Source organism: Microcoleus sp. S36a_B3, assembly GCF_036700745.1.
GTDB lineage: Bacteria > Cyanobacteriota > Cyanobacteriia > Cyanobacteriales > Microcoleaceae > Microcoleus.
This window is the reverse complement of sequence record NZ_JAUBPN010000006.1, coordinates 42,672-100,342: the sequence shown is the minus strand read 5'-3', so window position 1 is coordinate 100,342 and position 57,671 is coordinate 42,672. Positions and strand designations below refer to the sequence as shown.

The following is a 57,671-nucleotide window of genomic DNA, read 5'->3' as shown; positions in this document are numbered from 1 at the left end:
AAAATTTACTTATGATTTGTGGGGAGACACGGTAAATACAGCTTCGCGGATGGAATCTCAAGGCGTACCGGGCGGCATTCAGGTGACAGTTGCTACTTACGAACGCCTTCAGGACAAGTACATTTTCCAAGAGCGCGGCGTGATTCCAGTGAAGGGTAAAGGCGATATGATGACTTATTTGCTTGTGGGCCGAAAGGCTTAATTGGTCATTGGTCATTGGTCATTGGTCAACAGTCACTGGCATTGGTTGTTTGTGATGTCGTTCTTGGTTGAATTGGATTTTTTTAACCGCAGAGAGCGCAGAGGACACAGAGAGAGAGAATGGAGAGATGAATGCAGGAGGATGCTACCGGATTTGATATTATTTGTAGGTTGTTATTTGTCCCGTTTTAGTTGTTAGTTGTTAGTGACTACCAATAACTAATGCTAACAGTTAACGGCCAACAATCAACAGTCAACAGTCAACTGCCAACAGTCAACAATTAGATAATTCTCAAATGAACGTAAATTCTAACCTATTAATGTATGCCCAATGGGCAGGAATTCTGACAGCGGCTTTGCTGGTTTTAACAGTTATAGCATTTATTTTTAAATGGGGCTTTCGCTTCCGTTTGGTCGGAGTGACTAGCTTTATGGCCGTAATTGCTGCGAGTATATTTGGTCTTGGTTTGGGACTGTTTGCGCGCACGGAAATTCCCGGCGCGGTGCGCTATTCTTTAGTTTACGATACTGGCGGCGCTCAAACAGTTGTTACGGTGCCGCCTTCGATTACTGAATCGGAGTTAGAAGCAACGATGCAGCAAGCGGCGGCGGATTTGTACTCTCCAGGGCGTTCTGGACGCGGAAGAGACTACATGACTATCCGCGTTCGGACGATCGTACATCCAGAACCCGGACTGTCGCAGCCGCTGTTTTTGGGCGAAGTGAGGCGATCGCTAGCGACTAGGTATGATGAGAAAATGGCGATCGACATCTACCCCGAAAAAGTTGCTATTCTGAAAAAGTATCAAGCCTAAAAATCAATTATTCGGCGATTGAAATCGCGTCTAAACAAACAAAGTCCGCGCAACGCGAGACTAAGAAACTACTTGTTACCAGGCTCTGCCTGGTAACGCAGATCCAGAGGCTCTGCCTCCAATTTTAGGGATAATTTAAAAAAATGATTGCAATCACCAAACAAAAATTAAAATTTAACGAATTTATTACAATTTGCCCGGAAGATGGTGTTTATGAATTGGTGAACGGAGAGATTGTCAAAATGGCAACTACCAGAAATCACGATGACGTTGCTGAATTTGCAGACAGACAGTTTTATCAAGAGATCGATCGGCTGAAACTCAACTATGTAGTCAAGCGAGGTATCACGATTAAAACTACCACAAAAGAAGGTATAGAGCAAGGAAGAGTTCCTGATGTCAGCGTCATCGATCGCACTTTGTGGCGTGCCGAACGCAAATCCTATACCGCACTCGAATCGCCGATTCAGTTAGCTGTGGAGGTAGTATCAACTAATTGGGAAGATGATTATGTTGACAAGCTAGATGAATATGAACGCTTAGGTATTTCTGAATACTGGATTATTGATTATTTAGCGATCGGCAAAAGAGAGTATTTGGGAAACCCAAAAATGCCGACGGTATTTGTGTTTTCGCTAAATGCTCAAGGAAAATATGAACGGAGTCAGTTTAGAGGTGACGAACAAATTGTTTCGCCCACTTTTCCAGAATTAGTGCTGACGGCGGCTCAGGTATTGTCAGCTTAGTTCGGTTGTGTTAGTTATTCCCTGGATTGTTTGGCGATTGAAATCGCTTCACCTCAAACGAAGTCCGCCTGCGCGGACTAAGACAGCCAACAAACAAAGACTTTAAAATTATCAAAAAACTATCTAATTATGACTCAAGAATCTGAAAAAAGGCAGCCTGCTTCGGAAAGATGGAATCAAGAAGATTATTTAGCTTTGACCGAAGCACGGAAACTCGAATTGGTGAGGATTCAAGGTTTAATTGATGAGGATGGGCAAACACCTGAACAAAAAGCTGAATTGTTTTTAGAACAAAGTTATTTATATATCTATGCTGAAGAATACGCAAAGGCGATCGCCTCCTACGACAAAGCCTTAGAAATCAAACCAGAGAACCACGAAGTCTGGTACAATCGAGGCTATGCACTGGGTAATTTAGGCAGGCTTGAAGATGCGATCGCCTCCTACGACAAAGCCTTAGAAATCACACCAGATGACTACGAAGCCTGGTATAGTCGGGGCTATACACTGAATGATTTAGGAAGGCTTGAAGATGCGATCGCCTCCTACGACAAAGCCTTAGAAATCAAACCAAATTATCACCAAGCCTGGTATAGTCGGGGCTATATACTGAATAATTTAGGCTGGCTTGAAGATGCGATTGCCTCTTACGAGAAAGCCTTAGAAATCAAACCAGATTATCACCAAGCCTGGGACAGCCGCGGTCTTGCATTGCATAATTTATGCCTGTTTGAAGATGCGATCGCCTCTTATGAGAAAGCCTTAGAAATCACACCAGATCTACACGAAGTATGGTACAATCGGGGCCTTGCACTCGGTAATTTAGGCAGGCTTAAAGATGCGATCGCCTCCTTCGACAAAGCCTTAGAATTCAAACCAGAGAACCACGAAACCTGGTACAATCGGGGCTATGCACTGGGTAATTTAGGTAGGCTTAAAGATGCAATAGCCTCCTACGACAAAGCCTTAGAATTCAAACCAGATAGAGATCGAGTCTGGTACAATATAAAACATCTCAAATTTATCATCAGGCTTGCTGCTATGCCTTACAGAGTCAGATTGACCGAGCAATTCAGAATTTGCAGCAAGCGATCAATCTGAATCCTGACAAATACCGAGAAATGGCAAAAACTGACTCGGATTTTGACAGCATTCGATCGCATACTCGGTTTCAAGCCTTGATTCAAGGATAGATAGTTTGAGAGAATAATTAAGAGTGAGGTAAAAGATGACTCAACTAAATGTAACCGTAACCAATGACAGATTTCCCGAACTCATCGCCCATGTCGAGGATACTGGAGAACGAATTGTCATAGAACAGGAAGGAAGGGCGATCGCTGCTATTATTACTTATGCAGATTTCAAGCGACTGAAAGTCCTAGAAGCAGCCCTAATTGATAAAGCAAAACTACAAGAATATGAATGGCTAAAAGCTACGATCGCAAATCCAGCCTTTGATTCTCTGAGAGACTCAGCGGAAGATATCTACACTTTAGCTGATGGCTTGCCCTTCCACGACTCAGAATGGATTAAAACAGTAGCGATAGAGCCTAATTTTGGTTCGATTCTCGACCCTGAAAAAGACATTTAAATCTTGGGTGAGGTTTGTGATACCTGAGTGCGATCGCCCTTTTTACGCTTCTACGCAATTTATGAAAAAAAATAGTATTAATCTATACCTAAAAACAAGAAACTTGCGTATAATAGATTAGAAAAGGTTGAAAAAATTGCAGAGTTACTATAAAATTGCCATAAATAACCAAATATAGGCGATCGATCAATTGCGATCGACAGCGAAAACTTAATCAATATAAAGAAAAAGCGACAATTTTACAAAAAATAATGAGGTGAAACCCCTTGCAGAAATTAGCCAGCATAGAAAAGCAGATCGACTCGGGGGAACAATCCAGATCGGTCAACGCCCAAAAAGCTCAAACGCTGTACGATCGCGGTAACGCCCTAGAAACAATGGGACGCTTGTCAGCCGCGCTAGAATCGTGGTCAAAGGCGATCGAACTCGAACCAAAATTTTACGAAGCCTGGTACAACAAAGGCGTAGCCCTCAGAAAATTGGGACGGCTACCCGAAGCCATATTGGCCTACAACCAATCTTTAAAAATTCAACCAAACAATCCAGAAGCCTGGTACAATCGCGCCAACATTTTGCGGAAGATCGACAGACTCTCAGACGCCATCACCTCCTACGAACAGGCGATCAAACTCCAGCCAAACTATCACGAAGCTTGGACGAACCGCGGCAACACTCTGGTAAATTTGGAAAAATTATCAGAAGCGATCGACTCCTACGACAAAGCGATCGCCATCAAAGCAGACTACTCCGAAGCTTGGTACAATAGAGCGCTAGCCCTGAAAACCTCCGGCCAAAACACAGCGGCGATCGCCTCCTACGACAAAGCAATCGAACTAAAACCAGACTTGCATCAAGCCTGGTACAACCGCGCCGTCGCCCTAGCCGACGAAAAACTCTACCCCGAAGCCGTCGCCTCCTACGACAAAACCCTGCAACTGCGGCCGGATTCCCCCGAAGTCTGGAACAAACGCGGCACCGCGATCGCCCAAATGGGAAAATTTGAAACTGCGATTGCCTCCTGGGACAAAGCCCTCGCACTCAAGCCAGAGAATAGCGAAACCTGGTACAACCGCGGCCTGGCCTTGGCCAACTTACAGCGGTTTGAAGAAGCAATCGCCTCTTGGGACAAAACCGTAGAGTTGCAGCCAGAAAACACCGAAGCGTGGTACAACCGCGCCGTTGCCCTCAAAAAAATCCAACGATTTACCGAAGCCAGAGAGTCCTACGATAAAATCATCGCACTCAAACCCGACGACCCAAATCTTTACTATCAAAAAGCTTGCATTTACCTCCTAGAAAAAGCAGCAGGCGATGGTACAAACAACCCCGAAGCTTTAGCAACCATCACCAGCAAGGCGATCGAAAATCTATCAAGGGCGATCGAGCTCAATCCGAAGAAATACCGTGAACTCTGCCAGAATGACTCGAAATTGCGTACAATACGGGAAGAAGTGCGGTTTTTAGCTTGATTTCAGGGTAGCAATGATTGATGGATACCAATGCCGCACTGTAACCTTTTTAGGCAAAACAGTACCTCCAACGCCAATCATGCAAACCCTAGACAAAACTCAAGCAAAATTTGCTCAACTTGCAGCCCACCTCAGAGAAGTTACTGACATCGAATCAGCCTCGTCGCTGCTGCATTGGGATCAGGCGACTTATATGCCCGCCAAAGGTGCAACCGCCAGAGGCCGCCAGTTGGCCACTCTCAAACAAATATCCCACGAAAAATTTACTGACCCCAAAATAGGCGAACTCCTAGAAGACTTGCGTTTCTACGAACAAGCCCTCCCCTACGACTCCATCCCAGCCAGCCTGATCCGCATCGCCCGCAGAGACTACGATCGCGCCGCCAGAGTCCCCGCAGCCTTCATGTCCGCACTCTGCCGCCACCAAGCCGACTCCTACGAAGCTTGGGCCACAGCCAAAGCAGACAACAACTTCGCAAAAGTCGAACCCTATCTCGAAAAAACCCTAGAATTAAGTAGGCAATACGCCGACTTTTTCCCCGGATACGAACATATCGCCGATCCTTTGATCGATCGCAGCGACTACGGCATGAAAGTATCCCTGTTGCGCCCCCTATTCGCCCAACTGCGTCAAGAATTAGTCCCAATAGTCGAAGCGATCACCTCTCAACCCGTCGCCGACGACTCCTGCTTGCATCAATACTTCTCAGAAGCCCAGCAACTAGAATTCACCCGCACAGTCGTAGAACGGATGGGGTATGATTTCCAGCGCGGACGGCAAGACACCACCCTCCACCCCTTCATGACCAACTTCTCCATAGACGACGTGCGAATCACCACCCGCGTCTACGAAGATCATTTGGATCAAGCTTTGTTCAGCAGCATCCACGAAGCCGGACACGCCCTCTACGAACTCGGCAATTCCCCAGAATTTGAAGGTACGCTTCTGGCTGGCGGCATTTCCTCCGGCGTGCACGAAAGCCAGTCGCGGCTTTGGGAAAATTTGGTCGGGCGCAGCCGCGGTTTTTGGGAATGTTTTTACCCGCAACTCCAAGGCGTATTTTTGCGACAGTTGGGACAGGTATCCACTGACACATTTTACCGGGCAATTAACAAAGTCTCGCGATCGCTCGTCCGCACCGACGCCGACGAAGTAACCTACAACCTCCACGTCGCCATCCGCTTTGACCTAGAATTGGCAATGGTAGAGGGCAAACTTGCAGTCCGAGACCTCCCCGAAGCCTGGAACGAACGTTATAAAAGAGATCTCGGCGTTGTCCCCGCCACCGACAGCGATGGTGCGATGCAGGATGTTCACTGGTACGTCGGGACGATCGGCGGAATGTTCCAAGGTTACACCCTCGGCAACTTGATGAGCGCTCAATTCTACGAAACCGCAGTCAAAAGCAATCCCGAAATTACCGTACAAATAGAACAGGGAAACTTTACTCTACTCCACGACTGGCTCAAACAAAACATCTACCAGCACGGCCGCAAATACACTGCAGTTGAATTGATCGATCGCGTGACCGGTTCACCTTTAACTATCGATCCTTTTGTCCGCTACATTCGCCACAAATACGGGGAATTTTATGTCATTTGAGGGATAGTAATTTCTGATTGCAAACTTTACAATGAGATTAAAAAAAGTACCAGCCCCAAAAAATAGGGCGATACTCAGATAGTATCGCTCTATTTTTTAGGTCAAATAAAAAAAAATCAAATCAGGGGAGTGTGGCTTTCCAAAAGCCTGTCCGGCGAAATCTACCGGGTAATCGCCGACGGCCAAGGTATATTTGTTCAGCCGCCTTTATTTGAAGCTTTCGGCTTGACAATTCTCGAAGCAATGATTACCGGTATTCCGACTTTTGGGACTCAGTTTGGCGGCCTGCTGGAAATTATTCAAGATGGGGTAAATGGGTTTTATATCAACCAGACAAGCCACCAGGAAACTGCCCAAAAAATTCTCGATTTTTTATCGAAATGCGAACAAAATCCTAACTATTGGTATGAAATTTCAACGCGAGGAATTGACCTAGTTTACAGCACCTATACCTGGAAAATTCATACTAGCAGGCTGCTGACTCTGGCCAAGACTTACGGTTTTTGGAACTACTCGTCTCAGGAAAACCGCGAAGATATGCTCCGCTATATAGGGCTTGCTGAATAGAACTAGAAGTTATGACTGCCAAGGGTTGCAAGATTTTTAAACACAAAAAAGTGCTCTCGTTATGACGTTTGTCGGCTCAAAATCCTTGGATTTCGGTGGAAAATTGTGGAGTAAATTTGGGAACCGATCTCCGAATCTCCCATTTTTCAAGCTGTTTGACACTTAGATTCGATTTGTGGACTTTTTCAGCAAGCCCTATATAGAAGAGCTGTTTTATCTGATTTACAAGCCGAGAGCGAAGGCTTTATTGGCAGAACACACGAACCGATAAGTGGCGATTTGGGATTTGTAGGGGCCGGTTGAGAGAAAAAAGTTGGCCTCGGAGCGATCGACTTTGTACAAAACCAGCTAGTAAAGATTTGTGAAGGAGAGCCGGTTTTGTACCGTAGGACTATTGCTAAGAAACCCAGTTTCTACGAAAATATTGACTCTGGTAACGAAACATCTCCTCAGAAACCCGGTTTCTAAGGAATAGCGCGAAACGGCCCCTACTTTCAATTCGTAACTTCCAACTAGCAACTTCTGACCGCTCCGGTCCCATTGCCGAATTTCTAAAGGCCTGGAAAGATATTTCTTAGAAAGCGATCCGGGTAATACAATGAGATTGAGAAACATGAAAACAGGGAAACCTTGTCAAACTTTACCAACAGGATGAAACTTATGCGTTTAACTACTGTTACGATTTTTAGCTTGCTAGCTCTGTTCGCTCCTGGGTTGACCAAAAAGGCAAATGCAGCCTTCGACTCCAAACCCTTTGTTCAGGAACAATACCGCAGAGACTTTGTGAGTCCCGCGGATCCTGGTGCATCTACACAGCCGGAGGCAAATTCCCAAGGAGGTATGTTTAATAAGCCTTTTTATTCAGGGGAGCAGCAGCCTGTGAGAAAGGAAAAAACTATTTCGGCGGGAGCAGATGGGCCTGAAGTTGCGGCCATACAGCAGCGGTTGCAAGTTCACGGTTTTGCGATCGGGACGATCGACGGTTCCTACGGTTCTCGCACCAAATCGGCTGTGAGTGCTTTTCAGAAGTCTCAGCGTTTGAATTCCGACGGTATTGTGGATAAACAAACTTGGACTGCTTTAGCAGCAGATCCGGTGTCAGCTCCCGAAAGTTTGCAAAGCAATGCTGCACTTCCAAGCGACGATCGAGTTCAGAAGAGTGCTTCGGTTCCGACAAATCCTGCAACTGCTCTGACTAAAGGCGCGGCGGGTTCTAAGGTGAAGACGCTACAGGTGCGTTTGGAAATGCAGGGTTACGATCCGGGCCCGATTGACGGGATTTTTGGCACTCGCACTACTACGGCTGTCAAGAGCTTTCAGGAGTATAAGGGTTTGACGGTTGACGGCGTGGTTGACGAAATCACTTGGAAGGCGATCGGGCAAAACTAAGTGACGAGTTAAATATACGGAAAATTGCTGTGGCTATAACTCATGATTGAACCCGGTGTCCAAAAATAACCGGGTTTCTGGCTCTTGACGCATGGCTTTGTGCTGTGCTATGTTAGTTCGGTGTCAAAATGCGGATATGGCGAAATTGGCAGACGCGCCAGATTTAGGTTCTGGTTCCGAAAGGAGTGAAGGTTCAAGTCCTTTTATCCGCACTAAACTCAATGCTTTGTTCCGGCGCGAACATCTTCCCAAATTCGATCGGGATTTAAGCTCAATTCGTGCACTTGATATTTTTCCAGAAATGCACCGAGAGATTCTCCAAAGCTAAGTTCGAGATAGTGCGGTTGTTTGCGGCGTTGAATGTATTCGCGCAAGGCGATTTCAACTAAGGTTTCCAGCGAATTTTCTCATTGTAGTTCGATCGCCTCTTGTAGCAGTGCCGTATCCACATTCAGGCTGGTCATCATTGGCTTTCATCTTTTAACCGTTGTTTTAATCATACGATCGCCACCCTGAAGAAATCGATCGTATTATTATTGATGCAGTTAATCGACAAAGCGACGGATGAGGGCGAGACAAAATTGGATTTGCCGAGTTTGGAGTTGGAGGAATTGCCGCCGGAGATTGGCAAGTGCACTGGGCTTGAGACTTTGGTGTTGGGGGAAATTTGCTATGATAGTTTGAGCGATCGCACTATTCTACATTGCGTAAATTATCAGCTATGAACATTCAGTTGGTTGACTCCTTAATTCAAGTCATTGAGTCGCTGACACCTGAAAAGAGTTTGCTGTTTCAAGAAAAACTCTCAGCTAGGGCGATTCAGAGTACGCCTGGAGTGTGTGGAGGATATGCCCGAATTCGCAACACCCGCATTCCTGTTTGGACGCTGGTTTCGCTTCACCAACAGGGGGCTGATGAGGCGGAATTACTTCGGAATTATCCAGGTTTATCCGATCGCGATTTAGAGAATGCTTGGCGTTATTACGATCGCCACCGCGCAGAAATCGATCGCATTATAGTTTCTCATCAAACCGAATAGTAGAATAGTAGATAGCTAAAAGAGGGATTTTAGATATGGAAATGAATCAGTATTTTGATTTCTTAGCACCGGATGATATTCGGATTAAAGGACATCGCATCGGGATTGAGACCGTGCTGTATGAATATTTGCATCGGGAACGCACCCCAGAAGAAATTCAGCAATTCTATCCATCTCTAACTTTAGCAGAAGTTTACACAACTATTTTGTATTATTTGCTAAACAAGGAATCAGTAAGTAGATATATACAAGATTGGTTGGAATGGTCGCATCAGCAGCGAAAAATGCAAGCAACAAATCCGCATCCGGCTGCGGAAAGATTGCGAAAATTGAAGGCTGAACGGGAAAGTCAAACTGCAATCCAGGATACTTGAGAAATGGCGCTTAAATATTTGATGGATGAGAATGTTACGCCAATTTATGCTACACAACTTCGCCGGAAACGCCCCGATTTAGTAGTTTGGGCAGTGGGCGACATTGGTACACCTCCGAAAAGCACTCTCGATCCAGATATTTTGATTTGGTGTGAGGATAATGGTTTTATTTTAGTCACCAACAACCGCAAGTCAATGCCCGTCCATCTGGCAGATAATATGTCTGCTTTCAGCCATATTCCAGGAATTTGAGTTTTGAACTCAGATTTAAGTATTGGGCAAAATATTGAGGAATTAATTTTGATTGCTGATGGTTCGTTTGATAACGAATACCAACATCAGATCGTCCATCTCCCATTAACATAAACAGGACTGATGCACGAGTGGTCAGAAACCGGGTTTTTGCCAGAATTCTTGGTGATAGCGTAGAAACCCGAAAAAACCCGGTTTCTTAGATGACGCGCGGGCAATTCCCCATCAACCAAAAAATCCTGTCACAATAAAATGAAGACTACGGGGAGACAAAAGATATGACGAGAGAGGAGTTGTTGCAGTTAATCGACAAAGCGGCTGATGAGGACCAGACAGAATTGGATTTGGCAGGGTTGGGGTTGGAGGAATTGCCGCCGGAGATTGGCAAGTGCACGCAGCTTGAGTCGTTGGTGTTGGTGAAATTCGATCAGGAAAAACGAAAATGGGTTGGAAATAAGCTAACTGAGTTTCCTGATGTTGTTCTTCAATTAACCAACTTAAAAATACTTAACCTCAATAACAATCAGATTACCTCCATCCCAGAGGCGATCGCCCGACTATCAAATCTAACATGGCTTAGCCTCGATAACAATCAGATTACGGTCATCCCAGAGGCGATCGCCCGACTATCGAATCTAACATCGCTTAGCCTCAGTAGCAATCAGATTACGGTAATCCCAGAGGCGATCGCCCGACTATCGAATCTGACAATGCTTAACCTCGGTGGCAATCAGATTACCGTCATCCCAGAGGCGATCGGGCAACTGTCGAATCTGACAATGCTTCTCCTCCATACCAATCAGATTACCGCAATCCCAGAGGCGATCGGGCAACTGTCGAATCTGACAGTTCTTAACCTAATTGGCAATCAGATTACGCTAATCCCAGAGGCGATCGGCCAACTGTCGAATCTGACACAGCTTTACCTCTGGAACAATCAGATTACGCTAATCCCAGAGGCGATCGGCCAACTGTCGAATCTGACAGTTCTTGAGCTAATTGGCAATCAGATTACGGTAATCCCAGAGGCGATCGGGCAACTGTCGAATCTCACACAGCTTTACCTCAGTGACAATCAGATTACGGTAATCCCAGAGGCGATTCGTGGCATGGAGAAGCTCGAAGAACTGCACTTGCAGAGAAATCCGCTCCCGATTCCTCCCGAAATCCTCCAAGACGATTTGCGAACCATCCTCGACTTCTACTTGCAAACCCGCAATCCCAACGACACCGAAGAACTCTACGAAGCCAAACTTCTCATCGTCGGCGAAGGCGAAGCCGGAAAAACCACCCTCGCGAAAAAACTCCTCAACTCCGACTACAAACTCCAAGAACAAGAACCCTCCACCGAAGGCATTGATGTCAGCCGCTGGGAATTCCCATACAACGGCAAAACCTTTCGCGTCCACATCTGGGACTTCGGCGGACAGGAAATCTACCACGCCACCCACCAATTCTTCCTCACCGAACGTTCCTTCTACATTCTCCTAGTCGATAACCGCCGCGAAAACCCCAACCTCTCCTACTGGCTGAGCATCATCGAACTCCTCAGCAGCGCCAGTCCCGTCCTTCTCGTCCACAACGAAAAACAAGACCGCTGCTGCGACATCAACGTCTCCCAACTGCGCGGCGACTTTGCCAATTTAAAAGAATCCCTCAACACCAACCTCGCCCACAATCGCGGACTCGATGAACTCCAATGCTACCTGCAAAAAAACATCACCCAACTCAACCACGTCGGCATCCCCATCCCCAGGCCCTGGGCAAACGTCCGTCATGTCCTGGAAAACTACGCCCGAAGCAGAAACTACATTGATATCCATGAGTTCTACGACATCTGCGCCAGCCAAGGCTTTGACAAATCCGACCAACGCACGATGCTGAGTATGAGCAAATACCTGCACGACCTTGGTATTATCCTCCACTTCCAAAAAGATCCTGACACTAAGAAAGAATCTATCCTCCAGAACCTAGTCATCCTCCGTCCCGAATGGGCAACCAATGCCGTCTACAAAGTCACCCATAACGAACAAGTCATCGCCAATTACGGACACTTCACCGACGAAAACCTCAGCGAAATCTGGAGTGACGACGAATACGACTACCTTCACGACAAGCTACTCCAGCTCATGAAAAGCTTCAAAATCTGTTACGAAATCGGCCAATCGGGACACTACATCGCCCCGCAACGTCTCCCTCTCGAACCGCGCAACTATGACTGGGATGACAGCGACAACCTAATCGTGCGCTACGAATACGAGTTTATGCCCAAAGGCATCATCACCAGGCTGATTGTAGAGATGCACGGCTTGATTTGCCGGATAAAAAGTACCGATATTGTCTGGCGTGACGGCGTTGTCCTCACCGACAACTACGCCAAAGCCGAAGTCATCGAGAACTATCATCAACGAGAAATCCGCATCCGCGTATCTGGAACCCAGAAAAAATCTTTATTAGACAAAATCCGCCACGAACTCTGGAAAATTCATGCTACTTACGATAAACGCCTAAAATATCAAGAATTCATCCCTTGCAATTGTGCCAAATGCAAAGGTAGCCAAAATCCTCATCTCTATGCCTTTGATAACTTGCGCCGCCGTTTGGACAATCGGAAGTACACAGTGGAATGTGAAATATCCTACGAGAATGTGAATGTGCGGGGCTTAATGGACGATTTTCCCGACTATTCTCGCCAATGGGAACAAGAGCGACTTTCTGGAATCGATCGATTTGATTCGGTAGAGTCTTCTAGAGCGCAGCAAAATATTTACAACGTACACTTAAACATGAACCCCGAACAAAAGACTGAAACTTCTGCCAAAACCAACAACTTCAACGGCCCGATGTCCGGTGTTATCGGCAGCGACAACGCCGAAGTTAATAACAGTCAATTTATTCTAAACAATAACGCGAATACCGCTGAAATTCTAAAACTGATTTCATCGATGCGTGAAACCGCCGCCCAATTTCCTGAAGACGAGCGCGAAGAAGTGTTGACGGAAATTGACAACGTGGAAGCACAACTAAATAAACCCCAAGACAAGCGCAATATGAAACTGATTGCCAAAAAATTGGGTGTTATTTTGGCGATCGCGGCGGGCATTGCTGGTCCGATCGCAAATATGACCGATTTTACCAACAATGTAACTGATTTAGCTGAAAAAGCCAATGTCCAAATCCAGTTACCATCGGCACGGTAAATAAAACTGGGTACCTGCGTTAATCTGCCTCTATCTGCCTCTATCTGCGGTTAAAAAAAAGAGAATTTCTTAACCGCAGATGACAATGGATGGACGCGGATTCACGCAGATGAAGAACCAAATTTTACCTTAACTTTTTCAGTTTCCTTAAGTGCGATCGCCTCAAATTGTCCACCAACTGTCGCAACTGACTCAAATTTCCCGCTTCGCCGCCATACTTCCACCGCACGTAAGCTTGCGAAACTTCCTCAATTACTTCGGCTTCATCAGTTGCATGGTGGCCGCGCATTGTCTTTGCATATTCCAAAGGCGTTTGAGCTTTCTGCTTGGCAAATCCGCGACTTGCCAAATCCTTCAGCATTTGCTGATAAACCCCCTCCACCGGCGGCAACTTATGCAGCCAGCGGCGGTAGCGCCACTTGCGCCACCCTTGCCAAATTAACCAGCCAATAAACCCAAAGGCGATCGCGCTAATCAACCCAGTAAATAACCCCACCCAACCCCTAGCAAACTGTCCCAGAAACCAACCCAGAATCAAACTGATCCAGCCAATTACAAAACCTATAACTGAATCCAGCCCGCTTCTGAGAGGAGTCGGTAGCCAAGCCGCGATCCACTTCCAAAACGATTCCAGCGCGCTAAAAGTCTGGTTGTCTTCCACCGAAGCCGGAATCAGCGGATAACCGGGAATCGGATTAAAACCAAACCAGCCGTATTTAGGAAAATATACCTCCGTCATCAAGAAAGCGTCGGTATTTTTCACCACATACAAACCAGTAAACGGGTTGAATTCTCCCGTATCGAAACCGCCAGCCACTCGCGCCGGAATCCCGATCGACCTCAGCATAATTGTCAGTACCGTCGAAAAATGGTCGGGGTATCCGCCTGTAACTTTTTTGCCGTCTTGCGTGTTTTGATAGCCAAACAGAAAACCCTCGACTAAATCTTCAGTTTCTTCTAAATAAGGCAAAGCTTTGACAAGTTTGTAATTCGGGTTTTGCTTCAAATATTGAGCTAAGTACAGAGCTTTTTCGTAGGGAGAATCGATCGCCCTGTCCGACTTAGCCACTCTTGTTCTCCCCAACAAGATTTCTTCAGTTTTTTCTCGCACTTTCTGGGCAATTTCTGGCGGCACGTCCAAATAGAATTTGCGAATATTTTTCGGGTAATTAGTACCAGTTTGCCCCAACAAGGAGCGATCGCGAAAAGGTACGTTAGAAATCACCGTATAAGTCAAACCTTCCGCCAACTCCACAGGCGATCGCAAACCTCCCTCCGCATCAATCGCCACTTCCTGCGTCGGAAAATAAAGTTCCTTCGGCTTGTTTAAAGCCGGAATCAAATTTGGTAACTGAGCAAGAATAGTATAACTTTGAATCACCTCTTGAGTGCGGGGCGCATTCGGATAGGGATTCAGATAAAATTGATAAGACCAGCGAGGTCGATTCACCTTAAAAGCGTCGTCGTTGCGCGAAACTTCCCAACCCTGACCGGTATATTTGTCAAAGCCCAACACTCGCCAAAAACCCGCCGCCTGCGATCGCACCCGCATCACCACTTGAGGTTTTAATACCCCCCGCAAATTTTGATTGATGCGCTGGTTGAAACCGTAATAAAAAGTAGAGTCTACCTCTCCTGGCCCTTTGTCTGGGTTTCTCCCCTTCCCTCCGCCAGTTCCTTTTTGATTCCCCCCCCTGACATACCCCGGATTGGTAATGCTGCGCGAGTCAAACTCGCCCTGATATTCAATAGGAGCACTCACGGGAAAAGTCCGCAATTGATAGCCTGGGAGGCGCGGCAAAAACGCAAAAATAGCCAGCCCCAACCCTACAGTTATCAACAACAACAAACTAAAATACTTGGGAGATAAAGTAGCAGCAAATAGCGATAAATTGTTGTTTTTACTTCTACTTTCTGTCGCCGGATTGATGTTTTCTAGCTTCGAGAGTCCCAAGCGCGAGCGGTAATCCAGCACCAAAGTCGGCAGCACTAAAGCCAAAAATACCAACAGCAGCGGCCCAAAAGTCAGCGTTTGACTGATGGTCGCCGCTACACTCAACAAAATCAGCCCGATGACGACCGAATAGCCCAAATCCTTGCGGCGGGGCAAATCGAAACTGTGCAACACTTGAATGTTAATTAACAGTTGCGCCAAAACTAACCGCGTATCGTTTAATTCTCCCACCAAGCGGGTAAAAAAGGCGAACAGCGCCACCAGCATTCCAATAGCTATGCAGAATTTAGCGGCTACATTGCGATCGCGGCGGCGGTACCAACTCCAAGTTGCTCCCACAATACTAACAGGCACAGCCCACAGGTTCAGGCTTTCTTCAGAAGCAACATCAGTAGCCACAATTCCCACAATTACCAACAACTGAACTAGGATTCGCAGCAGTAAAGAATCCTCAGTCACCGGCGGAGGCATTGCCTCTATCCGCTCCCACAGTTTACCCAAAACAGGTATATTTCGCAGGTTATCAGTTGTCATGTGCACCCATCCAACGATTTTAGATTTTAGATTTTAGATTTTAGATTAAATCCACAGATTTATCTGGGTTTTAACTAATATCTAAATCTTATTTCTCTGCCATTCGATTTGAGATTGAATCCACAGATTAACTTCACAGATGAATCTGGGGGCTTTAATTCGTCTCTAATTTTTTTGGCTTTCCGCGACAGAAATCAGCAGATTGTATCTGTTTTTGTGTGAGGTCAAACCGTAGAGTAAAAAACGCAGTTAACTACTCTAATTTTACCTCGATAGTTGCTGTTTTATCCAGCCAAAGTTGGACGAATAGCAAACATCAGAGGTCTAGTATCGAAGTTTTGGAATTTGACTTCTAGGGCATAAGTCTTGTCAGGTTGCGGGTCAAACAACTCCACACTTAAATGCCCGGAATTCGGACGCTGTGCAGTTGCTTCGGCATCTCCTCCCTTGAGTTCCAAACTTCCTCCCCCTGGAAATTCGCACTCAACTCTTAAACACGGCCTTGGTGGTTCTGTGTTGCGGTTAGACAGGTATTGAGCTGAGAGAGTCAGGGAGCCCAAAGCAGTCAGCCACTCCCGCGAAATAGGGGGCTGGTTTACAGGACAATTCAAAGTTAGAGACTCAATGATTTCTCGGGCGGCCAACAACGACATTAGCATTTGTTGATCGATAGTTGCCGCTTCGTAATTCGGTAAATCTTCTACTTCTAAACCTGTAATTCCTCTGGTAGCACCTCTGAGTACGAAACCAGCTAATTGGTTGAGTTCCTCAGACTGGCCCGGAAACAAACTATCTACAGCGCGAACTAATTTCGAGCCTTCCCGCAGCGACGACATTACCAATTGCTGACAAGGTTCTAGCAGTTGAGCAAAAACCCCTTGGGCGATCGGAATTGGCAGGCGACCCCATCTAATATTTTTTAGTTGGGGAGTCCAGAGGTGCAGGGGTGGAACCCATTGGGGGACTGCATCGTCTGGATAGTCGTGTTCGTAGCTCTTGAGTTCTGTTTCCCAGGGGAACAGCGGCGGGTTGGCTTCAATTTCGGATCTAAGCCTTTCTTTTAACAAGGTCTGAAAACGGTCTTGCACGGTCGGTATTTCTCCAATAGTCAGGGGTTGTGCGGGTGAAATGCTCTGCGAACCCACTTGATAGTCCAGCGGGTCTGGTTCGTCCCATTCCCAGTATTCCAGCCCGGAATTCTCTTCTGTTTCGCCCCACTCTTCTGAGGGAAGGGGGTCATTGACGTTTTCCTGCTCTTCGCTAGAGGCATTCGGGATTGGCGCCTGCAATATCCAGTCTAAAAAATGGCGCTCGAAAGCCTCTGCATCCCTGTTCGTTTCGTTATTCATCAGTAGATGCCCCTTCTCCGGAATCTGAACGATTTCGCAATTCCCAGGCAAGTTCCAGCAATTTAAACCACCGTTTCTGTACCTGGGCTACCGTGCTGCCGAGGGTTTGCGCGATCGCTGACTCTGACAGACCTTGTTGTTTCAACTGTAACAAACGCTGTCCCTCTGGGCCAATTTGTTCGCCAAAGGACTGCCACTGAGAAGGCAGCAAACCTAAATTTTTGTCTAAGTCTGCTTCCAGCCACTGGTGAACGAGTTCCCAACGGTGCGACATGGCGAACCTGAGCAAGTGGTACTTGAAGCGCTGCTGCAAATAGTCTCTTTGGCGGGGAGTTATGCCCAGGATCGACTCTATTTCGTTAGTCGGCAAGTCTTGCAAGCGCAGCACGAAGTAATCGGCGCATTCTTCTTGGTTGCGCTCTTTTAAGTAGGCGACTAATTCGTCAATCACGTTTTGCCGCAGAGATTCTGACTCGTCGGCTGGGGGGCGAATTGCAGATGAACCATGTCCGGCCATTGCTTCCCGCACCGAGTGCACGGAGGTGTCGTTCCAAGTTTGGTCAGAATCCCAAGCCCCTCCGTCGGCGGCTTGTTCCATATCTACAGAGGTTTCTTTGGGCTGCTGCTGGGAAAATGTTTTGGCCCGTAAAATAATTAGTTGCTGGCTGCGGTTCCGAGGTAAGGGAATGCGCCGTTTGCCGAAGCGCTCTACAAAGGCCATGTACTCTGCTAGTTCTAAGCGAGTGCGGGGGCTGTAGGTCGGTGGTAGTTGGGTTTCGCGCCGGAAAGCCTTTAAAGCTTCGAGATAAAATCCTTGCAAAAAATCTTTGATCAGTTCTATTCGCGCCTGATAGCTAGACTGCAACTGGGGAGGGGTGATGGAGCGATAGACGATCGCGCTGAGGGTACTGTGCAATTCTACTCGCCCTGGCCCAGATCCTAAATTTTCATAGTGGAGACATTGTTGCAAGCGGTGCCTGGCGAGGCTCTCGGCTGCACCTTCTATATCTCCTGAGTCTTGAATCCGCTGGCTTTCTGTGCATATCCTGGTGACTTCTGCTGCGAGTCGCCCTGCTACATCTTGGCAGTTCTGCTCAGACGCCCGAGTGGACTTTTTTAGTTCGTCTAACAGCAGTTGAAATATGGTTTCCACGCTCTGGCCGATTTCCCGCATGATGGTTGACAGCTCACTTTGAAAGTAGCACACCCTGGGACTTTAAATTTATAATTTTAGATTTTATAGTGGGCAGTGCCGGGTATTTACATACTTTAACCTGCACCTGTTACCCTGAAAATTTGAAACTCAAATCTCTAATTAACTGACTGATGGATTTAGACCAACAGATTGAAGCACTGATCGACAAAGCCCCGCCCGACGGTTCGACGCCACAAATTTTAAAGGCGATCGCCCCGGCGCTGATTTTAATTGCCCAACAGCTACAGCACTTGGAATACTCTATCCTGCAAGCGGTAGACGAAAGTTGGGCGATCGTGGTTTTGAGCAATCTCAAGCAACCGGGACGGGAAAAAAAGGTGATTTATGCTTTTCCCACTCTTGAAGATGCGTCCTCCGCAGCGGCGGCTGGGGGCGATCGCGTCAGGCCCGTGTGTTTGCCTGTTACTCACATTTTATTTCAGATGATCGCCCTCGAAGGTCTAGACAGCATTGTTTTTTTTGAAAATCCCGGTAATCAGGAAGTAGGGACGGAAATCCCTCGCCAGCAAGTGCAGGAATTAATTAACGTTTATTTGCAACAGTACCGATCGGCTTTACAGTCAAATTCTAGCAATCTGCCCCCGGATATCGCATAGTTAGAGATTGGAAATTGGGAGTTAGGAATTGGGACTTGGGACTTGGGAATTGGCAGCCCCAAGCTGGTAACTAATACCCAGTTCCTTCTTCCTTCTTCCTTCTTCCTTCTTCCTTCTTCCGTCTTCCTTCTTCCTGCTAATAAAGTCGGCTCAAAACGTAATCTGCTAAATCTATCAAAGCTTGGCGGGACTCTGAATGGGGCAGCGCTGCCAAGTATTCGACAGCTTTCTGCGCGTGATTTGTTGCTAGTTCGCGCGATCGCACTATGCCTTGAGAATCTGCTACCAATGTCAAAGCCTGTTCTATATCTCCTTCTTGAGCGAACTCGCGTTCTATGAGAACTTCCAAATAAGGCTTTTCTTCTAGGGCAAATAGCGCTGGCGCTGTCAGATTTCCGCCGATCAGATCCGAGCCTGCAGGTTTCCCCAAAGTTTCCGTTGAAGCGGTGAAATCTAATATATCATCTACTATTTGGAATGCCAAACCAATGTGGCGACCGTAGTTATACAAATCTTCTGCTATTTCCGGTGAAACTTCGCTCAAACATCCCGCTGCTTTGGAACTGTTGGCAATTAAAGATGCTGTTTTGTAGTAACTTTTTTCGAGGTACGCTTCGATCGACAAACTGGTGTCAAATCCATTTAGTCCCTGTTGAATTTCCCCCTCTGCTAAATCCATAATCACTTCCGAAAGCAGTTTGACTACTGGCAGGTTGTCCAGATTTGCCAAATGCCACGAAGATTGAGCGAACAGAAAATCTCCCGCCAATACTGCCACTCGGTTGTTAAACCGACTGTGTACCGTCGGTACTCCCCGCCGCAAGTCCGACTCGTCCACCACGTCGTCGTGAACTAGACTGGCCGTGTGAATCATTTCGGTGATTTCCGCGAGGCGGCGGTGTTTTTCTGTGATGGCACCATCGGGCATAGTCGCCTTGGCCATCAACAAGACTATTGCGGGTCTTACCCGTTTTCCCTTTGTGCCGAATAAGTATTCTGCAGCCGCGTACAAGATGGGATGACGGGCACCCACTAACTGTTTTAAGTTTTCTGTCAACAGTCGCAGGTCTTCTTCAACCGAGGAAAATAGGACAGTGCTAGAGATCATGGATACGCCGACTCAAGCCGTAAAGTAACAAAATTTTACATATCATATCTTTATTTTAAGGTAATTCTTTGCAACAGGGAAGAGAAATTTTGGCGATCGCCACTGATTTGCGATCGGTAGCCCGATCGAAGTCACCCGACTACCTCCAGCCAGTAGCCTGCTGCCAGAGCCGTTCCCCCCAATTGTAACGAATTGTTAAGTATATTGTCGAAAAATCTGTAAATCCCAGAAACCCTGTGTTATTATGGGTATTAAGGATTTAAACAATTCTATACATTAAGTACAGGCTGTGATTAATCCAGGCGGGCAGGTAGCTTTCAGGTGCCTGTAAGAATTTCGTATAACCAGCCTTATTAGTCAGATCGCAGCAAAAATTTCTGGGACAGATTTTTAGTTCCTTGGGACTAAAAATTTTCAGAATTTAAGACTAGCGCATCTTATGTGCGCGGTAGCTCAAAGTAGCTAAAGTGGATGGTTTTACGTTGTTTAAGCACCTGTAAAGCAGTAAATCATTATTGACCCCGCCGAAAAACGGAAGCCACCGACAACAGTCGTGGAGAGATCGAACATTTTAGAGGCTAGTGCCTGCTCCGATGATTGATCTGCGAGTGAATCTCAAATCTAAAACCTAAAATCTAAAATCGACAACAGTCGTAGAGAGATCGAACATTTTAGAGGCTAGTGCCTGCTCCAGTGATTCATCTGCGAGTAAATCTTTAATCTAAAACCTAAAATCTAAAATCCACTGACCGGGAACGCCTAAATGTTCCCCCAGCCTTGATATGGAAAAGCAGCCTTCAGAACCAAGTTATTGCCTTGGGTGCTGACTTAATGTCGTAGGTATTGAACTTATCCTTCTCCTCCTCGTCCTTGACTTTTGGTTATCATTATGAATTATCGCGATATTCCTCTAATTATTCCCGTTCTGGCCGCCGGTTATGTCATGACTATTTATGTAGTCCTGATGTTGGTCGAACGCAGCTCTAAAATAACTCGATTGGGCGAGTAGCCCATTGCTCGGCAGCCGAATCCGCGCTCGGAGCAATGGGCTATTGGCTCTGAATTCCGAATACTTAATAATAACCTTGCCTTGAATGCTAGCTCGCAAAGGCAGGGTTCTACCATTTGAGATTAAAGATTAAAGATTTTAGATTTTAGATTTATGAAGAATTGATGAAGCTCGTGGCTTAGCGGTAACAGGCAAGTATCAGAATATTTGGGGCGATCGCTGCGGACACATATCAGCGGCTGCACTAAATCAAGTTTGGATAAATCTGATTCACAATGCTTTACAAGCGATGGACAATTGTGGAGTTTTCAGCATATAGCTGAGAGCTTTAAATCAGAGGATGTTCGTTATCGTCAAATATTCGCAGCAAGGGAATTGGGCCGGAGGTTTTGCCGCGCATATTTGACCCGTTTTTTACCACAAAACCCGCTGGCGAAGGCTCTGGCTTGGGATTGGATATTGTTAAGAAAGTTGTCGAAAAACATTCGGCTAAGATAGAAGTAAGATCGGCGATCGGTCAAAGGACGTTTACTGTGTCAATTTCGATCGCCATTTAGCCCGCTTTGCACCCGAAATTATATGATGTACGACCAAAAATGCAACTTTAGACGGATGTCATTCGATTTTAGAGTTGAGATTTTGAGATTTACTTGCAGTGCCGTGAATCGCCGGAGCAAATACAGGAATCTCAATGTTTTGGCTCTAGATGATATCAAATTCTCTCTTCATCGGAATAGTAAATTCACTGTTGACTGTTAACAGTTAACTGTTAACTGTTAACATCATGTATGAGTGCAACCGGAATTGATATGAGAGAATTGCGTGGCACGGTATCCATTTTTGGGCTGGTTAAAAACATACAAATTTAGGGGCGCGTTCTAAACCGTTATGCGATCGGTGATTCCCAATTGTTAATTTTTTAATGAAAAATGTCAAATCAAAAATGATATTAGACGGATGTTAAACTTCGCTCGCAATCGGGCTGTTGACACTGTAAAAGGTCAAATTTAAAATAGTATTAATTGTCGTTTCAGAATAACGTAAACTTTATAATCCTGCTGCCTCAACCGCCGATCGATCAACTTTCATAATTCCGAGAGCGGGGTAATAAATAAAGCAAATATTTAATTATTATAGTGTCTTAATTGCAGATTATACTTCGATTTCTACCCCTTAATTTGCTTATTTATGTCAACCACAATTTATGATAACCAACACTTGCTCGAACAGGCGATCGACCTCAAACCGCCTGTGCTACCTCCAGACACACCCTTGAAAGTTGCGATCGCCGCCATGACTGAGGCGAGCGCCAGTTGCGTTTTAATCGCGTTTGAGCGGCAACCGATCTGGATTTTGACGGAGCGCGATGTTGTCCAAATAACTGCTAGCGAAATACCCCTAGCAGGGCTGACAATTTCTGAGGTAATGACGCAGCAGGATATTTAGCCGGAATTGTGACCCAAAGTACGCTGCGGCAGGTTTTAGATCCGGTAGAAATGCACAATATCGAGCTTTTACAAGAAACAGTGATCAATAAAATTCAGGAGTTAAAAGAAGTGAACGAACAATTGCAAAAAGAAGCTTTTCTGAGAAGCGAAGTAGAGGAACAACTGCGACTTTTAAATGAAAATTTAGAAGAACAAATTCAACAGCGAACTTTAGAACTAATTAACGCTAACAGTCAGTTAAAGCAGGAAATACAAGACCGCGCCACAGCAGAAGAGGAAGTCCGACGCCTGAACACCGAACTCGAACAGCGAGTGCAAGAGCGCACTGTTCAACTAGCTGCCAGTAACGAAGAATTGCAGCAAAAAATTAGCGAACGCAAATTGCTAGAAGAAAAGTTATATTTTTCTGAAACCAAAGTTCGCGGAATTTTTGAAGCCATGACAGATATCGTTCTCGTACTCGACATTCAGGGCAACATAGAAGTTTTGCCGACCAATACAGCAGCCTTTTCTGATCCTGATTGCGATACAGTCAGCTTGACTATAGAACATTTTTTTGATGAAGATAACCCAGATGATTGGTGGAAGTTAGTTAAGCAAGTATTAGAAACGCAAAAAACCATCAATTTCGACTATAGCTTAACAGTAGCCGATCGCGAAATTTGGTTTTCTGCCTGTATTTCTTTGTTCTCAAAAAATGCTGTAATTTGGGTTGCTCGTAACATCAGCGACCGCAAACTAGCAGAGTCGGCGCTGCACAAAAAAAATGCGGAATTAGCTCATACGCTGCAAGAACTAAAGCGCACTCAGCAAGAACTGATTCAATCAGAAAAAATGGCAGCACTCGGACAGTTAATTGCCGGAGTTGCCCACGAAATCAATTCTCCCTTGGGGGCGATTCGCTCCTCTGTGCAGAACATCGCCGACTTCTGGGGCAGACAATTGCAGCATTTACCGATATTTTTTCAGCAACTATCCCCGGAACGGCAGCAGGATTTCTTTGCCCTACTGCATAAATCAAGCGAGGAAACAGACAGGTTATCTAGTAAAGAAAAACGTCAGTTGAAAAAACTTGTGCAGCGGCAATTAGAATCAGAAGCAATTGACAACGCAGATAGCCTTGCCTGTACATTGTTAGATATTGGTATCTGCAATAACGTAGAACCTTTTTTACCTTTGTTGAAAGACCCCAAAAATCTAAATATTTTACAAATTGCCTACGAATTCGCTACGGTACAAAAAAGCACTAAAAATATTGCTACTGCGACAGATAGGGCTGCAAAAATTGTTTTTGCTTTAAAAAGCTACTCTCGTTACGACCAGTCTGGCTCCAAGGCTATCGCAAATATTACTGACGGCATTGATACCGTTTTAACGCTTTACCACTACCAAATCAAACACGGTGTAGAAGTAGTAAAAAACTATGGTACTGATTTGCCCTTTGTGCTATGCTATCCTGATGAACTAAATCAAGTGTGGACAAACTTGCTTCACAATGCTTTACAAGCGATGGGCAACAAAGGAATTTTAAAAATTGATGTAAAACACCAAAATAAGACAATTTTTGTCAGTATTACCGACAGCGGCAAAGGCATTCCTCCTGAGATTATGCCAAGAATTTTTGAGCCTTTTTTTACGACTAAATCTGCTGGAGAAGGCAGCGGCTTGGGATTGGATATAGTTCACAAAATTATTGAAAAACACCAAGGTAAACTGCAAGTAGAAAGCGTGCCAGGTCAAACCAAGTTTACTGTATCTTTGCCGGTCGAAATCACTGAGTGAAATTAAAAATTCGGCGCAATCTCCCTCTAATTTAAAACTCAAAGATGAGTAAAATTTTATGTCCAAACCAGTAATTCTGTGCGTTGACGATGAAATTGTGGTTTTAAATAGTTTAAAAATTCAACTTAAAAAAGAATTTGGCGATGCTTACCTGTATGAGGTAGCAGAAAATGCCGATGAAGCTATGGAAATTATCGAGGAACTTAGAGAAGAAGATGAAAGCGATATTTTGGTCATAGTATCGGACTGGTTAATGCCCGGTATTAAAGGAGATGAATTTTTAATCCAGGTTCACCAAAAATATCCCAAAATTGTGAAAGTTATGCTGACAGGTCAAGCCGACGAAGTTGCAATAGAACGGGTAAAAAAGCAAGCGAACTTGCACCGATGTTTGTATAAGCCGTGGGATGGCCAAGAATTAGTAGAAACTATAAAATCTGGTTTGGCAAAAATATGAACAATAAACCTGTGATTATTTGCGTGGATGACGAACCGATAATTCTTGAAAGTTTGAAAATCGAGTTAAAAAAAGCTCTGGGAGAAGAACATTTATTAGAAATTGCTGAAGGGGGCGAAGATGCTTTAGAGTTAATAGATGAATTGCTGGCAGAGGGCAGCGAAATTGTCGCAGTAATTTCGGACTATCTGATGCCGAATATTAAAGGGGACGAATTGCTGAAGCAAATTCACAAAATTTTGCCTAAAACCATCAAAATTATGCTGACGGGACAAGCAGACCTCGAAGCAGTGGCGAATACTATTAAATATGCTAAGTTGTACCGCTATATATCGAAGCCTTGGCAGTCAGAAGATTTGAAGTTGACCGTAAAAGAAGCGGTCAACAGCTATTTTATGGAGAAGCAATTAGCGGAACAAAATGCTCAACTCCAAACGCTGAATCAAGAATTAGAAACTTTAGTGGAGGAACGGACTGCACAACTGCGCTTGTCTGAGGAAAAGTTTGCTAAAGCTTTTCGTTCTTCTCCTAACCCGATTACTATTACCCGATTTCAAGATGGTAGTTATTTAGAAATTAATGAGGCATTTTGCCAGACTATCGGTTATTCAGCAGCAGAGATTCTAGATCGCACGGCGCTCGATTTTAATATTTGGAAAAGTATAGAATCCCGGTCAAAGTTGTTTGAAATGTTAGGGGAACAACAAATTGTTCGCAACTACGAATTTGATTGGTACACTAAAACTGGGGAACTCAGAACTGGATTGCTGTCTGCTGAAATCATTGAAATTCATGGCGAAACTTGCGTGATTTCTGTGATTCAAGATATTAGCGATCGCAAATTGGCAGAAGAAAAACTCCGCGCTTTAGCGGCTTCTTTAGCAGCAGCACAAAGAATCGCCCGCCTCGGCAATTGGGAATGCGATTTCTCTGCTAATACAACTACTTGGTCGGAAGAATTATCTCAAGTTTTTGGTCTCGATTCAACCCGGGCTGCGCCAACAGTAGCTGAGTTTTCGCAATACGTGCATCCCGACGATCGACAAAAATGGCAAACAACGATCGACGCTGCTATTGCTAGCGGACAATGCTACAGTCTGGAATTTAGAATTGTGCGGCCTGAAGCGACAATTGGTGCGGATAATTTCCCGTCAGAAACAAGTGAAGGCGGCTTCATCCGCTACATCGAATCCAGAGGAGAACCAGTGGTCAACGAACAAGGGCAACTGATAAAACTCTTCACAACTTTGATGGACATTACTGCCCGCAAGCTGGCAGAAAGAGCTCTAGCAGAGAGCGAAGAAAAATACCGCCATTTAGTTGAAACTTCCCAAGATATTATCTGGTCTTGCGATGCCCAAGGACACATTACTTTTGTGAACCAAGCAGTCAAACAAATCTACGGTTACGAAGCTGAAGAAATGCTCGGATGTTCTTTTGGCGATTTCTTGGCACCCGGACAAATAGACTGGAACAGGGAACTGCAGCAGCGCTTGTTGACGGGAGATGATGTGTTTCAGTACGAAAGTATAGTAATAGGAAAAGATAGCCGATCGATCGATGTCAATACAAAGGCGATCGCGCGATTGGACGCAGACGGAAATATCAGCGGTACAACAGGAACAGCCAGCGATATTACTGAGCGCAAACAAGCAGAAACAGCCCTGAAAAAAGCCAAAGAAGAAGCCGACAGAGCCAACAAGGCAAAAAGCGAATTCCTCTCGAATATGAGCCACGAATTGCGAACTCCCCTCAACGCAATTCTCGGTTTCACCCAACTGCTTGCCCGTGCGGAAGTCCTCGATGCCGACCAAAAGCAATACTTAGGAATTATTAGCCGCAGCGGGGAACATTTACTGGATCTGATCAACAATATTCTGCAAATGTCAAAAATTGAAGTCGGGCTGGTGACAGTTAATAACAGCACCTTTGATTTGCACAGAATGTTAAGAAACACTGAAGAGATGCTGAAGCTGCCAGCCGAAAAAAAAAGCTTGCAGTTAATTTTTGATTCGACTCCAGACTTACCTCAATATGTAGAAACGGATGAAAGCAAGTTGCGCCAAGTATTGATTAATATGGTAGGAAATGCGATCAAGTTTACGGCGGAAGGCGGTGTTAATTTGAGGGTCAAACATGAGCTGCTGTCAGACAAAAATCGCGGAGAGATTCCGCCGAGTGACAATTGCTGCTTGCAATTTGAAGTTGAAGACACGGGTGCGGGAATTTCGGCCCAAGAAATGGATAATTTGTTTAAACCTTTTGTGCAAACAGAAAGCGGGAGAAAAGCTCAAGAAGGAACTGGTTTAGGCTTGCCGATCAGCCAACAGTTCGTGCAGTTAATGGGAGGACAAATGACGGTGACAAGCAGTGTCGGTAACGGCAGTATTTTTAGATTTGATGTTAAAGTTTCGCTACCAAATGCAGTGAAAATTCAGGTGGCTCAAACAGCACGTTTGGTTGTGGGGCTGGAACCGGGACAGCCGGAATATCGGATTTTAGCTGTTGACGATCGCCTGGAAAGCCGCTTGCTGTTAGTCAGAATGCTGGCATCGCTTGGTTTTGCGGTGCGGGACGCTGAAAATGGGGTTGAAGCTGTGTCCGTGTGGTCGAGTTGGGCACCTCATTTGATTTGGATGGATATGCGGATGCCGGTGATGGACGGCTACGAAGCTACCAAACAAATTAAAGCGCATTTGAAAGGTCAAGCAACGGTGATTATTGCTCTGACGGCGAGTGCTTTTGATGAGGAGCGATCGATGATTTTGTCTGCTGGTTGCGATGATTTTGTGGCGAAGCCTTTTCGGGAGCAAGTGATTCTGGAAAAGATGGCTAAGTATCTGGGAGTTCGCTATATTTACGATCGAGAAGCTTCGCCGAGTTCGGATGCTGTCGCACCCGGTGACGTTTGGGCATCTGAAACTGCTGATGTACCTTTTACGCTGAATGCTTCATTGTTTGAAGGGATGCCGGCCCAATGGGTTGATAAATTGTACGCTGCGGCGGATGCGGTTGATAACGAGGAGATTTTTCGACTGCTGTCGTCGATTCCTGCGATTAATCTTGGTTTCAGCAGGGCGATCGCCGATTTGGCGAATAACTTCCGGTGCGATCGGATTATTGATTTGATTGAGGAGTTTAGAAATCTTTGAAGGAAGTTAGACAAACGAACAATGTACGGGATATAACGGATGTAACGGATTTAACGGAGGTCAGTTGAAGTTCGAGGTTCTAGGGGACAGAGGCGGGTTAGGGATGATTGATGATTTAGGTCGATCGACTATTTAAGTCTGGAACGTAGAGCCTAATTATGTATGGTTTGTCCGGGTGTACTTTCTCGCTATAATTGGCGCGTCCAACTACTTTTTAACCCGAGTCCTATCCGCTTATAAAAACTTGGTTTTTTAGGTTAGTATTCGTAAGTTTTGTAAACACAAAAGCAGGTGATTCACGAGCAAGTGCTACAATAACAATTTCATCTATTTTCATAATTTTAGTAATTTTAAATTTAACAACAAATAGCATCAATGATCGGAAATCAAACAGAAGAGAATAAAGGCAACATATTAATTGTTGATGACACCCCAGAAAATTTGCAAGTTTTATCAGCCACCCTGTCGGATGGGGGGTACAAAGTCCGGGGCGTAATCAACGGCAAAATGGCAATTAGAGCCGCGCGCTCGGGTTCTCCAGACTTGATTTTACTTGACATTAAAATGCCGGAAATGGACGGCTACGAAGTTTGCACGCAGCTCAAAGCCGATCCGAAGACAGCAGAAATTCCCGTTATTTTTATCAGCGCTTTAGATGAAGTATTGGACAAAGTAACCGCCTTTCAAGTTGGAGGGGTAGATTACATCACAAAACCCTTTCAAATAGAAGAAGTTTTAGCGCGGATCGAACACCAACTGACTATCCAAAGACTAAAAAGACAATTGCTCGATCGCAATACCGAACTCCAACAAGAAATAATAGAACGCAAAAAAGCCGAAGAAGCCGCAGCCGCTGCATCCCTAGCAAAAAGTCAATTTGTTGCCAACATGAACCACGAATTGCGGACTCCCCTGAATGCCATCCTGGGTTTCACCCAAGTCATGAGCCGCGACTCTTTACTGAGCCACGAAAATCTCGAAAATCTCCGAATTATTAACCGCAGCGGTCAACATTTGCTGGAACTAATTAACGATGTTTTAGACTTGTCGAAAATAGAAGCCGGGATAATTGGCTTAGACGAACGCAGCTTTGACCTTTATCAACTCCTCGACACTCTCGAAGATATGTTTCAAATCAAAGCTGAAACCAAAAATTTCCAACTGAGATTTTCCGTGGAGACCGATGTTCCCCAATATATAAAAACTGACGAAAAAAAGCTGCGCGTCTGCTTGATCAATCTGTTGGGAAATGCCATGAAATTTACGGAAAACGGCGGCAGCATTTGGCTGCGAGCGAGGGTGGAAGACAAGCACCATCCCGCAGCATCAGAAATTTCTCCTAGTTCTAGCAGCGCCGAACAATATTTAATTTTATTTGAAGTAGAAGATACGGGAGTTGGCATAGCAGCAGCAGAAATTGATACTTTATTTGATGCTTTCGTGCAAACAGAAGCTGGCAAAAAAGCGGTTGATGGTACGGGATTGGGTTTGACAATTACTAAAAAATTTGTAGAAATAATGGGCGGAGAGATTGGGGTAGAAAGTGTTTTAGGCGAGGGAACCAGTTTTAAATTCAACATCCGAGTATTTGCTGCTATTTCGTCGGAAATAACAGTCGCGACTTTGCAGCGGGTAATCGGAGTGGAACCAGATAGACCAGTTTATCGGATTTTAGCAGTTGACGACAATCAAGAAAATCGGCTGCTGCTGGTAAAAATACTGCAACCAATTGGTTTTGAAGTCCGAGAAGCCGAAAACGGCTTCCAAGCTGTTGAACTTTGGGAAAGTTGGCAGCCGGATTTAATTTGGCTGGATACGCGAATGCCAGTAATGGACGGTTTTGAAGCTGTCAAACAAATTAGAGCTAAAGAGGAACCAACTAAGCCGCGAACTGTAATTATTGCTTTGACTGCTAGCACTTTTGAGGAAAGAAAAGGCGAAATTATTGCCGCAGGTTGCGACGATTTTGTGCGGAAACCTTTTCAAGAACAAATCCTTTTTGATAAGATGGCTTGCTACTTGGGAGTGCGCTATATCTATCAAGAGTTGCCCCGACTGGAAGCGGGGGCTTGGCGGCGTTATTTTGCCAGCGAAAAACCCGATTCATTTTTCCTGCCACTGCTGGCCCAGATGCCTGGAAGTTGGGTGCAGGAACTCTACGGCGCAGCTAATGATGTTAATGAAGAGCTGGCGATTCAAATTGTCGATCGCATTTCTGAAAGTCATCCAACTTTAGCTGAGGCTTTAAAAGATTTGCTTGTCGATTACCGGCTCGACAGGATAATGGATTTAACTCAATCGAGTTTAAAATAAATGGATAAAAGCCAAATTAAAATATTGGTGGTAGACGACCAACCGAGCAATCTGCGGTTCTTATCTCAACTACTAACAGCCCAGGGATATCAAGTTTATCGAGCTATTTGCGGTCAACTGGCGTTGAATTCTGCGATCGCCCATTGCCCCGATTTAATTTTACTCGACATTAGAATGCCAGAAATGAACGGTTATGAAGTTTGTCGCCGACTGAAATCGACAGCGGAAACCGCACAAATTCCGGTGATTTTTTTAAGCGTACTAGATGATATTAACGATAAATTACAAGCTTTTCGAGTTGGTGGCGCGGACTATATTGCCAAACCATTTCAAATAGAAGAAGTTTTAGCACGCATCGACAAGCAAGTCAGCTTGCAAAAACTGCAACAGCAACTCAAAGAGCAAAATGCTCAACTGCAACAGTCGCAATCGCTGCTTGCTAGCATCTTAAATAGTTCCTTAGACGGTGTGGTGGCTTATTCTGCTGTCCGCAACAATCAGGGAAATATTGTGGATTTCCTGTGGCTGTTAGTCAACCGTGCTGCTGAACAAATTTCGGATGTGCCATTAAATGAGATAGTTGGCAAGTATTTGTTGGTAGAAATTGCCGAAATTCGTAATAGCAAGTTATTTAATTTGTACGTTTCTGTAGTAGAAACAGGAGAAACTGTAGACCAAGAATTTTATTACGAATGCGAGCGAAATTCAGGTGTTTGGCTGCACCTTGTCGCAGTCAAATTAAACGACGGTTTGGCAGTAACATTTCGCAATATAACCGATCGCAAAAAAGCCGAAATTGCCCTGCGAGAAAGCGAAGAACGCTTCCGCGCAATCTTCGAGCAAGCGGCAGTCGGTATAGCGAAAACTGCGCTGTGCGGTCAATTTATCCGGGTGAATCCCGGCTTTTGTCAAATTGTCCGCTATACAGAATCGGAATTGTTGCAGCTTCATTGGCGGGCAATTACTGATCCCGATGACATCGAAGCTGACACGGAATACGTGCGCTTGCTGTTGTCCGGGGAGATGCAAACTTTTTCTCTGGAAAAGCGTTTGCTCTGCAAAGATGGGGAAGTGCGCTGGGCGAACGTTACTGTTTCGACAATCCGCGATGCTGAGGGGACGGCGCAGTATTTGATTTGTGCGATCGAGGATATTTCCGAGCGCAAGCGGGTACAAGAATTGCTCCAAGCGAGTTTAGAGACTCAAACCCGCTATGCTGAAGAATTAACTCGTTCTAATGCCGAACTCGAACAGTTTGCTTACGTGGCTTCTCACGATTTGCAAGCGCCTTTGAGCACGATTGCCGGCTATGCTAAACTATTAGAAAAGCGCTTTCAAAACCAACTCGATCCCCAAGCAATTAAATTTCTCGACAATATTGTTAATTCTTGCCTGCGGATGCAGGTGCTGATTGATGCTTTGCTAGAGTATTCGCGGGTTAGTCGCAGTCAGAAACGTTTCGATTTAATTGATTGTAATCTGGTTTTTGATGATGCTTGCGCTAATTTACAGTTGGCGATCCGCCAGAATCAAGCTTCTGTAACTAGGGGCGATTTGCCAAGGATCGCAGGTGACTGTTTTCAACTACTGCAACTGTTTCAAAATTTAATTGGCAATGCCATTAAATACTGCAGCCACAGGGTGCCGGTGGTACAGGTGGGCGCTTTGCGTCAGGGGGATAACTGGGTGTTTTGGGTGCAGGACAACGGTATTGGTATTGCCGAAGAGCACTATCCGCGAATTTTTCAGATTTTTCAGCGCTTGCACGCGCAAAAAGAATATTCTGGAACCGGTATCGGTTTAGCGATTTGTCAAAGAATTGTCGATCGCCACGGTGGAAGCCTTTGGGTAGAATCAGAACCGGGTCGAGGCTCGACTTTTTATTTTTCTTTTCCTGTAGCTAAGTGAAGTCAGGAGTCCCCCTGCTGTCATCAACCATTTGAGATTTGAGATTTGAGATTGGGGAATTGGGGCATTGCGAATTGGGAATAGGTGTCCGGGCTTGGATCGCGGGCCTAGATTTGGATGCTTTTTTGAAACTGGTTTTACTTAAATTTTAAATAACTTTATCTTGTCTTTACACAAATGCTGGTAAAAGAGTAGCATATTCACTGATGACATCGAGTTCAAAATCTATCACGATCAATATATTAGCTCGATCCTTATACAACTTAACAATCAGCGGTGCGTGCAAGACTTGTCAGTTTATTTCAAATTTATCCCGAGCATCTTGCTTTGGGATGCAGTCGTTTCCCTAGTAATTCGCAGACTAGCATTTGTGATGTCTTGGCAGTTGGCCTGTTCTCGGACAGAGTGCCAAGTGAAACAAGCCGAATTCGCAAAGCTTGGCGCATTATGCAAAGTCTCAAATTGTTGCAACATAATGGCAATTTTTTCAGCTTGGTTGGCCGGATGAGGACTAGAGATGCTTTGCAGGCGATCGGACACCGCTCCAAGTCCCCCTACTTCACAAAATTTCTTGGTGGTGAGGTAAAGTCGTGAATTATAACAATAAAAGCTTTACTCTTCTAATAGCCAACGATGACGAGGACACGCGCTTTTTGATGCAGGAAGCAATGCGAGAAGTGCGATTAACAATTAAAATAAAATTTGTGGAAAATGGAGAACAAGTGCTAGACTATTTGTACGGTCGCGGTGAATATGCTGGTATCAGCAATTGGCACCAGCCAGACTTGATACTTTTGGATCTGAATATGCCGAGGCTAGACGGGCGAGAAACACTAACTTCGATCAGAGCTGACCCGGATTTACAACAAATTCCGGTGGTGATTCTCACAACCTCGCACCGCAGCGGAGATATCTTGCTTTGCTATAGCTTGGGTGCTAATTCTTTCATATCTAAACCAGTCACTTTTGAAGGATTGGTTGAGGTAATGAAGACTTTATGTAAGTATTGGTTTGAAATTGTTTCGCTCCCGCGTCGGGATCTGTAAGCTTTAATTGACGTTGAGATGGATAGTGTGATTGTAGGCTACATTTGATAGACCGACATATTGCAGGGTAAGTATAGATTTCAAAACAAAAAAGTTTCATTCAACCCGCTGCGAACGCTATAGTTGTGTTAACACGTCATCAATGTCTGAAAATTTTGTTGGTTGAGGATGACCTCGCAGATGCGACGCTGATTGAAGACCTTTTAGGGTCATTCAGCGAGTCTCTGTTTTGCCTTCAAACTGTTAAGTCTCTGGAGAAAGGACTGGCGTGTTTAGAAGCAGAAAAATTTGATGCAATACTGTTGGATTTGTCAGTGTCAGACAGCTTGGGAGGAAGGCAGGATATTGCCATTTTGAAAGCCCGATCGCCCACAGTGGCGGTGGTGGTGCTGACGGATATCAATGATGATAATACGGCGCTGTCGCTATTGCGATCGGGCGCTCAAGATTGTTTGGTGAAGGGAAGATTTCACAGAACTCTGCTGGTGCGGGCGATCCATTACGCGATCGAACGCCAGCAAGTCGAAGAACAATTGCGACAACAAGCTCTCCGGGAGCGGCTGTTGGGACAAATGATCCAACATATTCGATCGTCAATAGACGGGGCAAGCATTCTTCAAAGTACCGTCGCAGAAGTGCGCCAATTTCTGAAAACAGACCGCGTTTTAATTTATCGCTGTCACGATTGGGCTTCTCAACTCGACGAGGAAGAGCAACAAGGTGCGATCGCCGCAGGTGATGGTTTGCCATTGGGTTATATTGAAAATCAAAATATTAGTGCTGCCATGGCGGTGTCATGCTTTGTTTTGGTCGAATCTCAGTCGGTACAAGCAATAGCAGATGTCAGCGCTGCCGAATTGTCTGGCAGTTACAAAGAGTTGCTGGCAGATTGTGAAATTGCAGCAGTTTTAAGCGTGCCAATTTGGCAATCGAGCGACTGGGAAACGGCAAATAACAGACTAGAAGGCACTTTTTGGGAAGCAGAAAAGACACCAGATGCAGTGGAAGATTATATCTCTTGGCAGGCTGCTCAACCGCAGGCGCAGGGTTCTAGTATGCCGGATTTGAGGAGTGAAAATTGCAATAAATTGTGGGGAATGCTGACAGCATACAATTGCAGTGGTATGAGGGAATGGCAGCAGTGGGAAATAGATTTTTTACAGCACTTAGCAAATCAAGTGGCGATCGCGATCGAACAATCTCAACTTTACCGCCAGCTCGCAATAGCCAATCAAAAATTGCAGCAACTGGCAACTACTGACGGACTGACGGGCATTGCCAACCGCCGCCAGTTCGATCGCGTTTTGATATTGGAGTGGCGCAGATTGGCAAGAGAGGAACTGCCGCTTTCTTTAATTATGTTGGACATCGACTTTTTTAAACTTTACAACGAGTTTTACGGCCACGTCGGCGGCGACGATTGTTTGCGCCAAGTTGCCAGCGCGATCGCCTGTTCTAGCAAGCGGGCTGGGGATTTTGCCGCCCGCTACGGTGGCGAAGAATTTGCCGTAGTGCTGCCCAATACCAGCGTCGAAGGGGCAAACGTTGTCGCCCGGAAAATTTGCGACGATATTGCCAGTTTGAAATTGCCTCACGCGCGATCGCCGATCGGCTCTTATCTTACCCTCAGTTGCGGAATTGCCACAGCGATGCCTGATTCGCAGGAATCTCCCTACACCTTAATTCGCAGCGCTGACAGCGCCCTTTTTCAAGCTAAAACTGAAGGTAAAAATCGCATTTGTCACGCTAGCAGCAAGTCGGAATCTACGCCGATTTTGATGTGAGGGAAGAGGGAAGAAGGAAGAGGGAAGAATGAACAAGGAAGAGGGAAGAAGGAAGAAGGAAGAAGGAAGAGGGCATAAGGAAGAATAACATTGAATTGAATTGTATACTTTGATTGATATATCTACCCCACATGACAGGTAGATGAACATAGATTAATGCAGATGATTTCATTCCGAGGAAAGTCAATAAATGCAATTGATCGTCTAATTTTTTATTGCCAATTCCTAATTTATTTTCCCAAATTAGAACTCCTACCAGTTAAATTCGATCGCACTGGAATTTCAATCACAAACTCCGATCCTTCTCCCGGTGTCGAAATACAGCTCAAGCGACCGCCGTGCCGATCGACTACAATCGAGTGAGAAATCGACAATCCCAAGCCAGTGCCCTTGCCCACAGGCTTAGTCGTGAAAAACGGGTCAAACAGCCTCGATCGCACCGAGTCCGGTATCCCCCCGCCGTTGTCGGCAATAGATACCGCTACGAAGCCTGCAGCAGCCGGATAAGTCCGAATCGCGATCGTGCTCGGATGCCGATCGCACTCCTGGAGCGTCCGCCCTTTGTCCCGTTCTTCCAAAGCATCGATCGCATTAATTAAAATATTCATAAATACCTGATTTAACTCGCCCGGAAAACACTCAACTTGCGGCAGTTCCTGGTAATGTTTAATTACCTGAATCGCCGGACGGCTGCTGTGAGATTTTAACCGATTTTGCAAAATCATCAAAGTGCTGTCAATTCCCTCGTGAATGTTGACCGACTTCCCCGCCGACTCGTCCAAGCGGGAGAAGTTACGCAATGATTTGACAATCTCTACAATTCGCTCGGTTCCTACCTGCATCGAAGTAAACAGTTTCGGAAAATCCTCAACAATATAATCTAAATCGATCGCATCAATTTTATCCAAAACTTCCGCCGGAGGATTGGGACAGTATTGCTGGTAAACTTGAATCAATTCCAGCAAATCTAAACTGTAACCGCTAGCCGGACTGATATTGCCGTGAATGAAGCTGACGGGGTTGTTAATTTCGTGAGCAACACCAGCAACTAACTGACCCAAACTCACCATTTTTTCATTTTGAACGAGTTGAGCTTGAGTCGTTTTAAGTTTATTAATTGCTGCTTCCAACTCTAGTGCTTTTAAGCGTTCTCGCGCTTCCGATTCCTGCAAAGCTGACTCGGCTTGTTTGCGATCGGCAATTTCAATTTGTGCTTGCTCGAACAGCGTCGATTGCTGGATCGCGATCGCCAATTGCACGCTAATTTGTTTGAGACACTCCACCTCAATTTCCTGCCAGTGGCGGGGGGCCGCGCACTCGTGGGCAATCAATAGCCCCCACAACTTCTCGCCTTGCAAAATCGGCACTACCAAATTAGCTCGCACCTGAAATTGACTTAACAAATCAATGTGGCACTGCGAAAGACCGGCTTGGTAAATATCATCGATCACTACAGTGCGATTATCTTTGTGAGCAGCATAGCTGGTGGATTTTAAACAAGAATCGTTAATAGTTCTTCCCAGAAGCGGTTGCCAATTCTCGCCTACAGATTCGACAGTTACAAAACCGCTCCAGTCAGGATTAAAGCGATAAATAATTGTCCGGTTTGTATCCAAAAATTGCCGGACTTCAGCCACAGCCTTTGTCAAAATTTCGGCTAAATTTAGAGAAGATCGAATGCGTTCCAGCATCCCTACCACCAAACGTTCTCGCTTTAGTTGCTGGCGCAAAATAGACTCGGCCAGTTTGCGATCGCTAATATCTTCAATCACAGCAAGTCCGTAATTCGGTTCCCCAAACTCATCCCGCACTAAAGATACAGTCACGTTCGCCCAAACCAATGAACCATCTTTGCGTACAAAGCGTTTCTCAAGTGCATAATTAAAGATTTCCCCAGCTAACAGTTTTTTTGCCATATCGACATCTGCTGCTATCTCTTCCGGGTGCGAAATATCCCCAAGATTTAGGGCTTTCAGTTCCAATACTGAGTACCCGACAGTATTGCAAAAGCCTGGATTTACATTCAAAAAAGAACCGTCTGGTCGCACTTTAACAATGCCGACGGCCGCTTGTTCAAATACAGCTCGAAACCGTTTTTCGCTTTCTTGCAAAGCAATTTCTGATTTTTTGCGATCGGTAATATCCATTTCCGTGCCAAACAGCCGCACCACTTGACCAAACTCATTTTTAACAACTCGTCCTTTACCGTTAACGTGCCGGATTTCTCCTGATGGAAAATAGATGCGGTGGTCAATGTCGTAAGCTGTGCCTTCAGTCACTGCCTTTTGCACAACTTGTGTAAACTTTTCTTTGTCATCGGGATGAATTTGCTCTAAAAGTTCTTCCATTGTCGGCGGCTGATTCAATTCTCGACCGTAAATTCTAAATACTTCCGCCGACCAAGTAATAATTTGTGTCTGAATATCGAATTCCCAATTCCCCATGCGGGCAATTTTTTGCGCTGCTTGCAACTGTTCGGCAAGTTGTTGTAGAGATACGATCAACTCTGTTTTTTCAGCTTCAGCCCCAACGCGGGTGCTGATATCTTTGTGAGCGCCTGTCATCCGCAGCGGCCCACCCCATTCGTCATACTCGACCACCTTACCCATCGCCAGAATCCACTGCCAATTTCCCCCTTTGTTGAGCAGCCGAAATTCAACTTCATAGATATCGGTGCGACCTTCAAAACAGGATTTTAAAGATTCCTTTGCCTTCAGCCTGTCTTCGGGATGCAGCAAATTTTCCCAAGCTTCAAGGTTATTGGCAATTTCAGTTTCTGCGTAACCGAGCATTGATTTCCAGTGTGCGTCGAAATAAGTTTCGCCAGTGGCTATATTCCAATCCCACAGCCCCAAAGAGCTGCCGGAAACCGCCAACTGCAATCGCTCTTGACTGAGTTTTAATGCCGATTCGGTGCGTTTTAGTTCTGTGAGGTCAGCAATTATTGCCATCATTCCTATTGGTTTAGTGTCGCTATCTTTAATGCAGTCAGCTCGCAATATAGTTTCTATGATTTCGCCATTTTTAGCCTTGAGTTCAATTTCAGTGTTCCAGGACAAACCTTTCCGCAGTACCCTAAATAACTTTCTCAAATCTTGAGATTTGGCGTACATTACTGCTGGGCCGCCGGCATTATTTAGTTCATCAACTGTATAGCCGTAGCGCTGAATAAATGCTTGATTGTGATAAATTGAACAACCGTTCAAATCTGCGATCGCGATCGCATCGCTAGCGCTGTCTACAGCTTGAGTTACCAAGCACAGAGTCAGTTCGGCGGTTTTGCGATCGGTAATATCAAAAATCGCTCCGTCGAGCCACAAAACTAACCCTTCTCGATCATAAGTCGGTCTACCTCTTTCCGACATCCACCGCACCGCCCCGTCAGCGCGAACAATCCGGTATTCTAGATTGTACGGCTGTCTCGACTCTACCGCTGCGCTGACTTGTCGATCGACCATTTCCTTGTCTGCCTCGTGGATAATGCTAGCAAAACTCAAGCGGCTGTTGTCAGTAAAATCCGCAGCCGGATAGCCACTAATTGCCTGAATTTCATCGCTAATAAACACCATTGTCCAATCAGCATCGTACAAAGTGCGGCAGATAGCGCCGGGAATACTCTCAACGAGCGATCGAAATCTGGCTTCCGTTTCCCGCAAAGCTGCTTCTGCCTGTTTAAAATCAGTAATATCCAGTATCATGCCTTCCCAAACAATATCCCCTTCCTGCCCTCTTGCTGTCGGAAAATCCACTCGTTCCGGTCTCGAAACCCCTCGCATCCACTTAACTGTTCCCGAAGGCAAAATCGCACACCATTCCTGCTGCCACGGCTGGATACTTGCCGCTGAAACAGCAATTGATTCGTAAATTTTTGCCCGGTTATCTGGAGGAACACAATTGAAAATAAGTTCGGGATTTAGCTGAATATCTTCTGGTGTCAGTTCATATAAATCGCGGCATCCAGAAGAGATGTAAGGGAAAGACATTTTTCCATCAGTTGAAAGTCGAAATTGATAAATTATTCCCGGCAAATTGGCTGCAAGTTGCTGCAATCTAGCTTCGCTTTCTTGCAGAGCTAATTGTTTGCGCTTATCTTCACTAATATCTCGAATTATCCCCACAAGAATTTTACGGCTGTCGGTATTTTCAAATATCGTTTTTTTAGTAGAAATAATGTGTCCGATACCGCTGCCATCCGTAAATATTTCCTCAGTTTCGTTTTCTTCCTCCGTCCTAAAAACTTGTTCGTCCTTCTCCCAAAAAAACTCAGCTTCTTCTTTTGGGAAAAAGTCGAAATCCGATTTACCTAGCAGTTCTTCGCGCGGCTTGCCCATCAGCTTGCAAAAAGCATCATTTAACAGTATCCAGCGGTGCTGTTCATCTTTGACAAAAATTGGATCGGCAACTGCATCGATCGTATAATTCAAAAATCTTTTACTAGCTTCCAGCTCCTCTAATGCTAAAACTTTATCGGTAATATCGTTAATAGTTCCTGTCGTCCCCAGCGCCTCCCCCTGGCCCAAAATCAAAAAAACCTGCACTTCCACCCACCGAATCTCGCCATTTTTAGTAAGATATCGAATTTGATAGCAACAAGACGTTCCTTGATTTTTGCTCAGGCTTCTGGACAAATTTAAATATTGAAATTGGTCGTCTGGATGAATGTAACTCAAACAGGAATTTCCTAAGCTTTCATCAACGGTAAATCCAGTAATTTCCGTCCACGCCGGATTCAGAAAAGTCCAATCGCCAGCAATATTTGTTTCAAAAACAACTTCTTTGATATTGTCAACAAGTTGCTGGTATTTTACTTGACTTTTTTGCCATTGTGCTTGCCGTTTTTCGCGGGCGATCGCGCAACGCAGCGTCCGCACCAGCAGCCTGCTGTTTACTTGTTTTTTTACCAAATAATCTTGGGCGCCTGCTGCAATTAACTCGACGGCCATTTCTTCCTCATCGGCCGCTGTCAGAATGACGATCGGAATATTGATCCCGCAATCTTGCAGCCGGAAAAAAGTATTGAATTTTTGGCTGTCAGGAAGTGTGAGGTCTAATAAAATTACATCAAAAATCTCGCAGCTTAAAATTTCTATAGCATCTTGAAGGCGAACTACATTCGTCGTCTCAATCGATCCTCTCAACCCATACTCAGACAGCAATTCTTGAATAAGTTCTGCATCTTCTGCACAGTCTTCTACTAACAGAACTTTCAAAGTAGCAAGCGTTAAAGTTGACTCACAAACAGATTTCATTTTGCTATTTTTTAGTATTTAATAAAAATGTAGCAGCGGATGAAGCTACCTAGCTGATTTTTGGATAATTTGAACCGGACGGTTTAGAGTGCGATGGATGCCTGCTGACTCCAGATTTATTTGTAAAATTGAGTCTCTAGCAGCAAATTATATCCTGTCGGGTCAATTATTATAACAAAAACCGTTCGTAGTGTGAACTTTAATCGGCAGTATATTACGAACTCAAGTCCACACTACGAACCTTACTTATTGCGCGACGGGACACTAGATTATTGACTTCGCCCCACACCTAGCGGGCTAAAACCATCATCTTTTTTATTGATATTGCAACTCTACTCTGTTTTAATTTACAACCTTTGGCTGGGAAATAGCAAGGGTCAAGGTAAAAAAGCGCGGATTGTCGAGAAAGAGTTGCATTCGTGACTGCGAACCTAGGTCAATTACAGTGAATTTACGGAACACGCTAGGAAATTGTCTCGGTTGAATCACTGATAAGTAACGCCCGTTCGTAGTGAGGACTAAAGTTCTCACTACAAACCCGATCAAAAACCCAATTGTGAGCTTAACTCCGGTTATCTAATTGGTCGGTTGAGTTGGCTGCTGTTTGGGCAGCACAACTGTAAATACGCTGCCTTTACCGAGATTAGTGCTAATAGCAATCTCGCCGTTAAACGGTTTTAAAAGTTCAAGGCAAGTATAAAGTCCGAGACCAGTTCCTGTCGGTTCTCCTTCGGTTTTTTCTTCGCCTTTAGGTGGCTTTGATGTGTAAAAAGGGTCAAAGAGTTTTGATAAATCTTCAGGTGCTATACCGCATCCGTTATCTGAAATATCCATGTATATGTTCGAGTCATCTTGCCTGGTCACTATAGTTAGTTCCCGGATTTTCTTTGCCCACATAGCATCCATTGCATTATTGATTAAGTTATAAAAAATTTGAGATATATAGGAATAAATCAAGGGAACGGTGACAATTTTTTCGTCATAAAAATATTTTTTTCTGATCTTATTTTTAAAATACATATTCCCTTCCAATAACTGAATTTCTCGCTGTACTAAATCGTTGATATTCACAGGCTGCAAATCTTGCTTTTGCTCTTCTCTGCTTTTCATCATCAGAGTATCCATGATCTGATTGATTTTTGTGACAGCTTGAAAAATATACTTTGTATAACTAAAAAAAGAGTCTTCTTGCATTTCTGTGGCTTTTGTTTCAATCAATTCGACGCTAGTTTGGATTACTTGCAGCGGACTTCTGAAGTTGTGCACCATGCCCTGAGTCAAACGTCCGATGATTGCTGTTTTTTCCTGGTCGATCAATTGCTTGGTTTTTTGTTCGACAAGTCTTTCTAGGTTTTGGTTGAGGTGGGCGAGTTCGAGGTTTTTTTCTTCGAGTTTTTTTTGCAAGCTGCGGATTGTCAGGTGAGTTTCAATGCGGCTCAATACTTCTTCGTGCTGGAAGGGCTTGGTGATGTAGTCAACGGCTCCTGTCTGAAAGCCTCTTACTTTATCGAGGGTGTCGGAAAGGGCGCTCATGAAGATGATGGGAATGTCTCGGGTTGACTGGTCTGCTTTCAAACGCAGGCAAGTTTCAAAACCGTCAATTCCTGGCATCATGATGTCCAAAAGAATTAGGTCGGGATGGATGTATTCGATTTGCTCGATCGCGCTTTCGCCATCTAGAGCCACTAATACTTTATAGCCGTAATTCCTTAACAGCTCGAAAAGTACGTCGAGATTGGTTTGGTTGTCATCTACAATTAGTATGATGCTTCTTGTGGAATTCTGATCTTTCATATTCAACGGAAATCTTCAAATTTTTGATTTGTGAGTTGTCAATTGTGACTTACAATCGGATTCAACTAATGTTCTACGGCTCTAGAAACCCCGTTGCTTCGTAGATGCTTCTATTTGCAACCACCGTTTTAGCGCGAGACTGTTCATTTAACAGTGTTTATTTTCCGCAGATCCCCTAAATCCCCCGGATAGTCGGGGGACTTTGATCGCTTCGGGTTCCCCCATTCTTCAAGGGGGCTAGGGGCGATCGGGTTTAATGCAAGCGTATTGCCTGATTGACAATGACGATCGGGGCGCGAGATTTAACTAATTTTAAATTTTCTGTTAACTACCCTCAATGTTAGGACAAATGTTGCTTCAAAAAGTCTCGAATTTGCTTGAGCTGAAATCCTTTAGTAAGTTGCCGCAGGCGATCGACGAAAGGCGCTAATGTCGGATCTGAATGTTCGAGTTTAGCAATTTCCTCCAGAATAGCTTCAATATCGCCCATTGCAGCCAATCTTAACAAGACTAAAATTGACTCTGAGCTAGGAGACACTATTGTTGAGTCAGCAGCAGCAATCTCAGATGATATTTTGGGAGTTTGAGCTTTCCGTTTTTTGGTTCCTGTTCCGTCTTCGTAAATCCATTCTAGTCTCAAATGCAGGCGCAATAATTCTAAAAGCTCGTTAGTTTGAATCGGCTTGGTGAGAAAATCATTGCAACCTGCAAGTATACTCTCTTGCCTCGTAATCTCGTAGACGCTAGCAGATAAAGCAAGGATAACCGCATCTTTTAATTCCGGCAACTGTCGCAACAGCTTGGTAGCTTCCCAACCGTCCATTACCGGCATCAACAAGTCCATTAAAATTATATCCGGTAGAAATTCCTGTGCTTTTTGCAAGCAGTCTTCGCCGTCTACGGCTTGGGCGATTTCAAAACCCAAACGAGAAAGCATCCTGTTTAGGATGGCGCGATTTACTTCGTTATCGTCCACTATCAGCACTTTCCGCTGGCAGCCGCTAAAACCGACAAGCCGGCGTTTTTCTTGCGGGGCGGGGAGTTGAGAAGACTCGGCGACTGCGGGCAAGTCTAGATCCAACCAAAATATGCTGCCTTTGTCCGAGGTACTTTGAACGTGAATTTTGCTGCCCATCATATTGACTAATTTTTGACTGATGGAAAGCCCCAGTCCGGTACCTTCGACGAAATTGCTACGATCGCCCACTTGATGAAAAGGCAAAAATATTTCTTCTAATTTATCCTGCCCGATGCCCATACCAGTATCTTCGACTTGAAAGCGAATTTTAGCAACTCGTAATTGCTTTTTATTTGCTGCTGAAATTATCGCTTCGCCCGCTTCTTGTGTTGCCATCGGCGCGGCTAAATTTGTGATTAAATTGTTTTTTTTGGGCGCTAGTTTTGGCTTTAATTTCAATTTTTGGCTGTTAATTTGAGGAGGTTTTTCTACCGAATTTTCTGCATAACCGACTTTGAATGTTACCCCACCGCTGTTAGTAAACTTAACTGCATTGCTGAGCAAATTAATCAAAACTTGGCGCAACCTTTTTTCGTCAGCCAAAATTGTGTCTGGCAGCGCGGATACTTGCTCATAATTAAAGGTTATTCCTTTTTGTTGCGACCGCATCTGGAACAAATCCACAATACTTTTAACAAAACTGGGAAAATGCACGTCTATCGGTGACAGTTCCATTTTACTAGCTTCGATTTTTGAGATGTCTAAAACGTCATTAATCAGCGTTAGCAGATGGTTGCCGCACTGGTGAATGCTGTTGAGACTTTCCTGCTGATCTGCCGTTAAATTGCGATCGGTTTTTAGCAGTTGAATGTATCCTAAAATTCCGTTCAAAGGTGTCCGCAATTCGTGGCTCATGTTGGCGAGAAAGTCGCTTTTAGCGCGATTGGCGGATTCGGCGGATTCGGCGGCTAATTGCAGGGCAGCTTCTGCTTGTTTGCGATCGGCAATTTCGGTTTGTGCTTGTTCAAATAGGGTCGATTGCTGGATCGCGATCGCCAACTGCACCCCCAATTGTTTCAGGCACTCTGCCTCCATTTTTTGCCAGGGACGCGCGCCCTTGCAGTGGTGGGCAATTAACAGCCCCCACAAGTTTTGGCCTTGCAAAATCGGCACTACCAGACTCGCTCTCACCTGCAACCCAGCCAACAAAGTCAAGTAACATTCGGCGATGCCGGCATTGTAAACATCATCTGTGGCTCTAATTCTACCGTCTTGGTAAAGAGAAGCGTAGGTTTCTCCAAAACAAGGGTCATAAATTTCTGTTCCTAGAATTTGTAGGGAATTGTCAGCTACCGACTCCACAGCGATAAACCCGCTCCAATCCGACTTAAATTGGTAAATAACAGTGCGGTCTACTTGCAAAAAATGTCGCACTTCTTCGACAGCGTTGGTGAGAATTTCTTCGAGATTGAGAGAAGAACGAATGCGTTCCATCATGGCTGTTGCCAACTGTTCGCGCTTTAATTGCTGGTGCAAAAGTGCTTCGGCTTCTTTGCGTTGGGTGATATCGGTAATAACTGCAATTAAGCCGATAGAATGGCAATTTTTATCTTTAATAGTGTCGGCTCGCACCAGGGCGGTAACAGCTTCACCGCTCTTAGTTTGCAGCCCAATTTCGCCGCACCAAGAGCGACCTTGGCGAATGTTTTTATAGATTTGTTTGTAAGTTTTAGGTCGGACATAAAGGGCTGCGCGATCGCCGAGAGCGTTGAGTTCTTCTACCCTGTAGCCGTAACGCTGAATGAAGGCTTGATTGTGGTAAAGAGACCGCCCTTTTAAGTCGGCGATGGCGATCGCGTCGCTGGTACTTTCGACGGCTTGAGTGACTTGCAGCAAAGCTAATTCTACTTGTTTGCGATCGCTGATATCCGTCATCGAACCCACCATCCGCAGGGGGTTTCCGGCTTCGTCCCACACTGCTTGAGCGCGGGCTAGCACCCACTTGTAGCTGCCGTCTTTGCACTGCAAGCGGTATTCGGCGGCGTAATTGAGGGTTTGGCGATCGAGATAATCTTGGAGCGCTGCTTGCACTCGCTCGCGATCGTCTGGATGGATGCGATCGATCCATTCGCTGTTGCAACTGTCGATTTCGCCGTCTGCATAACCGATAATTTCTTGCCAGCGGGCAGATCGAAAAGCTTCATCTGTTTGAAGATTCAGATCCCAAATTCCGTCTTGATTGCCTTTAAGAACTAACTGCCACCTTTCTTCACTTTTACGCAATTTTTCTTCAGCTTGTTTGCGCTGAATGTGAGAAGCTAATTGAGTTGCTACCGCCTTGACTAACTCTACTACGCGCGGCTCCATAATCGAGCGAGAACGCTTGCAAAATAGTAAAACTGCCAGCACCTGAGATTTAGTGCGAATCGGCACTCCGAAACAAGCTTTCAATCCGATTGCTGCCGCCATTTGCGATCGGGCAAACAACGAATTATTGACGGCAGAAATATCTTCCATCCATTCTACATTTTGGGTTGACCAAATCCGTCCCGGCACTCCCACTCCGGGGGCGAATCTAATTTTCTTACTTTCGCGGCCGAATTTATCTAAATCGCGATCGCTAGCATACCAAGTTTTGCTGTGTTCCAAAACACTAGCATTAGCCGCAGGTATCCAAGCTTCCGCAAAATCCCAGCCGATCGCATTGCACAACAACCGCAAAATATCCGGGAGGGCGCTGTGAAAATCTGCCGACTGACTAATTGCTTGAGTTGCCGCCAGCAACAGCTTAATTTCATCTTCTGCTTGCTTGCTTTCAGTAATATCAGTTCCCGTGCCGAGAATTTGTTTTAACTTACCCTCTGCTGTTTTAGCAAAAACAGTATCTCGGCTGAGAATCCAGCGCCAAGAACCATCCTGATGCCTGACGCGGTATTCAATTTCAAATATATCCCCTTCAATGCCAGTTTCGACTTGCTGTAAATAATCAGGCATTTTGATAGCATCTTCCGGGTGGATGAAACTTGACAGCATCCACGGCCCGAGCGCCAAAATCTCCTCTACCGTATAGCCGAGAATGTGATAAATAGAAGCATTTGCATAGATATTTTTTTGTTCTATTAAGTCACAAACATACAAAATATTAGGACTTGCCTCAGCAATTCGAGCACCAAACCGCTTGCTATCTTGTAACTCTGCTTCAGCTTTCTTTTTCGCAGCAATATCGCGAACAATGCAAATTATTTCGCCGTCTGGTAGGGCTGTCAGCGAGATTTCTTGAGGGAATTGAGAGCCGTCGCGGCGGCAGCCTACAGCTTCAGTGCTGCAATAACCTTGCCGCGCTAAAGTCGGCATAATTTCCCCCTCAAACCTTGCAAGTTCTGCGCCTGCATAAAACATTTTCCAACTTTTGCCCAACATTTCTTCGAGGGAATTGTAACCGTAGATTTTGAGTTTAGCTGCGTTGGCATAAATCACCTCTCCGCTGGCATTAACAATGCCGATGCCTTCGGAAGCCGCTGCCATTGCTGCGGCTTGTCGCTGGAGTTTTGACTCGAAACGTTTGCGGTTGGTGATGTCGCGGACAATCGCGATAATTTCGTCATCCGTGCAGAAGACAATTCTCGCTTCAAAATGGCACAGTGCATCCTGAATTGGCAGTTGATATTCTAGAACTTGAACCTCCCCTGTATCGAGGGCTTGTTGATTAGCGGACAAGATTTCTTCAGCAAAAGCAGACGGCAATATGTCTTGTGCTTTTTGGCCAATAAATATGTTTGCTGGTACTAGAGTCAGGAGGTCTTTTGCGGGTTTAAAGTCTACCAAAGTACCGTCGGCGCGACAGCGAAAAATCATGTCAGGTATCGCGTTTAAAAGAGCGCGGTTGGTGGCTTCGCTCTTACGTAATTCAGCTTCTGCTTGTTTGCTCAGTGTTACGTCGCGGGCCACTGCATAAATCAAACCTTCTTCGGCAAAGGGCGATGCCGTCCACGACAGCCATTTATAACTACCATCACGGCAAATATAGCGGTTTTCTAAGTTAATGACGGGGTTGCCATTTTTTAGTGTTTCTACCGCGGCTGTAGTTATTGCTAGGTCTTCGGGATGCAAGAATTCTAGAAAAGGTTTGGCTATAAGTTCGGCTATGCTGTAACCTAATAGATTTGACCAAGCAGAGTTTAAGCGTTTGAAATAGCCGTCAAAACCTGCAATGCAAAGTAAATCTAGGGAAATATTAAAGAAGCGATCGCGCTCTTGCTGGGTTTGTTTTAATTCAGTGATATCCATCACCAAACCATCCCAAATGATATCGCCGTTGGCTTGTTTTTCCGGTTTGGCAGCGCCTTGCAGCCATTTCACTCGTTCTCCCACAACTTGCCGCCACTGGTGTTGCCAAGCTTGCTGGGTTGTCGCTGAAGTTGCGATCGAACGCTGCAAGTCTGAGATGTCGTCAGGACAAACTGTTGCAAAAGGCAAATCGGCATTTTTTTCGATTTCTTCGGGTCTTAAGTTGTAGAGCTGAATACTACCAGAAGAAACATAGGGGAAAAATATTTTTCCATCAAGAGATAGCCGAAATTGATAAATCATTCCCGGCACGTTGGCTGCCATTTTTTGAAATCGAGCTTCGCTTTTCTGCAGCGCTATTTGCTGGCGCTTGTACTCGGTCACATCTCGCATTGTTCCGACCAACATCTTAGTACCGTTGGCTTTCTTGAAAACTGTCTTTTTTGTAGATATAATCCGCTTTTTGCCTGCGGAATCAGTAAAGATTTCTTCTGTTTCTTGAGGCTGGCTTCTTTTGAAAACTTCCAGGTCTTGCTGTTCAAAAAAATCTGCTTGTGCTGCGGGTAAAAACTCGTATCCAGATTTCCCAATCAGTTCCGATCGCCTTTTGCCCATCAACTCGCAAAAAGCGTCGTTTAATACAACCCACTTGTGCTGCTCATCTTTGACAAAAATTGGATCGGGAGTAGCATCGATCGTGTGATTCAAAAACTCTTTTGATGCTTTTAATTCATCTTCGTAGCGGTAGCGATCGCTCACGTCCAAAATTATTTTAATCATCCGGTCGATCGAGCCGTCTCTGCCGCGAATACAGCGCAAAGAAACTCTCGTATAAACAGTGTTTCCGTCTTTTTTCCGCCACCTTTTATCTAAAACATAGCCTTCGCTCTCCCCTGCCAAAATTTTATTTAACTGCTCTAAACTTGCCTGCAAATCTTCAGGAAAACTCCAACTTTCCCAATTTCCCTGCAGAAGTTCTTCGCGGTTGTATCCCAGTAAATTGCACAAAGCATCGTTAACTTCCAACCACTCGCATTTTCCGACTAAATCGGGGGAAATTGGAGGAGCAATAATTGCAATTCCGACGAGGGAATTTTCGACTACCGAGCGATATTTTTCTTCACTTTTTTGCAAAGCTTCTTGGTTGTGCTGCCGCTCGACTGCGTAGCGGAGCGATCGCATTAATAATTCGCTGTCAATTTTTCGCTTGACTAAATAATCCTGAGCTCCTGCTTGAATTGACTTCACGGCTAGTTCTTCATCGTTGCGGGCAGTCAATACGACGATCGGAGTATTGAGGCTGTATTCTTGTATCTTGACAATTGTACTCAAGTCTTGGCTGTCTGGCAGGGAAAGGTCTAGTAAAATCACATCAAAATGTTCGCCGCTCAAAAGTTGCTGCGCTGTGCTGAGACGGTCTGTACAGCTTACAGAAAGCCTTTGCGCTTCTGGTCTCCTGACGTTTCTTTCTAATAATAATTCTTCGATCAGCTCGGCTTCGGCTTGATTATCTTCGACCAAGAGAACTTTAAAGCCGTTTTTCTTTCCGGTTGAGTTCAAAACTGATATCATATACCTTGTTTTTTGTCATAAGGCAGTCGAGCTAACTATTATAGCATATAAATAATTGAATACCCCAAAATACCGCTGCTCAAAGTTAAAAACCTGCGGGTTTAACAACTACAGCCTTTGGAAGGTAATATGAGTTACGGCTCGTAGGAAAAAAGGTAATTGAGCATGAAAAAAAAGCTCGCAGTTAACATTTTTTATTAGCAGTAACCCATTACAAAGGTTATACAATAGAATTGAGTGGCATAAATATTCGATCGCTCTGTTAACCGCAAATTTCCCAAGTTACGACACAGATAGAGGCAGATAATTCAATAATTGAAAGCCATTGAGGGCAACTCAAATCTAATACTATAGAACGAGTGTTTGCGCTCCGATGAGGTTAAGCCAATCAGGAATCAAACTTTTGTGTTGCGGTTTTGAGAAGTTCGGTTTTTTCAATAAACAAACCTGCTTGGTGTTGTGTTTTTTGGGCGATCGCCCCCAGCAACAAATTCTTTTTTGCCCGTAGATTCGGCTACCAACACAATCCCAGCCCTGTGCCCGCACAGCGAGGTCAGTGCAAAAAAACCGTGGCAACTATCTTAGATATTCATCTGTTTGCCAGTTTTTTTTTATAATAGCTTACATAAAATCCCCACAGCCATTTCTTAACTTTTTGCAATGAATCTTTTTTTCTACGAGTCTTGCTATTTATAAAAAAAGTGATAATATTGAAATATAGGCAATCAAAAAGTCTGCTAGATACAGCCTAGGAAAAAACTCGATAAACTTCGCCAAAAAATACCTTAAAAAGTTGACAGCTTTTTGTTGACTGTCTTTCGCCCCAGCCCAAAAGCGATACACAACTTGAAGGCGGAACTCGCGATCGATCCAAACGTTGAGACGATAGTTTAAGCTTGCGGATTCAAATGATGTTAACAGTCAACAGTCAACAGTCAACAGTGAATTTACTATTTCGATGAAGAGAGGATTTGATCTAAACCCCAGATGAAAGGCGAATCGACACAGATCCAGGCTATTTCAGATTATTGGTGAATGAATGGAAGAGGTACAATCTAAAATCTCATATAGCGGTTCTTAAAACAGTGAGGTATGCCCTAGGCCAGATAGTACCTCATAGGAGAGCTTGACAGGCGATATCAACTGACAGAAGAGAAATGAAGTTGAGAGGAAAAAACTCATGCTAGAAAAATTAGCAAGTCAACAACAACTTTTAATTCCCAAAGAAAAATCCTTAGTATTGTGGTTTGATGAAGTCGGGATCGCCGATATCCCATTAGTAGGCGGTAAAAATGCTTCTTTGGGCGAAATGATCCAACAGCTAAAACCCAAAGGAGTCAGCGTCCCCAACGGATTTGCAACTACAGCATACGCTTACCGTTACTTCATCTCTGCGGGGGGTTTAGAAGCAAAATTGCGCGAAATATTTGCTGATTTAGACGTAGAAAACCTGCACAACCTACAACAAAAAGGCAAGGAAGCGCGCGGATTGATTCTGAGTACACCATTTCCAGAAGAACTGCAAGCGGCGATCGCAGATGCTTACGAAAAATTGTGCGATCGCTACGGCGAGGGAACCGACGTAGCAGTACGTTCCTCCGCCACCGCCGAAGACTTACCAGACGCGAGTTTCGCCGGACAGCAAGAAACCTACCTCAACGTTCACGGCTGCACGGGCGTGCTCGAATGCTGCCACAAATGCTTCGCCTCCACCTTCACCGACAGAGCAATTTCCTACCGCCAACTCCGAGGTTTCGACCACTTAGAAGTCGCTTTATCCGTCGGCGTGCAAAAAATGGTGCGATCGGACTTAGCATCCTCCGGCGTCATGTTCAGCATCGACACCGAAACCGGCTTCAAAAATGCCGTATTAGTTACCGCCGCCTACGGATTAGGAGAAAACATCGTTCAAGGAGCCGTAAACCCCGACGAATACCTAGTTTTTAAACCCACATTAAAACAAGGTTTCCGCCCAATTCTCGACAAACTGCTCGGTACAAAAGACATCAAAATGGTGTACGATCTTGGCGGTTCAAAATACACCAAAAACGTCTCAGTATCGCCAAAAGAACGCGGTAAATACGCCATTAACGATGACGAAATTCTGCAACTAGCACGTTGGGCAATACAGATCGAAGAACACTATTCCCAAGTGCGGGGAACCTACACGCCGATGGATATCGAGTGGGCAAAAGACGGCAATACAGGCGAACTTTTTGTCGTCCAAGCGCGACCGGAAACAGTACAATCACAAAAATCCGCCACAGTTTTGCGGAACTACAAATTGCACGGTTCCAGCACAGTTTTGACAACGGGACGCGCCGTGGGCGAAGCGATCGGACAAGGCAAAGCCCATATCATTTTAGACTCTCACAAAATCGCCGAATTTGAAGCTGGAGAAGTTCTTGTCACCAACAAAACTGACCCGGATTGGGAACCGATTATGAAAAAAGCCAGCGCCATCGTCACCAATTCCGGCGGCCGCACTTGCCACGCTGCCATCATTGCCCGAGAAATGGGAATTCCCGCAATTGTCGGCACCGGCGACGCTACGACAGTCTTGCAAAACAATCAAGAAATTACTGTTTGTTGTGCCGAAGGAGACGAAGGCAAAGTTTATTCGGGTTTATTGGAGTTTGAAATACAAGAAAGTGCGATCGACAATTTGCCCCGCACCCGCACTCAAATTTTAATGAATGTCGGCAACCCAGAAGAAGCTTTTAGTTTGTCAGCAATTCCTTGCAACGGCGTAGGCTTAGCGCGGCTGGAATTCATCATCGCCAACCACATCAAAACGCACCCCCTAGCACTGATTCACTTTGACGAATTGACCGACGAATCAGTCAAGCGTCGAATTGGCAAACTCACAGCACTTTACGAACACAAACCAGATTTTTTTACCGACAAATTAGCCTGCGGAATTGCCACCATCGCCGCCGCATTTTATCCCAATCCTGTCATCGTGCGGATGAGCGATTTCAAGAGCAACGAATATGCTAATCTTTTGGGAGGGCGGCAGTTTGAACCCAAAGAAGAAAACCCGATGATCGGGTGGCGCGGCGCTTCTCGCTATTACGACCCGAATTACCGCGAAGCTTACGCTTTGGAATGCAAAGCATTGAAGCGAGTTCGCGACGAAATGGGCTTGACAAATGTGATTCCGATGATTCCGTTTTGTCGCACGCCGGAGGAAGGTCGAAAAGTCTTAGCTGAGATGGCCAAACACGGTTTAGTCAAGGGTGAAAACGGCTTGCAAGTTTATGTGATGTGCGAATTGCCTAGCAATGTCATATTTGCTGATGAATTTGCCCAAGTTTTTGACGGATTCTCGATCGGCTCTAACGATCTAACTCAGCTAACATTAGGATTAGACCGAGATTCTGCTTTAGTCGCCCACATTTTTGATGAACGTAATGAAGCTGTGAAGCGGATGATAGAAATTGCCATTAAAGCGGCGAAAAAGTACGATCGCAAGATTGGAATTTGCGGTCAAGCACCAAGCGATTATCCTGAGTTTGCTCGATTCTTGGTGGAGTTGGGAATTGATTCGATTAGTTTGAATCCCGATTCGGTTTTAAAGACTTTGTTGGATGTTGCAAAGGTGGAGGCTTCTAGTACATTGATGGATTTAGCGGCGGATGTTGCTAAGGTTTAACCGTTTTGGTTTTTGAGAGGAACCGGATTTTTTCCAACCGTTCGTAGTGAGGATTTTAGTCCTCTGATTTAAAGAGGATTGAAGTCCGAACGAGCGAACCTATTACGGGCTTGTCTGTTTTTGAACTAAACCCGGTTTCTCCTGTCTAGTTTGGTAAAATAACCGCTCTCCCGCGAGTAGCAGCCAGCAAACGGCTAACGTACCGGCAAGTTTGAAACTTGGCCGGGAACTTTTATGATTTAAAACCGTCTTTCGGCGGATAATTTTCTGTTGTCGATCGCCTAAATTAAAGAAAATATTCCCCACACAAGTTGACTAAATGTACTAACTACTATCCTGATTATTTTCATCGGTTTAGCTCCGTCGCTGCGGTCTTTGTGGGTGATGCGATCGGCCCCAAGCCCAAGATAAAATTGCAGCGGCCGGGCTGGCGGTAGCAAACATACTGGCGCGAAATCAACTAGCAACGGTCGATCGCACTTACGTAGAAGACCTTGGTTATGCGCTCGGCGAGATCGCGAGTACAACGCACGGTCTCATTACATCCGTTGTGCAGTCAACCCTTCAGGGCCATGTCTTGATGGTCGCTACTACCGAGCCAGAACTCTTGACGTTCGCGGTGAAAAGATATAACTTGTAATGGGCTACTATCTACGTAAATTTGCTGATGCAGTAATTGATAAGTTAGTATGTACTTAAGTGTAAGGATTGTTGCTGGATCTTTTTCAGCACAAGCCGTGCCAAAACTCAGCAATTAAAAATTAATCGAGCAGTATTGCTTGGTTACAGTTGCTATAAGTGGCAGACTGCGATGCGGTGCTTTTCTAGTTGAGGACTTGCACGCAAAAACCAGGTTTAGAGAATAAATCTGAGTTTGGTGGCGAAAAATCTAGGAATCAAGCCAGTTCCTAGTCTCCTAGACGCCCTCCTGCAGTTGAAAAAATGAGCGAATAAAAATCGCCAGTAGCTGACGAACACATCTGCAAATCGATTTCTGCAAAACATCATGAAAAATTGTGTACAAACAATTGTCCCGACCATTAACCTCAAACATAAACTCGCTAGAAGACTATAAGTTGACAGTTTGAGTGAGAAGTTTCTTGCTAGCTGTACCAATCTGTTTTTGTGCAAATAAACGCAGTCTCAAACCAGAATTGTTGTTTCCCGACTGCAACTCATAAATTTTTAAGACACCTCGTCGCTACAGGGTATGTATGTTTCAGTTTAATCGCAGGTTTTGGATGCTGCCGGTCTAATTATGTCCCGGCCGCTTTCTAGCAATCCCATCCTTAATTAATCTCTTTGGGAGATTGCGAACGGGGCTAGCGCACCAAAACCCAAGAAACCGGGTTTTTTACCGGGTTTGAGGGCTGCAAGGAACTCTTTTTGTCTGTCAAGCCCGGTTTCTTAGTTCAGAAATAGTGAAATTTCTCTACCCGTAAACTGCATTGGGCGATCGACAGAAACCTCATAAAATAAATTTTTGAGAATTCTTGTTATTGTCCGTTGCCGGATGTAAAAAAAATGCGGGTATAAAAATACACTCTATCGCAAAAATCGAATGCGAAATATCTCCCAATAGATAGATTAGTGGAATTTAATTTCCCTATCTTCAGCGGTTGCGCTGACTATATTTGCAATGCTATCAAAGAGCGAGATAGCACAGCTTTGTGCTGAGTAAAATAAGCCTCTTGCTCTCGATTACATTCAAGCTGCAGAGCTGATAACTCTGCAATCCAAGCTTTTTTTTCCGATATCGCTATTATCTTGAAACTGGCATCTTACGGCAATTATTACTCAGGGAATTCTACCATGCAAAGCATCTGCAACAAACCAATTTTTACAACCCAAAAAGTAAGCAATACCACCGCAAGCATTACTAACAAAACATCCCGAATAACAGTAACTCATCCCGCTCAAAAAATACAACAAGTAAATGGAGACTGGTGTCTGTATTCTTCACAAAACGATGAGAGCGCGGGAATTGGGAACTCCCAAACAGAATTTTTGCCAGCAACAAAATCGCCGATCTCCCGGAGTGTAAAAAATGTGCTGTTCCTCGATGCCAGAGTAGAGCAATACGACAGCTTGGCAAGCGGAGCAACAGCAGGTACAGAAGTATTTATACTCGACTCGCAGCGGGATGGAGTCGAGCAAATTACTACAATTCTGGCTAGTTGTAGCAATTTAGACAGCCTGCAAATAATTTCTCACGGTCGAGAAGCAGCAGTGCAACTAGGGTCGATCGCCCTGAGCAGCGACAACATAGAAACCTACAGCCATTTGTTGCAGCAGTGGGGAAAAAGCCTCAGCGAGAGAGGAGCTATCTTGTTGTGCGGGTGTAGTGTCGCAGCCGGAGAAAGCGGCCGGGCCTTCGTGCGGTGGCTGAAGGCAATTAGTGGTGCAGATATTGCAGCCTCCGACAACTTGACGGGGAGTGCGGCACTAGGCGGCGACTGGAAATTAGAATTTGCGACAGGGGAAATCGAGGCGAGTATCGCCATTGAAAAAGTAGCGCTCGAAGCATACAGCTACACCCTAGGCACATTAGTTAACGAAACTTTCAAGAACGCCACAGTTAGGGGGCCTTGGATTTACGGGGGAACACGCGGTGCGCTGTTCAATCCGGCTGGGGGACCAGCATCTTCTCAAGATATCCCCGGCATTACCGGAGGGACTGTATCCGGCATACTTCCGGCGGTCGGAGGCAGTGTTCCAGGCGATGGCGCCCTGCGATTAACTCCAGCAGTAAACAACCGGGAAGCCTTCGTCATCTACAACAACCCCATTCCTTCAACCGACGGTATCAGAGTTAAGTTTGATTTTTATTCCTACGGTTCAAGCGAGCAATTTCAGTCTCCGCAACCCTTTATTAGTCCTCAGCCAGGAGACGGGCTGGGTTTCTTCTTGATTGATGGCACTGTTAGCCCAACCAGGACTGGGGGTTATGGCGGTTCTCTGGCTTATGCTCCACGAACGGGTACACCCGGTATTGACGGAGGTTATTTAGGCATTGGGCTTGACGAGTTTGGCAATTTTTCAACATCCACAGAAGGGCGCTCTGGCCCGGAGCCTCCTTCGATTCCCGGCTCCTCTATTGGTTCTTTCAGACCTGATTCAGTAACTATTAGAGGAAATCAAGCAAATAGTTATTCGTTTTTAACAAATGCGATCGTTCCCTTCGGCATCGATAACATTCCTACGAGCATTGACTTTAGTGGCCCTGTTGCCGGCAGTAGTTTTAATTTCAGCAATACGTTCACGAGCGATCGCAATGCAGCCAGAAGAGCCGTTCAAGTGACGCTGAACCCATCTAACGACAAGGTGGAACCCAATCGCCTCACCGTTGCCTTCGATAGGAATTTTGACGGCACCTACGAAACTACAGTGATCGACATCCCCAACTTGGCAACCGAAAACGGCCCAGTACCGCCAATTTTCAAATTTGGTTTTGGCAGTTCCACAGGAGGTGCCAACAACATTCACGAACTTCAAAACCTGGTAGTCGAGACGGTAAATCCTCCGACTATCTCGGCTGACGTGAGCACGATCAAGACCGGCCCTGCGTTCATCAAGCCAGGGGGCAGCATTACCTACACGATTACAACGGTCAACAAAGGGCCAGCACCGGCTAGAAACGTCAAGATTCAAGACGAAATACCTTTTGAACTGCTCATTCCCCCCGGAAACCCGCCAATTCTCAATCTCTCGGATAATGGCACTTACCAGAACCAAACGAAGTCTGTCACCTGGCCTGTAGTTCCCGTTCTCAATCCCGGCGAGACTCTCACTTACAGCGTGACAGTTAATGTGCGGTCTGATTTACCTGTCGGCACCACTTTTTCTAACATTGCATTCAGCAATAGCTCGACTTTCGACCCTGACCTCAGCAACAACAGCGCTATATCCCGGCCGGGGCAAGTCGATGGGCCTGGTGTAGTCTTTACCACAATTGTCAATACAGTCGCGGATGTAGTCACTACCAAGAGCGGCAATCTGACTGCTGCGGCCGGGTCAACCGTCACCTACACGCTGAACACGACTAATAGGGGGCCCGACCCAGCGATCGACGTGACCATCACTGACAGCATTATTCCGGGTTTAACAGGAGTCAGCTTTTCCAACGGCGGGAGCTATGACGCACAAACCGGCATTGTCTCCTTTCCACCGGTGGCGACGCTGGCAAACGGGGCGACTGAGCCCCGCACCGTCAGTTTCGTTGCGCCAGCCACGCTTAACACCATCAGCAACACGGCTCGGAGCCGCTCGAGGACTTATGACCCGATCGCCAGTAACAACAACGGCTCCACCACCAACAAAGAGGGAACTCCCACTAACTCTAGTGTTACGACAACTATTACGCCCAACGCCGATCTGGCAACCACCAAAACCGGCTCTACCACTGCTGTCCCCGGCAGCTCGGTCAGCTACAGCATCGCCACACTCAACAACGGCCCCAGTCCGGCACAAGCTGTAACCATCACTGACAGCATCGTTCCCGGATTAACGGGAGTCACGGCATCTAACGACGGCACTTACGATGCAGTGACAGGCATTGTCACCTTCCCACCCGTGGCGATCGCCAACGGTGAGACAGTCAACCGGACGATCGGCTTCACAGTACCCCTGACGGCAACTTCCATCAGCAACACCGCCAGAAGTAGCTCGATCACTCCCGACTTGACTCCCAACAACAACAACGGTACCGACCCCAGTGCTACCGTGTCCACCAGCGTCAGTCCTGGGGCCGATATTGTCACCCAAAAGACTGCTCCGGCAAGCATCAAGGCGGGCGATACGCTGATTTATACAATTACTACTAGCAACAACGGCCCTAGTACCGCGACCAACCTAGTCATCACCGACAGCCTGATTCCCGGCTTAAAAAATGTCACGGTGTCCGACGGCGGAACCTACAACGAAACCACAGGGACGATCGATTTCCCGATCCCGACTTTAGCCAGCGGCAGCAGCCAGAGCCGCACGATCAGATTTGTACCGCCACCGACGCTGACAAGCATCCTCAACGTGGTTTCGAGTACATCGGACACTTTTGACCCCGACCTGACAAACAACAACGGCTCGGTCATCGCAGCGCCCGGTGAGCCGGGGGGACAAGTCATTACGACCATTGGTGCAGTCGCCGATATTGTCACCCAAAAGACTGCTCCGGCAACCATCAAGGCGGGCGATACGCTGATTTATACAATTACTACTAGCAACAACGGCCCTAGTACCGCGACCAACCTAGTCA

General features: G+C 45.5%; 35 protein-coding genes, 1 tRNA gene and 1 pseudogene (1 of these 37 only partly in view). 29 read left to right on the top strand and 8 right to left on the bottom strand.

Annotation, left to right across the window (positions count from 1 at the left end; genetic code table 11):
- The 11 genes from QUA01_RS09155 to QUA01_RS09110 all read left to right on the top strand — a co-directional run.
- Window positions 1–202 carry the end of an adenylate/guanylate cyclase domain-containing protein gene (locus QUA01_RS09155; RefSeq protein WP_333089433.1) on the top strand. 857 nt of this gene lie to the left of the window's left edge, so 202 of the gene's 1,059 nt are visible here — the last part of the coding sequence; its start codon lies beyond the left edge, outside the window; the stop codon is at window positions 200–202.
- Window positions 203–497: 295 nt separating this feature from the next.
- A complete protein-coding gene (locus QUA01_RS09150; RefSeq protein WP_333089434.1) occupies window positions 498–1,016 on the top strand; it encodes a Ycf51 family protein in 519 nt (172 codons plus the stop codon).
- A gap of 143 nt (window positions 1,017–1,159) precedes the next feature.
- On the top strand, window positions 1,160–1,762 hold the full coding sequence (locus QUA01_RS09145; RefSeq protein ID WP_333089436.1) for a Uma2 family endonuclease: 603 nt from the start codon (window positions 1,160–1,162) through the stop codon (window positions 1,760–1,762).
- Between the two features lie 129 nt (window positions 1,763–1,891).
- Window positions 1,892–2,863 carry a tetratricopeptide repeat protein gene (locus QUA01_RS09140; RefSeq protein WP_333089439.1) on the top strand — a complete coding sequence of 324 codons (972 nt, stop codon included), beginning with the start codon at window positions 1,892–1,894 and terminating at the stop codon, window positions 2,861–2,863.
- On the top strand, window positions 2,842–2,955 hold the full coding sequence (locus tag QUA01_RS27375) for a TPR end-of-group domain-containing protein (protein ID WP_442921540.1): 114 nt from the start codon (window positions 2,842–2,844) through the stop codon (window positions 2,953–2,955). Before QUA01_RS09140 ends, QUA01_RS27375 begins: the two co-directional genes overlap by 22 nt.
- Window positions 2,956–2,990: 35 nt before the next feature.
- Window positions 2,991–3,353, top strand: coding sequence for a type II toxin-antitoxin system Phd/YefM family antitoxin (locus tag QUA01_RS09135; RefSeq protein WP_333089441.1), 363 nt, complete (start codon window positions 2,991–2,993; stop codon window positions 3,351–3,353).
- Window positions 3,354–3,619: 266 nt separating this feature from the next.
- Window positions 3,620–4,822: a tetratricopeptide repeat protein gene (locus QUA01_RS09130; RefSeq protein ID WP_333089443.1), complete on the top strand. Its 1,203-nt coding sequence runs from the start codon at window positions 3,620–3,622 to the stop codon at window positions 4,820–4,822.
- Window positions 4,823–4,901: 79 nt separating this feature from the next.
- Window positions 4,902–6,425: a carboxypeptidase M32 gene (locus QUA01_RS09125; protein ID WP_333089528.1), complete on the top strand. Its 1,524-nt coding sequence runs from the start codon at window positions 4,902–4,904 to the stop codon at window positions 6,423–6,425.
- Between the two features lie 129 nt (window positions 6,426–6,554).
- Window positions 6,555–6,992: a glycosyltransferase gene (locus QUA01_RS09120; RefSeq protein ID WP_442921539.1), complete on the top strand. Its 438-nt coding sequence runs from the start codon at window positions 6,555–6,557 to the stop codon at window positions 6,990–6,992.
- A gap of 660 nt (window positions 6,993–7,652) precedes the next feature.
- Entirely contained in the window at window positions 7,653–8,381 is a 729-nt protein-coding gene (locus QUA01_RS09115; protein WP_333089445.1) for a peptidoglycan-binding domain-containing protein, read from the top strand.
- 130 nt (window positions 8,382–8,511) lie between these two features.
- Window positions 8,512–8,593: transfer RNA gene (locus QUA01_RS09110), tRNA-Leu, on the top strand.
- Window positions 8,594–8,599: 6 nt separating this feature from the next.
- Here the strand turns inward: QUA01_RS09110 and QUA01_RS09105 are convergent.
- A complete protein-coding gene (locus tag QUA01_RS09105) occupies window positions 8,600–8,755 on the bottom strand; it encodes a hypothetical protein (RefSeq protein WP_333089447.1) in 156 nt (51 codons plus the stop codon).
- 165 nt (window positions 8,756–8,920) lie between these two features.
- On the opposite strand from QUA01_RS09105, the gene QUA01_RS09100 reads away from it, so the two are divergent.
- The 5 genes from QUA01_RS09100 (at window position 8,921) to QUA01_RS09080 (ending at window position 13,246) form a co-directional block, all read left to right on the top strand.
- Window positions 8,921–9,106, top strand: a complete 186-nt coding sequence (locus tag QUA01_RS09100) for a hypothetical protein (protein WP_194008509.1) — start codon at window positions 8,921–8,923, stop codon at window positions 9,104–9,106.
- Complete coding sequence (locus QUA01_RS09095; RefSeq protein ID WP_333089451.1) at window positions 9,103–9,420, top strand: DUF433 domain-containing protein; 318 nt, start codon at window positions 9,103–9,105, stop codon at window positions 9,418–9,420. Before QUA01_RS09100 ends, QUA01_RS09095 begins: the two co-directional genes overlap by 4 nt.
- A gap of 41 nt (window positions 9,421–9,461) precedes the next feature.
- On the top strand, window positions 9,462–9,794 hold the full coding sequence (locus tag QUA01_RS09090) for a DUF433 domain-containing protein (RefSeq protein WP_442921538.1): 333 nt from the start codon (window positions 9,462–9,464) through the stop codon (window positions 9,792–9,794).
- 3 nt (window positions 9,795–9,797) lie between these two features.
- Entirely contained in the window at window positions 9,798–10,046 is a 249-nt protein-coding gene (locus tag QUA01_RS09085; protein WP_333089455.1) for a DUF5615 family PIN-like protein, read from the top strand.
- 278 nt (window positions 10,047–10,324) lie between these two features.
- Window positions 10,325–13,246 (top strand): leucine-rich repeat domain-containing protein, encoded by a 2,922-nt coding sequence (locus tag QUA01_RS09080; protein WP_333089457.1) that lies wholly within the window; start codon window positions 10,325–10,327, stop codon window positions 13,244–13,246.
- A gap of 124 nt (window positions 13,247–13,370) precedes the next feature.
- Here the strand turns inward: QUA01_RS09080 and QUA01_RS09075 are convergent, their stop codons facing one another.
- From QUA01_RS09075 to hetZ, 3 genes are all read right to left on the bottom strand, one after another.
- Complete coding sequence (locus QUA01_RS09075) at window positions 13,371–15,734, bottom strand: DUF3488 and DUF4129 domain-containing transglutaminase family protein (RefSeq protein ID WP_333089459.1); 2,364 nt, start codon at window positions 15,732–15,734, stop codon at window positions 13,371–13,373.
- Between the two features lie 284 nt (window positions 15,735–16,018).
- A complete protein-coding gene (locus tag QUA01_RS09070) occupies window positions 16,019–17,083 on the bottom strand; it encodes a hypothetical protein (RefSeq protein ID WP_333089460.1) in 1,065 nt (354 codons plus the stop codon).
- The gene (gene hetZ, locus QUA01_RS09065; protein ID WP_333089529.1) at window positions 17,076–18,257 is read right to left on the bottom strand and encodes a heterocyst differentiation protein HetZ; all 1,182 of its coding nucleotides are present in this window, start codon (window positions 18,255–18,257) and stop codon (window positions 17,076–17,078) included. The genes QUA01_RS09070 and hetZ overlap by 8 nt, the downstream gene beginning before the upstream one ends.
- Before the next feature lie 152 nt (window positions 18,258–18,409).
- On the opposite strand from hetZ, the gene QUA01_RS09060 reads away from it, so the two are divergent.
- The gene (locus tag QUA01_RS09060; RefSeq protein WP_194065836.1) at window positions 18,410–18,895 is read left to right on the top strand and encodes a hypothetical protein; all 486 of its coding nucleotides are present in this window, start codon (window positions 18,410–18,412) and stop codon (window positions 18,893–18,895) included.
- A gap of 136 nt (window positions 18,896–19,031) precedes the next feature.
- On the opposite strand, the gene sds is transcribed toward QUA01_RS09060, so the two are convergent.
- Window positions 19,032–20,003: a solanesyl diphosphate synthase gene (sds, locus tag QUA01_RS09055; protein ID WP_333089462.1), complete on the bottom strand. Its 972-nt coding sequence runs from the start codon at window positions 20,001–20,003 to the stop codon at window positions 19,032–19,034.
- A 1,398-nt stretch (window positions 20,004–21,401) separates the two neighbouring features.
- On the opposite strand from sds, the gene QUA01_RS09050 reads away from it, so the two are divergent.
- The 9 genes from QUA01_RS09050 to QUA01_RS09010 all read left to right on the top strand — a co-directional run bounded on the left by QUA01_RS09050 (window position 21,402) and on the right by QUA01_RS09010 (window position 34,902).
- Entirely contained in the window at window positions 21,402–21,569 is a 168-nt protein-coding gene (locus QUA01_RS09050) for an ATP-binding protein (protein ID WP_333089463.1), read from the top strand.
- Window positions 21,570–22,200: 631 nt separating this feature from the next.
- On the top strand, window positions 22,201–22,458 hold the full coding sequence (locus QUA01_RS09045; protein WP_333089465.1) for a hypothetical protein: 258 nt from the start codon (window positions 22,201–22,203) through the stop codon (window positions 22,456–22,458).
- 8 nt (window positions 22,459–22,466) lie between these two features.
- Complete coding sequence (locus tag QUA01_RS09040; RefSeq protein ID WP_333089467.1) at window positions 22,467–24,242, top strand: ATP-binding protein; 1,776 nt, start codon at window positions 22,467–22,469, stop codon at window positions 24,240–24,242.
- 58 nt (window positions 24,243–24,300) lie between these two features.
- On the top strand, window positions 24,301–24,699 hold the full coding sequence (locus tag QUA01_RS09035) for a response regulator (RefSeq protein WP_194008497.1): 399 nt from the start codon (window positions 24,301–24,303) through the stop codon (window positions 24,697–24,699).
- Entirely contained in the window at window positions 24,696–27,851 is a 3,156-nt protein-coding gene (locus QUA01_RS09030; RefSeq protein WP_333089470.1) for a PAS domain S-box protein, read from the top strand. Before QUA01_RS09035 ends, QUA01_RS09030 begins: the two co-directional genes overlap by 4 nt.
- Before the next feature lie 375 nt (window positions 27,852–28,226).
- A complete protein-coding gene (locus QUA01_RS09025; RefSeq protein WP_333089471.1) occupies window positions 28,227–30,164 on the top strand; it encodes an ATP-binding response regulator in 1,938 nt (645 codons plus the stop codon).
- On the top strand, window positions 30,165–32,072 hold the full coding sequence (locus QUA01_RS09020; RefSeq protein WP_333089473.1) for a PAS domain S-box protein: 1,908 nt from the start codon (window positions 30,165–30,167) through the stop codon (window positions 32,070–32,072). It abuts the gene before it with no gap.
- 590 nt (window positions 32,073–32,662) lie between these two features.
- The gene (locus QUA01_RS09015) at window positions 32,663–33,118 is read left to right on the top strand and encodes a response regulator (protein ID WP_194065847.1); all 456 of its coding nucleotides are present in this window, start codon (window positions 32,663–32,665) and stop codon (window positions 33,116–33,118) included.
- A 125-nt stretch (window positions 33,119–33,243) separates the two neighbouring features.
- Window positions 33,244–34,902, top strand: coding sequence for a diguanylate cyclase domain-containing protein (locus QUA01_RS09010; protein WP_333089476.1), 1,659 nt, complete (start codon window positions 33,244–33,246; stop codon window positions 34,900–34,902).
- 230 nt (window positions 34,903–35,132) lie between these two features.
- Here QUA01_RS09010 and QUA01_RS09005 read toward each other — a convergent pair whose 3' ends face one another.
- The 3 genes from QUA01_RS09005 to QUA01_RS08995 all read right to left on the bottom strand — a co-directional run bounded on the left by QUA01_RS09005 (window position 35,133) and on the right by QUA01_RS08995 (window position 48,762).
- Entirely contained in the window at window positions 35,133–40,151 is a 5,019-nt protein-coding gene (locus tag QUA01_RS09005) for a PAS domain S-box protein (protein ID WP_333089477.1), read from the bottom strand.
- Window positions 40,152–40,727: 576 nt separating this feature from the next.
- On the bottom strand, window positions 40,728–41,945 hold the full coding sequence (locus QUA01_RS09000) for a hybrid sensor histidine kinase/response regulator (RefSeq protein WP_333089479.1): 1,218 nt from the start codon (window positions 41,943–41,945) through the stop codon (window positions 40,728–40,730).
- Window positions 41,946–42,285: 340 nt separating this feature from the next.
- Entirely contained in the window at window positions 42,286–48,762 is a 6,477-nt protein-coding gene (locus QUA01_RS08995; RefSeq protein WP_333089480.1) for a PAS domain S-box protein, read from the bottom strand.
- A 1,180-nt stretch (window positions 48,763–49,942) separates the two neighbouring features.
- Between QUA01_RS08995 and ppsA the strand changes: the two genes are divergently transcribed.
- From ppsA to QUA01_RS08985, 3 genes and pseudogenes are all read left to right on the top strand, one after another.
- Window positions 49,943–52,417, top strand: a complete 2,475-nt coding sequence (ppsA, locus tag QUA01_RS08990) for a phosphoenolpyruvate synthase (protein ID WP_333089481.1) — start codon at window positions 49,943–49,945, stop codon at window positions 52,415–52,417.
- Between the two features lie 486 nt (window positions 52,418–52,903).
- Window positions 52,904–53,050 (top strand): annotated as a pseudogene (locus QUA01_RS27370) (DUF6464 family protein); the annotation flags it as partial.
- Between the two features lie 1,179 nt (window positions 53,051–54,229).
- Window positions 54,230–57,671: DUF4347 domain-containing protein (locus QUA01_RS08985; RefSeq protein WP_333089482.1), on the top strand; the 3,442-nt coding region annotated here is incomplete at its 3' end.

Coding starts and splice junctions, on each gene's coding strand:
- QUA01_RS09070 (WP_333089460.1), bottom strand. CDS start 17,083: ATGAATAACGAAACGAACAGGGATGCAGAGGCTTTCGAGCGCCATTTT.
- sds (WP_333089462.1), bottom strand. CDS start 20,003: ATGATCTCTAGCACTGTCCTATTTTCCTCGGTTGAAGAAGACCTGCGA.
- QUA01_RS09150 (WP_333089434.1), top strand. CDS start 498: ATGAACGTAAATTCTAACCTATTAATGTATGCCCAATGGGCAGGAATT.
- QUA01_RS09145 (WP_333089436.1), top strand. CDS start 1,160: ATGATTGCAATCACCAAACAAAAATTAAAATTTAACGAATTTATTACA.
- QUA01_RS09075 (WP_333089459.1), bottom strand. CDS start 15,734: ATGACAACTGATAACCTGCGAAATATACCTGTTTTGGGTAAACTGTGG.
- QUA01_RS09020 (WP_333089473.1), top strand. CDS start 30,165: ATGGATAAAAGCCAAATTAAAATATTGGTGGTAGACGACCAACCGAGC.
- QUA01_RS09080 (WP_333089457.1), top strand. CDS start 10,325: ATGACGAGAGAGGAGTTGTTGCAGTTAATCGACAAAGCGGCTGATGAG.
- QUA01_RS08995 (WP_333089480.1), bottom strand. CDS start 48,762: ATGATATCAGTTTTGAACTCAACCGGAAAGAAAAACGGCTTTAAAGTT.
- QUA01_RS09030 (WP_333089470.1), top strand. CDS start 24,696: ATGAACAATAAACCTGTGATTATTTGCGTGGATGACGAACCGATAATT.
- QUA01_RS09115 (WP_333089445.1), top strand. CDS start 7,653: ATGCGTTTAACTACTGTTACGATTTTTAGCTTGCTAGCTCTGTTCGCT.
- QUA01_RS09095 (WP_333089451.1), top strand. CDS start 9,103: ATGAACATTCAGTTGGTTGACTCCTTAATTCAAGTCATTGAGTCGCTG.
- QUA01_RS09025 (WP_333089471.1), top strand. CDS start 28,227: ATGATCGGAAATCAAACAGAAGAGAATAAAGGCAACATATTAATTGTT.
- QUA01_RS09045 (WP_333089465.1), top strand. CDS start 22,201: ATGTCAACCACAATTTATGATAACCAACACTTGCTCGAACAGGCGATC.
- QUA01_RS09090 (WP_442921538.1), top strand. CDS start 9,462: ATGAATCAGTATTTTGATTTCTTAGCACCGGATGATATTCGGATTAAA.
- ppsA (WP_333089481.1), top strand. CDS start 49,943: ATGCTAGAAAAATTAGCAAGTCAACAACAACTTTTAATTCCCAAAGAA.
- QUA01_RS09100 (WP_194008509.1), top strand. CDS start 8,921: ATGCAGTTAATCGACAAAGCGACGGATGAGGGCGAGACAAAATTGGAT.
- QUA01_RS09085 (WP_333089455.1), top strand. CDS start 9,798: ATGGCGCTTAAATATTTGATGGATGAGAATGTTACGCCAATTTATGCT.
- QUA01_RS09005 (WP_333089477.1), bottom strand. CDS start 40,151: ATGAAATCTGTTTGTGAGTCAACTTTAACGCTTGCTACTTTGAAAGTT.
- QUA01_RS09125 (WP_333089528.1), top strand. CDS start 4,902: ATGCAAACCCTAGACAAAACTCAAGCAAAATTTGCTCAACTTGCAGCC.
- QUA01_RS09000 (WP_333089479.1), bottom strand. CDS start 41,945: ATGAAAGATCAGAATTCCACAAGAAGCATCATACTAATTGTAGATGAC.
- QUA01_RS09140 (WP_333089439.1), top strand. CDS start 1,892: ATGACTCAAGAATCTGAAAAAAGGCAGCCTGCTTCGGAAAGATGGAAT.
- QUA01_RS09060 (WP_194065836.1), top strand. CDS start 18,410: ATGGATTTAGACCAACAGATTGAAGCACTGATCGACAAAGCCCCGCCC.
- QUA01_RS09035 (WP_194008497.1), top strand. CDS start 24,301: ATGTCCAAACCAGTAATTCTGTGCGTTGACGATGAAATTGTGGTTTTA.
- hetZ (WP_333089529.1), bottom strand. CDS start 18,257: ATGCGGGAAATCGGCCAGAGCGTGGAAACCATATTTCAACTGCTGTTA.
- QUA01_RS09135 (WP_333089441.1), top strand. CDS start 2,991: ATGACTCAACTAAATGTAACCGTAACCAATGACAGATTTCCCGAACTC.